The 56859-nt window shown below is 67.5% G+C and carries 56 protein-coding genes and 1 pseudogene (1 of these 57 only partly in view); 25 read left to right on the forward strand and 32 right to left on the reverse strand.

What is annotated here, in order from left to right; all coding sequences use genetic code 11:
- The first annotated feature begins 545 nt into the window (after positions 1–545).
- Both GH2_RS20050 and GH2_RS20055 read left to right on the forward strand, forming a co-directional pair.
- Positions 546–842 (forward strand): hypothetical protein, encoded by a 297-nt coding sequence (locus tag GH2_RS20050; protein WP_066172145.1) that lies wholly within the window; start codon positions 546–548, stop codon positions 840–842.
- A gap of 290 nt (positions 843–1132) precedes the next feature.
- Positions 1133–2026: an inositol monophosphatase family protein gene (locus tag GH2_RS20055; protein ID WP_084247662.1), complete on the forward strand. Its 894-nt coding sequence runs from the start codon at positions 1133–1135 to the stop codon at positions 2024–2026.
- A gap of 34 nt (positions 2027–2060) precedes the next feature.
- On the opposite strand, the gene GH2_RS22150 is transcribed toward GH2_RS20055, so the two are convergent.
- On the reverse strand, positions 2061–2339 hold the full coding sequence (locus tag GH2_RS22150; RefSeq protein WP_084247663.1) for an aspartate/glutamate racemase family protein: 279 nt from the start codon (positions 2337–2339) through the stop codon (positions 2061–2063).
- 85 nt (positions 2340–2424) lie between these two features.
- On the opposite strand from GH2_RS22150, the gene GH2_RS20065 reads away from it, so the two are divergent.
- The 6 genes from GH2_RS20065 to GH2_RS20090 all read left to right on the forward strand — a co-directional run bounded on the left by GH2_RS20065 (position 2425) and on the right by GH2_RS20090 (position 6788).
- Positions 2425–2742 (forward strand): hypothetical protein, encoded by a 318-nt coding sequence (locus GH2_RS20065; RefSeq protein ID WP_084247664.1) that lies wholly within the window; start codon positions 2425–2427, stop codon positions 2740–2742.
- Positions 2743–2877: 135 nt separating this feature from the next.
- Positions 2878–4344: an HNH endonuclease signature motif containing protein gene (locus tag GH2_RS20070; protein WP_066172255.1), complete on the forward strand. Its 1467-nt coding sequence runs from the start codon at positions 2878–2880 to the stop codon at positions 4342–4344.
- Between the two features lie 146 nt (positions 4345–4490).
- Positions 4491–4964, forward strand: coding sequence for a DinB family protein (locus tag GH2_RS20075; protein WP_066172149.1), 474 nt, complete (start codon positions 4491–4493; stop codon positions 4962–4964).
- A gap of 191 nt (positions 4965–5155) precedes the next feature.
- Positions 5156–5668 (forward strand): DUF3159 domain-containing protein, encoded by a 513-nt coding sequence (locus GH2_RS20080; RefSeq protein ID WP_244885448.1) that lies wholly within the window; start codon positions 5156–5158, stop codon positions 5666–5668.
- On the forward strand, positions 5635–6282 hold the full coding sequence (locus GH2_RS20085; protein ID WP_157086171.1) for a TetR/AcrR family transcriptional regulator: 648 nt from the start codon (positions 5635–5637) through the stop codon (positions 6280–6282). The genes GH2_RS20080 and GH2_RS20085 overlap by 34 nt, the downstream gene beginning before the upstream one ends.
- Complete coding sequence (locus tag GH2_RS20090) at positions 6279–6788, forward strand: GNAT family N-acetyltransferase (RefSeq protein ID WP_066172152.1); 510 nt, start codon at positions 6279–6281, stop codon at positions 6786–6788. Before GH2_RS20085 ends, GH2_RS20090 begins: the two co-directional genes overlap by 4 nt.
- Before the next feature lie 16 nt (positions 6789–6804).
- On the opposite strand, the gene GH2_RS20095 is transcribed toward GH2_RS20090, so the two are convergent.
- Genes GH2_RS20095 through GH2_RS20110 form a run of 4 tightly spaced genes read right to left on the reverse strand, consistent with a single transcriptional unit; the run spans position 6805 to position 10386 of the window.
- Positions 6805–7809, reverse strand: coding sequence for a glycine betaine ABC transporter substrate-binding protein (locus GH2_RS20095; RefSeq protein ID WP_066172153.1), 1005 nt, complete (start codon positions 7807–7809; stop codon positions 6805–6807).
- Positions 7806–8591 (reverse strand): ABC transporter permease, encoded by a 786-nt coding sequence (locus tag GH2_RS20100; RefSeq protein ID WP_066172154.1) that lies wholly within the window; start codon positions 8589–8591, stop codon positions 7806–7808. Before GH2_RS20100 ends, GH2_RS20095 begins: the two co-directional genes overlap by 4 nt.
- Entirely contained in the window at positions 8591–9787 is a 1197-nt protein-coding gene (locus tag GH2_RS20105) for an ABC transporter ATP-binding protein (RefSeq protein ID WP_066172155.1), read from the reverse strand. The genes GH2_RS20100 and GH2_RS20105 overlap by 1 nt, the downstream gene beginning before the upstream one ends.
- The gene (locus tag GH2_RS20110; protein ID WP_066172156.1) at positions 9784–10386 is read right to left on the reverse strand and encodes an ABC transporter permease; all 603 of its coding nucleotides are present in this window, start codon (positions 10384–10386) and stop codon (positions 9784–9786) included. The genes GH2_RS20105 and GH2_RS20110 overlap by 4 nt, the downstream gene beginning before the upstream one ends.
- Before the next feature lie 472 nt (positions 10387–10858).
- On the opposite strand from GH2_RS20110, the pseudogene GH2_RS20120 reads away from it, so the two are divergent.
- From GH2_RS20120 to GH2_RS20130, 3 genes and pseudogenes are all read left to right on the forward strand, one after another.
- Positions 10859–11972 (forward strand): annotated as a pseudogene (locus GH2_RS20120) (NDMA-dependent alcohol dehydrogenase).
- A gap of 223 nt (positions 11973–12195) precedes the next feature.
- Positions 12196–13023 carry an alpha/beta hydrolase gene (locus GH2_RS20125; protein WP_066172158.1) on the forward strand — a complete coding sequence of 276 codons (828 nt, stop codon included), beginning with the start codon at positions 12196–12198 and terminating at the stop codon, positions 13021–13023.
- Positions 13024–13147: 124 nt separating this feature from the next.
- A complete protein-coding gene (locus tag GH2_RS20130; protein ID WP_066172159.1) occupies positions 13148–14086 on the forward strand; it encodes an oxidoreductase in 939 nt (312 codons plus the stop codon).
- Positions 14087–14113: 27 nt separating this feature from the next.
- Here GH2_RS20130 and GH2_RS20135 read toward each other — a convergent pair whose 3' ends face one another.
- The 6 genes from GH2_RS20135 to GH2_RS20160 all read right to left on the reverse strand — a co-directional run bounded on the left by GH2_RS20135 (position 14114) and on the right by GH2_RS20160 (position 20212).
- On the reverse strand, positions 14114–14677 hold the full coding sequence (locus GH2_RS20135; protein ID WP_066172160.1) for a peroxidase-related enzyme: 564 nt from the start codon (positions 14675–14677) through the stop codon (positions 14114–14116).
- A 187-nt stretch (positions 14678–14864) separates the two neighbouring features.
- Positions 14865–15572, reverse strand: coding sequence for a hypothetical protein (locus GH2_RS20140; RefSeq protein ID WP_157086173.1), 708 nt, complete (start codon positions 15570–15572; stop codon positions 14865–14867).
- Positions 15573–15676: 104 nt separating this feature from the next.
- Complete coding sequence (locus tag GH2_RS20145) at positions 15677–17047, reverse strand: YhgE/Pip domain-containing protein (RefSeq protein WP_066172162.1); 1371 nt, start codon at positions 17045–17047, stop codon at positions 15677–15679.
- 75 nt (positions 17048–17122) lie between these two features.
- A complete protein-coding gene (locus tag GH2_RS20150; RefSeq protein WP_066172163.1) occupies positions 17123–18817 on the reverse strand; it encodes a flavin monoamine oxidase family protein in 1695 nt (564 codons plus the stop codon).
- Positions 18814–19683, reverse strand: coding sequence for a nitrilase-related carbon-nitrogen hydrolase (locus GH2_RS20155; RefSeq protein ID WP_066172164.1), 870 nt, complete (start codon positions 19681–19683; stop codon positions 18814–18816). The genes GH2_RS20150 and GH2_RS20155 overlap by 4 nt, the downstream gene beginning before the upstream one ends.
- 25 nt (positions 19684–19708) lie before the next feature.
- On the reverse strand, positions 19709–20212 hold the full coding sequence (locus GH2_RS20160; protein ID WP_066172165.1) for a hypothetical protein: 504 nt from the start codon (positions 20210–20212) through the stop codon (positions 19709–19711).
- Positions 20213–20385: 173 nt separating this feature from the next.
- Between GH2_RS20160 and speB the strand changes: the two genes are divergently transcribed.
- Entirely contained in the window at positions 20386–21345 is a 960-nt protein-coding gene (gene speB, locus GH2_RS20165; protein WP_066172258.1) for an agmatinase, read from the forward strand.
- A gap of 26 nt (positions 21346–21371) precedes the next feature.
- Here the strand turns inward: speB and GH2_RS20170 are convergent, their stop codons facing one another.
- On the reverse strand, positions 21372–22139 hold the full coding sequence (locus GH2_RS20170) for an SDR family NAD(P)-dependent oxidoreductase (protein WP_066172166.1): 768 nt from the start codon (positions 22137–22139) through the stop codon (positions 21372–21374).
- 175 nt (positions 22140–22314) lie between these two features.
- Here GH2_RS20170 and bluB point away from each other — a divergent pair, with 175 nt between their 5' ends.
- Positions 22315–22959, forward strand: coding sequence for a 5,6-dimethylbenzimidazole synthase (bluB, locus tag GH2_RS20175; RefSeq protein ID WP_066172168.1), 645 nt, complete (start codon positions 22315–22317; stop codon positions 22957–22959).
- A gap of 37 nt (positions 22960–22996) precedes the next feature.
- On the opposite strand, the gene GH2_RS20180 is transcribed toward bluB, so the two are convergent.
- Genes GH2_RS20180 through GH2_RS20190 form a run of 3 tightly spaced genes read right to left on the reverse strand, consistent with a single transcriptional unit; the run spans position 22997 to position 25900 of the window.
- Positions 22997–23767, reverse strand: a complete 771-nt coding sequence (locus GH2_RS20180) for a siderophore-interacting protein (protein ID WP_244885449.1) — start codon at positions 23765–23767, stop codon at positions 22997–22999.
- Complete coding sequence (locus GH2_RS20185; protein WP_066172171.1) at positions 23760–24848, reverse strand: FecCD family ABC transporter permease; 1089 nt, start codon at positions 24846–24848, stop codon at positions 23760–23762. The genes GH2_RS20180 and GH2_RS20185 overlap by 8 nt, the downstream gene beginning before the upstream one ends.
- Positions 24845–25900: a FecCD family ABC transporter permease gene (locus tag GH2_RS20190; RefSeq protein WP_084247665.1), complete on the reverse strand. Its 1056-nt coding sequence runs from the start codon at positions 25898–25900 to the stop codon at positions 24845–24847. Before GH2_RS20190 ends, GH2_RS20185 begins: the two co-directional genes overlap by 4 nt.
- 38 nt (positions 25901–25938) lie before the next feature.
- On the opposite strand from GH2_RS20190, the gene GH2_RS20195 reads away from it, so the two are divergent.
- Together GH2_RS20195 and GH2_RS20200 are read left to right on the forward strand one after the other, a co-directional pair.
- Complete coding sequence (locus GH2_RS20195) at positions 25939–26883, forward strand: ABC transporter substrate-binding protein (RefSeq protein ID WP_239589184.1); 945 nt, start codon at positions 25939–25941, stop codon at positions 26881–26883.
- Positions 26880–27665, forward strand: a complete 786-nt coding sequence (locus GH2_RS20200; RefSeq protein WP_066172175.1) for an ABC transporter ATP-binding protein — start codon at positions 26880–26882, stop codon at positions 27663–27665. Before GH2_RS20195 ends, GH2_RS20200 begins: the two co-directional genes overlap by 4 nt.
- Before the next feature lie 16 nt (positions 27666–27681).
- Here the strand turns inward: GH2_RS20200 and GH2_RS20205 are convergent, their stop codons facing one another.
- Complete coding sequence (locus tag GH2_RS20205) at positions 27682–27999, reverse strand: DUF2853 family protein (protein ID WP_066172176.1); 318 nt, start codon at positions 27997–27999, stop codon at positions 27682–27684.
- A 225-nt stretch (positions 28000–28224) separates the two neighbouring features.
- Here GH2_RS20205 and GH2_RS20210 point away from each other — a divergent pair, with 225 nt between their 5' ends.
- Positions 28225–29436, forward strand: a complete 1212-nt coding sequence (locus tag GH2_RS20210; RefSeq protein WP_066172177.1) for an oxygenase MpaB family protein — start codon at positions 28225–28227, stop codon at positions 29434–29436.
- A 49-nt stretch (positions 29437–29485) separates the two neighbouring features.
- A complete protein-coding gene (locus GH2_RS20215; protein ID WP_066172181.1) occupies positions 29486–29959 on the forward strand; it encodes a nuclear transport factor 2 family protein in 474 nt (157 codons plus the stop codon).
- 21 nt (positions 29960–29980) lie between these two features.
- On the opposite strand, the gene GH2_RS20220 is transcribed toward GH2_RS20215, so the two are convergent.
- The gene (locus GH2_RS20220) at positions 29981–32344 is read right to left on the reverse strand and encodes an ATP-binding cassette domain-containing protein (RefSeq protein ID WP_239589183.1); all 2364 of its coding nucleotides are present in this window, start codon (positions 32342–32344) and stop codon (positions 29981–29983) included.
- Between the two features lie 33 nt (positions 32345–32377).
- Positions 32378–34522, reverse strand: coding sequence for a serine/threonine-protein kinase (locus GH2_RS20225; protein ID WP_066172187.1), 2145 nt, complete (start codon positions 34520–34522; stop codon positions 32378–32380).
- A 157-nt stretch (positions 34523–34679) separates the two neighbouring features.
- Between GH2_RS20225 and GH2_RS20230 the strand changes: the two genes are divergently transcribed.
- The 4 genes from GH2_RS20230 (at position 34680) to GH2_RS20245 (ending at position 39660) form a co-directional block, all read left to right on the forward strand.
- Positions 34680–35711, forward strand: a complete 1032-nt coding sequence (locus tag GH2_RS20230) for a phosphotriesterase family protein (protein ID WP_066172190.1) — start codon at positions 34680–34682, stop codon at positions 35709–35711.
- Positions 35712–35720: 9 nt separating this feature from the next.
- The gene (locus tag GH2_RS20235; RefSeq protein WP_066172192.1) at positions 35721–36200 is read left to right on the forward strand and encodes a Fur family transcriptional regulator; all 480 of its coding nucleotides are present in this window, start codon (positions 35721–35723) and stop codon (positions 36198–36200) included.
- Between the two features lie 26 nt (positions 36201–36226).
- Positions 36227–38431: a catalase/peroxidase HPI gene (katG, locus tag GH2_RS20240; RefSeq protein WP_066172195.1), complete on the forward strand. Its 2205-nt coding sequence runs from the start codon at positions 36227–36229 to the stop codon at positions 38429–38431.
- A 194-nt stretch (positions 38432–38625) separates the two neighbouring features.
- Positions 38626–39660: an LLM class F420-dependent oxidoreductase gene (locus GH2_RS20245; RefSeq protein WP_066172199.1), complete on the forward strand. Its 1035-nt coding sequence runs from the start codon at positions 38626–38628 to the stop codon at positions 39658–39660.
- Between the two features lie 381 nt (positions 39661–40041).
- Here the strand turns inward: GH2_RS20245 and GH2_RS20250 are convergent, their stop codons facing one another.
- From GH2_RS20250 to GH2_RS20260, 3 genes are all read right to left on the reverse strand, one after another.
- Positions 40042–40323, reverse strand: a complete 282-nt coding sequence (locus tag GH2_RS20250; protein ID WP_066172202.1) for a hypothetical protein — start codon at positions 40321–40323, stop codon at positions 40042–40044.
- Complete coding sequence (locus GH2_RS20255) at positions 40304–41146, reverse strand: adenylate/guanylate cyclase domain-containing protein (protein ID WP_066172269.1); 843 nt, start codon at positions 41144–41146, stop codon at positions 40304–40306. The genes GH2_RS20250 and GH2_RS20255 overlap by 20 nt, the downstream gene beginning before the upstream one ends.
- An 81-nt stretch (positions 41147–41227) precedes the next feature.
- On the reverse strand, positions 41228–41509 hold the full coding sequence (locus tag GH2_RS20260) for a hypothetical protein (protein WP_066172205.1): 282 nt from the start codon (positions 41507–41509) through the stop codon (positions 41228–41230).
- 141 nt (positions 41510–41650) lie between these two features.
- On the opposite strand from GH2_RS20260, the gene GH2_RS20265 reads away from it, so the two are divergent.
- Entirely contained in the window at positions 41651–41998 is a 348-nt protein-coding gene (locus tag GH2_RS20265; RefSeq protein ID WP_066172208.1) for an RNA polymerase-binding protein RbpA, read from the forward strand.
- 87 nt (positions 41999–42085) lie between these two features.
- Here GH2_RS20265 and GH2_RS20270 read toward each other — a convergent pair whose 3' ends face one another.
- The 4 genes from GH2_RS20270 to GH2_RS20285 form a co-directional block, all read right to left on the reverse strand.
- On the reverse strand, positions 42086–42868 hold the full coding sequence (locus GH2_RS20270) for a polyprenol monophosphomannose synthase (RefSeq protein ID WP_066172210.1): 783 nt from the start codon (positions 42866–42868) through the stop codon (positions 42086–42088).
- A complete protein-coding gene (gene lnt / locus GH2_RS20275; protein WP_372434608.1) occupies positions 42868–44493 on the reverse strand; it encodes an apolipoprotein N-acyltransferase in 1626 nt (541 codons plus the stop codon). The genes GH2_RS20270 and lnt overlap by 1 nt, the downstream gene beginning before the upstream one ends.
- A gap of 10 nt (positions 44494–44503) precedes the next feature.
- Entirely contained in the window at positions 44504–46120 is a 1617-nt protein-coding gene (locus tag GH2_RS20280; RefSeq protein WP_066172272.1) for an amidohydrolase, read from the reverse strand.
- Positions 46121–46215: 95 nt separating this feature from the next.
- Positions 46216–46755, reverse strand: a complete 540-nt coding sequence (locus tag GH2_RS20285) for an FxsA family protein (RefSeq protein WP_066172213.1) — start codon at positions 46753–46755, stop codon at positions 46216–46218.
- An 87-nt stretch (positions 46756–46842) separates the two neighbouring features.
- Here GH2_RS20285 and GH2_RS20290 point away from each other — a divergent pair, with 87 nt between their 5' ends.
- Complete coding sequence (locus GH2_RS20290) at positions 46843–47391, forward strand: ferredoxin-like domain-containing protein (RefSeq protein ID WP_066172216.1); 549 nt, start codon at positions 46843–46845, stop codon at positions 47389–47391.
- Between the two features lie 14 nt (positions 47392–47405).
- On the opposite strand, the gene dprE2 is transcribed toward GH2_RS20290, so the two are convergent.
- The gene (gene dprE2, locus GH2_RS20295) at positions 47406–48155 is read right to left on the reverse strand and encodes a decaprenylphospho-beta-D-erythro-pentofuranosid-2-ulose 2-reductase (RefSeq protein WP_084247667.1); all 750 of its coding nucleotides are present in this window, start codon (positions 48153–48155) and stop codon (positions 47406–47408) included.
- A 98-nt stretch (positions 48156–48253) separates the two neighbouring features.
- Between dprE2 and GH2_RS20300 the strand changes: the two genes are divergently transcribed.
- Positions 48254–48655: a pyridoxamine 5'-phosphate oxidase family protein gene (locus tag GH2_RS20300; RefSeq protein ID WP_066172221.1), complete on the forward strand. Its 402-nt coding sequence runs from the start codon at positions 48254–48256 to the stop codon at positions 48653–48655.
- A 3-nt stretch (positions 48656–48658) separates the two neighbouring features.
- On the opposite strand, the gene GH2_RS20305 is transcribed toward GH2_RS20300, so the two are convergent.
- Positions 48659–49777 (reverse strand): M24 family metallopeptidase, encoded by a 1119-nt coding sequence (locus GH2_RS20305; RefSeq protein ID WP_066172223.1) that lies wholly within the window; start codon positions 49775–49777, stop codon positions 48659–48661.
- A 108-nt stretch (positions 49778–49885) separates the two neighbouring features.
- Here GH2_RS20305 and GH2_RS20310 point away from each other — a divergent pair, with 108 nt between their 5' ends.
- Complete coding sequence (locus GH2_RS20310) at positions 49886–50812, forward strand: 5'-3' exonuclease (RefSeq protein ID WP_174545374.1); 927 nt, start codon at positions 49886–49888, stop codon at positions 50810–50812.
- 88 nt (positions 50813–50900) lie between these two features.
- Here the strand turns inward: GH2_RS20310 and GH2_RS20315 are convergent, their stop codons facing one another.
- The 5 genes from GH2_RS20315 to GH2_RS20335 all read right to left on the reverse strand — a co-directional run.
- The gene (locus tag GH2_RS20315; RefSeq protein WP_066172229.1) at positions 50901–51944 is read right to left on the reverse strand and encodes a DUF4333 domain-containing protein; all 1044 of its coding nucleotides are present in this window, start codon (positions 51942–51944) and stop codon (positions 50901–50903) included.
- A 64-nt stretch (positions 51945–52008) separates the two neighbouring features.
- A complete protein-coding gene (locus tag GH2_RS20320) occupies positions 52009–54765 on the reverse strand; it encodes a DEAD/DEAH box helicase (protein WP_066172231.1) in 2757 nt (918 codons plus the stop codon).
- 3 nt (positions 54766–54768) lie between these two features.
- The gene (tatC, locus tag GH2_RS20325) at positions 54769–55704 is read right to left on the reverse strand and encodes a twin-arginine translocase subunit TatC (RefSeq protein WP_174545375.1); all 936 of its coding nucleotides are present in this window, start codon (positions 55702–55704) and stop codon (positions 54769–54771) included.
- Between the two features lie 87 nt (positions 55705–55791).
- Positions 55792–56043, reverse strand: a complete 252-nt coding sequence (gene tatA / locus GH2_RS20330; protein WP_066172237.1) for a Sec-independent protein translocase subunit TatA — start codon at positions 56041–56043, stop codon at positions 55792–55794.
- Between the two features lie 94 nt (positions 56044–56137).
- Positions 56138–56859: the 3' portion of a helix-turn-helix transcriptional regulator gene (locus tag GH2_RS20335; RefSeq protein ID WP_066172239.1), read on the reverse strand. The gene runs 244 nt beyond the window's last position; only the last 722 of its 966 coding nucleotides appear in the window; the start codon falls outside the window, past its right edge; it ends in the stop codon at positions 56138–56140.

The following is a 56859-nucleotide window of genomic DNA, read 5'->3' on the forward strand; positions in this document are numbered from 1 at the left end:
CCTCAGCTGGTTTGGACTCGAGACAAAGTGATACGAGTGGTTACCAGTAAAGTAGTACGAGTAGAAGCAGATGAAAGATCTCTCTCTCTCGCTTCTTCTTGTGAATCGTCATCCGATTTGGCGAGTTGTCATCTGTGGGTGCGCGGATTGTCGCCGTGAGGCCGACGAATGGAAAGTCGAGCCTCCGTAGTGGCAGCGATTGATGATTGGTCGATCATGATCGTGTATCTACGGCCGGAGGAATTGGCGTTTGGTTCGATCCTGCTTCCTGGGTCGTCGACGGCAAGGCTTCCCCTGAGTCGTCGATGACAAGGACTCTATCCATTGTTATATCGTCACTGTGACGATATAATCGGAAGTTGCCGTGGGACTACGAGATGCCAATTGCATTCCAAGTGGTCTCGAACTGGGGTGAATTCTATGGGCCCGACAGGTCGGCTCGGTCCTGTTGGTCGCGATCAATCCCGTGCGCACAAGAACCAACCGTCCCTGTTCTAACCCGATGGACCACCACACCACCATTCAACGGAAAGGACGAGCCCGCCATGCTCCCCGCCACGACCTACACTGAAGACTCGACGAGCGAAGGGAACAGCATGACCGAAAAGCGATTCCTCACCGCACAGGAGCGGCGCGACCGTATCGCCGCGCTGCCGGCCGAGCGGCACATCGCCAGCGCCTCCGCCGCCGCAACCATGGCCGGCATGCCGCTGACCGATGATGACGTCGACGCCCTGCACCGACTGGCCAACGGCACCACCACCTTCGCTGACGAACGCGACCGAATCCTGTCGGAAATCCGTCAGAGCCACGCACCGATCAAGGAACGTCGCGCCGAGTGAGCGCCGACCACCCTGACGACACCACTGCCGAGGTTCCGACCAACAAGCACTCGTCGCTGTCGAACGACTCCTCGCCGCCAACCGCATCCGCGAACTCTACAGTGACGCTACCTCGGCCGCGACGACTACGACCCCGGCCTAAACTCCGACGTCCTCACCGCCCCTCGGTTCACTCAATGTGCTGTCCTAATCGCGGGCTGACCGACTTGGGCTGGACTCCGTGTTCTGCTCGCAATTGACCATCGCTGCAGCCCTCACTGCAACTTCATCGTTGGATATCGTGGGGGTGGATGGTGATCGTCGTCCAGAGTCCGCCGTCGACGACAATGACAGCTGCTGAAAGAGGGCCGGTGCCGTTGGAAAGGAGTGCTGTGGAGTGCACGGCGATGGATGCGGTCCGACTGACGGTCGCCCGGAGGGTCGTCCGCGAGGCTGGTGACGTCGCTATGTCTCATTTTCGGAAGATATCCGAGCTGGACGTCCGTTCCAAGGGACCCCAGGACGTTGTCACCGAGGCGGACGAGGCGATCGAGGTGCTCATCCGGCAAGGGGTACTGGCCGATTTCCCCGGGGACGATTTCTTGGGTGAGGAGTCCGGTCTGTCAACGACAGCTGTCGATGCAGCGCAGGCGAACGGAACGCATGGGCTCTGGGTGGTCGACCCGATTGATGGGACGCAGCCCTTCGTCCTCGGCATGGCCACGTGGTGTGTCTCGGTGGCCTTCGTCCGCGACGGTGAGGTCGTTTTCGGCCTGGTCTACGCTCCGGCCCTCGACGAATGGTTTGAGGGCGGGAAGGTTCTGCCCGCGACGCTGAATGGACGGAGTATCAGCCCGACGGTGGGTGCCTCGTTGGACGACGGGATGGTCGGGATTGCCGATTCCCCACGCGTCGGAGCCGATGAGCTCGTGCCGGTGCTCGACCGCCTGTTGCGGTCCGGTGGACGCTTTTACCACGCCGGTTCCGGGGCATTGGCGCTGGCGTATGTGGCCTGCGGCAGGCTGCTCGGATACGTCGAGCACCACATCAACGCCTGGGACTGCCTCGGCGCCGTGGGCGTGATCGAGTCCGCCGGCGGAGTCGTCAGCGACTTCCTGACCCCGGCCTCCTTGCTCGAGGGCAACTGGATCGTCGCCGGCGCTCCGGAGGTCTTCTCCGACTTGCGGGATGTACTGGGCCGATGACAGCGGTGCACTGACAGGGCTGCGCGGTCCTGTCCTACTGGTCGACGATGGCTGCAACGAGGGCGCGGGAATGGACCTCGACCGGGTCGAGGCAAGGCACGGGACTGCTCACGTCGTCCAGAACCAGCGGGAGCTCGGTGCAGCCGAGCACGACCCGCTGGACGCCTCGTTCGGCGCGAAGTCGCTCAATGATTGCCACGAAGCCCGCCTGTGTGGAGTCGGTGACGATGCCGTGTTCGAGTGCCGAGCTTTTTGATGGGGCCTCCGAAAGTAGTCCTGAGCGCTGAGTTCTCCGTGAAAGTCTACGGCCGATGCATCGATGGTCATCGTCGTTGTTCGGAAGAGCCTCTTACGCAGTTCTCGGCTGGGTATGCGCTGAGCGGGTTACGCTGGGCCGCATGGCAGTCGATGAGCGTCTCGCCGAGCGGGTGCGCAGCCTGCTCTCTGCTTTCGCGCCATCTGAAAAGGCGATGTTCGGCGGCCTCGCCTTCATCGTGCACGGACATATGACGGTTGCGGTGGGCAATCGTGGCTTGCTGGTGCGAGTCGATCCTGGTGCCGCGTGGTTGAACTCGGATCCGCGGGTGAAGGACGCCATGCCCGGCCGGCGGATGCGCAACTGGCGCTCGTTCGACGTCGATGCAGACACGGAAGACCTTCCTGCCCTCGTCGAACATGCGCTGGATCAGGTTCGCGCATTGCCTCGCAAGGAATGACGCGCAACAAGTGGAGTGAGCGGGTCGCGGGCGATCGCAGCGTTCGGCATCCGAAATTGTCGGAGGGTCGCGATAGTCTCCTTCCAAAGGCTCGAACAAGCGTTCTTACCCATCATGGTGAAGGAGGTGATCAGCATGAATACTCCGATGCAATTGCCCGACGATCCGGTGGCGTTGGCCTCCTTGATGGATGCGGTGGCGGCCAAGTTCGCTGCCGCCCGGTTTGCGGCGGTGACCGAGGACGAGTTGGTCACCACTGCCGAGGTGATGGAGTCCGCGCGTCGTCGCCTCGACGGTGCCGATGCGGCGATGCTGGTCGAGATCTCCGACCGCAACGCGGCCCGCAAGGTCGGCCTGTTCTCGGTGCATCAGTTCCTGGCCCAGCACCTGCGGGTCGGTGACGGCGAAGCCAAGCGGCGTCGGATCGTCGCCGACGCCATCGGCCAGTTCTCCTCCTTCTCCGGCGGAACCCTGGACCCGCGGTTGCCGGCGACGGCCACTGCCGTCGTCGACGGTGCCATCGGCGGTGGCCACGTCCGCGAGATTGCGGCGATCATGGACCGCATTCCATCCGCTGTCGACCCCGACACCCGGGCGCGCGCCGAAGCCCAATTGGCGGCGATCGCCCGCGACCTGTCCCCCGCCGGGGTCGCGCAGGCCGGGCACCGTCTGCTGGCCCATCTGGACCCCGATGGGCAGGTCACCGACGACCGGGACCGCGCCCGCCTTCGCGGCCTGATCCTGATGCCGCAGGACCGGCGGTTGATGAGCAAGGTCCGCGCCCAGCTCAGCCCCGAACTGCGCGCCAACCTCGAAGTCCTGCTCGGCCAGTGGGCCGCCCTCGGAATGAACAACCCTGAGGACCTCGACTCCCCTCGCGGCGCCGCCGATGCCGCCGATCCGGTCGCCCTGGCTGCGGCCGCCGCCCGCGATACCCGCACCGCGGGTCAGCGCAATCATGATGCGCTGCTGGCGATTCTGCAGACCGCGCACGCCGCGTCCGGGGTGGCGGCCGACCGCCTCTCCACCGAACTGGTGGTGACCGTCACCGACCAGGAGTTGGCTGTGCGAGCCGGGGTCGCGGTCACCGCGACTGGTACCCGACTGCCGGTCACCGAATTGGTGCACGTCGCCGGTGCAGTGCACCCGCATCTGGCGGTGTTCTCCGCGGCCACCGGCCAGGCCCTGTGGTTGGGACGGGGCCGCCGCCTGGCGTCCAAGGACCAACGGTTGATGCTGTTCGCCCGCGACCGCGGATGCACTGCCCCCGAATGCTCGGCCCCGTTCGCCCGGACCGAGGCCCATCACCTCACCGAATGGCGCGACGGTGGTGCCACCGACATCGGCAACCTCGGCGCCGCATGCGGGCGGCACAACCGCTCGGTCGGCCACCAGGTCGGCCAGTGGGAGACCACGATCCTGCTCGATGGTCCCTACGCTGGACGCGTCGCCTGGCGGCCGGTACCTGCCGACACCCGACGGGACTGGCGGGTCAACCAGATCCACCACGCTGAGTTGCTCCCCGACCTCGGGCCTCACGCTCCGCCCGCCCCGCACGACTCTCGCGTCGAGGCCCACCTCGCTCGCCTCCTGACCGCCTGACCGGCGAAACCGCCGGCCAGGGGTACAGGCATGCGCTCATGCGGCCGCGGTCCGCACGGCGACCGGCTACGGTCGTACGCGACCGGGCGCGCGCGGGATCGCCTCACGGCTAGTTGTCGACGCGGAGATCTCGGAGAGGAGTACGCATGACACCGACATATCGCGGATCCGAACGCGCGATCTTGGACGACACCATCGACCGGAATCGGGAGGCGCTGATCGCCTCGGTGGCACGACTGTCCGACGCGGAGAGTCGACAGAGGCTTGTTGCGTCCGCGACCACGCCGATCGGATTGATCAAGCACGCGGCCGCGGTGGAGCGCTTCTGGTTCCAGTGGTTCCTCGATCGCCGTACTGAGTGCGACGGCCCCGCGAACCCCGGAGAAGAGAGCTACCTGGTCGACGACTTTGAGAGTCTCGATGACGTGATCGCCGAGTTCCGTCGCGCCAGCGCCGAGTCGCGACGCATCGCGGCTAGGTTCGACGCCGATGACGTCGTGATGAACTCACGCGACGAGCCGGTGAGCGTGCGATACGTACTGCAGCACATGATCGAAGAGTTCGCCAGGCATGCGGGTCATGCCGACATCCTGGTCGAGCAGATCGTACAGTCCCGCTAGCAACCCTTGCGCGTAGTGAAACACCGTTATATAACGGTGGTATGGCGCAGCGCGGAACTCTCCCACGCACGCAAGCGGACGCACCGTCCGACTCGCGAGAGCGCCGTGCCCGGTCGTCGAGACAATCCGTCTGGGATCAGATCGGCGGACTGCCCGGACTCGTCCAGTCCGCGATTCCATCTCTGGTGTTCGTGACGACACACGAGGTCTTCGGCATCCGGGCAGCGGTCATCGCGGCAGTATCCGCATCGATGGTGATCGTCGTTGTTCGAGCGGCGCGAGGTCAATCGCTGCGCCCGGCGATCGGTGGTGTGATCGGCGGCGCGGTGTCGTCGACGCTGGCTCTGTGGACCGGTGACGCGCGTAACTACTTCCTCCCCGACATCTGGGGTTACATCCTGTGCGCTGCGGTTCTGCTCGTGTCCGTCGGAATGCGATGGCCGCTCGCCGGCGTGCTGTGGAGCGCGGTGAATCGGCGGTCGATGGCGTGGCGCGACAATCGGCTTGCGCTGCGTGCCTACACCATCGCGACATTGGTGGCAGCGGCGTCGTTCGGCGTCCGCTCGACGGCCCAGATCTGGTTGTACGAGCACGACCAGGTCGGCGCGATGGCACTCGCGCGGCTGGTGGTGAACTACCCGCTCTGGGCTGTGACGGTGATCGTGTGGGCATGGTCGATCCGCGTCGACAGGCGGACGCGATGAGTCCCCGTGCGCTCGACCTGACGGTCCGGAACTCCCTGTCCGAGGCCGCGATCGCGATCCTCGGCACCGAAGGGCGCGAGGCGCTCAGCGCCCGGCGGCTCGCTCGGGAGGCGGGAACGTCGACCACTGCGGTCTACACCTACTTCGGCGGTATGGACGAGGTGCATCGCGACGTCCGACGGCGCGAGCTGGACACACTCCTGGAGATTCTGCGGACGAGTCATCAGGCCGATGATCCGGTCGCTGACCTCGCACGCCTGACGACCCGCTACGTCCGCTACGGCGCCGATAATCGAGCGCGCTATCGCGTGATGTTCGTCGACCAACCGCCCGACGACGACGGCGATCCGGCCGAGGACGTCTTCGACGTCTTCCGGCAATCGATCGAGGCGTGCGTGACAGACGGACGATTCGAACCGGACGGCGGCTACTCCCCCGCGCTGTGGGCCGGCGAAGTGTGGACCGCCTGTCACGGCGTGGTGATGCTTGCGTCGAGTGGGCTGCTCGCTCGGCCGCAGATCGACGCCATGCATACCGACCTGCTGTACCGTTTGTGCATGGGGTTCGGTGATGATGGTGTCCATGCTCGATCGTCGATCGACAGCCTCCGATGACTACGCCGTGGACTGTCCGCCCCGAGACGCCGGCCGACGTCACGGGTATTCGGGCGGTGACCGTCGCGGCGTTTCCCTCCCAGGACGAGGCAGACCTCGTCGAGGCGCTGCGGGCTGATGCGAACGCGTGGATCGACGGCTTGTCGTATGTCGCCGAAGTGGACGGCGTGGTCGTCGGCCACGCACTACTGACCCGCTGCCACGTGGACGGTGCGGACGCGCTGGCGCTCGCTCCGTGCTCGGTGCTCCCGGAGTACCAGCGGACCGGCGTCGGGACGGCGACCATCACGGCGCTGCTCGGCGCCGCCCGCGAGCGTGGTGAGGGCGCGGTGATCATACTCGGCCACGCCGACTACTACCCGCGGTTCGGCTTCGTGCCAGCGTCACGATTCGGCGTGACCGCCGGTTTCGACGTCCCCGACGAGGCGTTCATGGCAATGCCGTCGACTCCGGGCGCTCCGGTGCCCGCCGGGACCGTCGCCTACCCGCCTGCGTTCGGCGTCTGAGCCTCGCGCACCGACCTCAGTAGGTGACGAAGCCCTTCTTCTTCAGCCAGTCGCGGGCCACATCGGCGGGCTCCTCGCCGCCCACGTCCACCTGACGATTGAGTTCGGTGATCTCGTCCGAGGTCAGATCGTCCATCACCGGCTTCATCAGCCGGGCGATCGACGGGTACTTCTCGGCGACCTCCTTGCGCATGTTCACCGCGGCGTTGTAGTGCGGGAAGAACTGTTTGTCGTCCTCGAGCACGGTCAGGTTCAGCGCCTTGATGCGACCGTCGGTCGTGAACACCTCACCGAACGCGCAGTTCCCGTTCGCGGTGGCCTGGTAGATGATGCCGGTCTGCAGGATCTGCGTGTGCGCGGCAGCCGGGTCGAAGCCGTACTTCGCCGCCATGCCAGGGAAGCCGTCCTGACGACTGCGGAACTCGGTCTCCAGGCAGGTGGACGCCGCCGCGGGGTCGCTCTTGACCAGTGCCGCATACTGCGACAGCGTCTTGACGCCGGTCTTCTCCATATTCGCCTGGTTCACCGCGAGTGCGTACGTGTTGTCCATCGGTGCGGGATCGATCCAGACGACGCCGTTCTTGGCGAGGTCCTCGTCGCGCACCGCGTCGAACTGCTGCGTCGCATCGGAGATGGGCTTCTCATGTCCGAGATAGTTGATCCAGCCGGTACCGGTGTACTCGATCGTGGTGTCGACCTGACCGGCCAGCATCGCGTCACGTGCGCTGTTGGAGCCCTGGATATTCGTCAGGTCGCGGACGTCGGCGCCGCCCGCCGACAGGACGAACGCCAGGATGTACCCGAGGATGACCTGCTCGGTGAAGTCTTTGGAGCCTACCGTGATCGTCTGACCGTCGAGGTCGGGCTGGACGGTGACCGAGCCCGGGTTCACCCGGAGCGGAAGCGCGCCGCCGGACTGCAGACCGCACGCTGCGACGCTGACGAGGAGGCCGCAGACCGCGATCAGGACGGTCACGCGTCGGCGTAGGCGGTGCACCCGACCTGGCGCGGTGCGGATCATTGCAGTCCCTTCGGAGACAGATAGCGTTCGGCGAGCGCTCCGAGCCAGTCCACCGCGAGCGCCAACGCCACCGACAGCAGCGCGCCGACGACGAGCGTAACGTTGTCGCGCAGCTTGTATCCGGTGTCGATGAGGATGCCGAGGCCGCCCGCGTTGACCAGGAAGCACAGGGTGGCGGTGCCGACCGCGAGCACCAGCGACGTGCGCAGGCCCGCGAGGATGAACGGGACGGCGAGCGGCAGTTCCACCTTGCCGAGCACCTTGAGCTCGGACATGCCCTGTCCCTTGGCTGCGTCGGTGATGGCCGGGTCCACCTCCTGCAGACCCAGCATGCTGTTTCGCAGCACGGGCAGCAGTGAGTAGAACGCGATCGGGAGGACGCCGATCCAGAAGCCGGTCGCCGCGGTCCACAGGAAGAACAGGACCAGCAGCCCGATGGCGGGCGCGGCCTGACCGATGTTCGCGATGCCGATGAAGAACGGGGCGAGCCAGCGGAAGCGCGGACGCGTCACGATGATCGCGAGCGGGACTGCCACGACGAGCACGATCGCCGCGATCGCCGCGGTGAGCGCCAGGTGCTCGCCGGTGAGTTGCGTGATGTACGAGCCGTTGATGGTCGCCTGCTGGGTTGCCGTCAGGTCGCGGCTGAAGGCCCAGACCAGGACGCCGACGGCGAGCAGCACCGCGACGGCCGGCTGGATCAGGAGTTGCAGGGCGGTCGTACGACCCGACGAACCGGAATCCGGTGCTCCGGACTCGGCGGGCGTGGTGCGCGTCGCCATCAGGTCGGGCTCTCGGACGGGTCGGGCTCGAAGATCGCTGGATCGTCCTCGTGTTGCTCGCGCAGCGACCGGATGGTTTCGATGAGCGTCTCGATCGTCACCACGCCGTGGTAGCGCCCTCGTGCGGCGGTGACGACCGCCGACGCATTGCGCTCGGCGAGGATCGCCTCCAGTGCGTCCTGCAGGGTCGACGACGTCGACACCAGCTCGCCGACCGGGAGTCCGATGCCACGCAGCGACGAGACACCGGCGAGGTGCTTGCGGTCGGTCCAACGGACCGGCCGGTCGCGGGCGTCGAGGATGATGCCCCAGTCATTGCCGATCCGCGCGGCGAACTCGGCGACCGAGTCGTTCTCGTGCGCGGTCGGGCGCTGCTCGAGGTCGATGTCGCGGACCTTGAGCAGGTTCAGTTGCTGCAGGGATGCACCCTGCCCGATGAAGCCTGCGACGGTCTCGTCGGCGGGATTGGCGAGGATGGCCTCCGGCGAGTCGTACTGCAGGACCGACGAGCGCTGCCCCAGGACGGCGATCTTGTCGCCGAGTTTCACAGCCTCGCTGAAGTCGTGCGTCACGAAGACGATCGTCTTACGGACCTCGGCCTGGATCTGCATCAGCTCGTCCTGCAGCAGGCCGCGGGTGATCGGGTCGACGGCGCCGAACGGCTCGTCCATCAGCAGGACCGGAGGGTCTGCGGCGAGGGCCCTGGCGACGCCGACGCGCTGCTGCTGTCCTCCCGAGAGCTGCCGGGGAAAACGATCGGCGAACTCGGCGGAGTCCAGGCCCACGGTGTCGAGCAGTTCCTCCACACGGTCGGCGATCCGCTTGCGGTCCCACTTCAGCAACTTCGGGACCACCGCGATGTTCTGCGCGACGGTCATGTGCGGAAAGAGACCGCCCTGCTGAATCGCGTATCCGATGCTCTGACGCAGTTTGTTCGGATCGATGGAGAGGGCGTCACGGCCGCCGATGGTGATGGTTCCCGACGTCGGTTCGATGAGTCGGTTGATCATTCTCATCGTCGTCGTCTTGCCGCTGCCCGACGGACCGACGAAGACCACGAATTCGCCTGCGGGAATCGTCAATGAGACGTCCGCAACGGCGGGTTCGGACTGTCCGGGATACGTTTTGGAGACGTGATCGAGCACGATTTCGACGCCTGAGATCCCATTGTCCGGAGTGCTTTTCTCGACGCTCAACGGATGCCTTTCGAAGTAGTCAACCGGCCGATCACCACGTAGATCCCGTCCAAGATCAACGCGAGGATCACGATCAGCACGGTGCCGGTCAAGGCCTGCGGGACAGCTGTCGGACTGCCGACGCGCGACAGGCCGGAGAAGATCAGGTTGCCGAGTCCGGGGCCCTTGGCGTAGGCCGCGATCGCGAGGATTCCCATCGCCATCTGGGTGGCCACCCGCATGCCGGTGAGGATGGAGGGCCAGGCCAGCGGCAGTTCCACCCGAGCCAGGACCAGCACACGGTTCATGCCGATGCCCTTGGCCGCGTCAGTGATCGCCGGATCGACCGCGCCGAGCCCGACGATCGTGTTCCGCACGATCGGCAGGAGCGAGTACAGGGTGAGCGCGATGACCGTCGGCGGGACGCCGAGACCGACGACCGGAATCAGCAGCCCCAAGAGAGCGAATGACGGAATGGTGAGAATGGTGCTGGAGAGCGCCGTGGCGATCGCGGAACCGGCGGGACTGCGATAGACGAGAATCCCGACTGCGACGCCGATGACCGTGGCCAACAGTAGACATTGAATGACCGCGCTCACGTGCAGATAAGAATCCACCACGAGTTGAGACCGGCGGTGCGAGATGAATTCCCATATAGAATTCAGAGCATTTCCCCTTGATTCACCATTCGACCGTATCGCATGTCTGAGAGGACTGTGTGGAGACTTTGTGAATCACCCGGTCAGCCGACGTGTCATCGAGTCGGACGACAGCGAGGCGGGCTGTGAATCGCCGGCGAAGGCGGCCGGACTTCGTGAGGACGCGCAGAGGCGGGCACTCGGTCCGCTCAACATGAGTCGAGCGGGCGCTCGGCACGCGGTCACACCCGTCAGGTCGGTCGGCCCGATCGACGTCACCCCGCCGCCCCTGTCGTGGTCTGAACGGCGGTCGATAGCGGAGACCAAGTCCGTCTGACCGAACGGTGCCGCGGTGCAAGTGTCGGAATCTCGGACAGTTATCGCACCGTGTCCGGAGTGACGATGATCTCGGTGGTCGACCGTGACCGTCATCACTTTGAAAGGACGTCGCACTATGAAGACGAAAGCCGCTATTCTCACCGGGGTCGGGCAACCCTTCGAAATCGTGGAACTGGAGCTCGACGGCCCCAAGGCCGGTGAAGTACTCGTCAAGTTCACGGCGGGCCGGGCTCTGCCATTCGGATCTGCATCTCACCGACGGCGACCTTCCGCCGCGCTTCCCCATGGTCGGCGGACACGAAGGATCCGGGATCATCGAGGAGATCGGACCGGGCGTGACCAAAGTGAAGCCGGGCGACCACGTGGTCTGCAGTTTCATCCCCAACTGCGGCACGTGTCGGTACTGCTCCACCGGTCGGCAATCCCTGTGCGACCTCGGCGCGACGATTCTTGAAGGTTCGCTCCCCGACGGCTCATTCCGGTTCCACAACGGTGACGAGGACCTCGGCGGCATGTGCATGCTCGGGACGTTCTCCGAGCGCGCGACGGTCTCGCAGCACTCCGTCGTGAAGATCGACGACTGGTTGCCTCTGGACAAGGCCGTCCTCGTCGGTTGCGGTGTCCCGACCGGGTGGGGCGCGGCGGTGTACACCGGCAACGTCCGCGCCGGAGACATCGTCGTGATCTACGGCATCGGCGGCATCGGGATGAATTCAGTGCAGGGCGCGGTGCACGCGGGGGCCAAGTACGTCATCGTCGTCGACCCCGTCCAACTCAAACGTGATACCGCCCGTCAGTTCGGGGCCACCCACGCGTTCGCCACCGCAGCGGAAGCGCAGGAGAAGCTCACCGAACTCAGTTGGGGCCAGGGTGCCGATGTCGCGATCGTGACGGTCGGAACCGTCGACGAGGACACCGTCTCCGCGGCGATCGCATCACTCGGCAAGGGTGGATCAGCAGTCATCGTCGGACTCGCGAGCCCGGAGAAGTTCACGGTGCACTGGCCTGGACTGGACCTCACATTGAGTGAGAAATCAATCAAGGGCAGTCTTTTCGGTTCGGCGAACCCTCAATACGACATCGTCCGGCTCCTCCGGCTGTACGACGCCGGACAGTTGAAACTCGATGAACTCGTCACCACGACGTATTCCCTTGAGCAGGTGAACGAGGGCTATCAGGACCTTCGGGACGGCAAGAACATTCGCGGAGTCATCATCCATGACCTCTGATCACAGGCAGGGAACGCCTCGACGACCTGCTCGGCACCGTCGACGCAGGAACTGGGCGATCTGGCCGATCACAGTGGCGGCGGCCGTGACCGCGGCACTTCTGGGATCGGCGACGAGTCACGCGGACACCGCATCCACGGGGCCGCGCCTGTCGACCCCGCTCAGCCGACTTGCTGCCGCGCTCCACTGCTCCGCATCGACAACGGTGACACGAGATCGCAGCGTGCTGCTGATCCCGGGCACTTCGCAAACCGGTGCCGAGGCGTGGAATTGGAACTACGTGCCCGCATTGTCGAAGGCGGGATTCCACGTCTGCACAGTGGACCTGCGCGACCGCGGCCTCGCCGATATTCAAACTTCCACCGAATATGTGGTCAACGCTGTCCGCACGATGGTCGAACGATATCGGAGCGACGTGTCGATCATCGGCTTCTCGCAGGGGCCGCTCGAGGCGCGCTGGGCGGTGACTTACTGGCCGGACGTGCGCGAGAACGTTGATGACCTGATCGCCATCGAGGCGCCGAACCGGGGTGCCGCCCTCTCGAGTGCGACGTGTTCGGTGGGTCAGTGCGTGCCGTCGATGTGGCAGATGCGCCAGGGCTCAACGTTTCTGACGGCTTTGAGTTCGGGCGATCAGACGCCGGGCGACATCAGTTATACGAGCATCTACTCTCAGACTGACGAGTTCGTCTTTCCACAGACACCGCTGTCGGTCTCACGTCTGTCGGGCAATGCCAAGAACATTCGAGTGCAGAGCGTCTGTCCGGGACGCGTCGTCGATCACGTCGGCGCAACCGGCGATGCGGTTGTCTACGCCCTCGCCGAGGATGCCCTCATCCATGCGGGCGCCGCTCAGCCTGCCAGAGTGAATCGCCGCGTGTGCGGTGACAGCACGCTGCCGGGATTGAGCGCACAGAAGGCTGCCGCCAACTACACGGCCACCATGGCAGGGGCAGGTCCCGACTTCGCCGGCTTGACGTATCAGCGAGTCGACTCGGAGCCTGCACTTCGGTGCTACGCCAAATCGGATCGTCCGCGGGCGTGCTCGTGACTCGTGCCTTGCACTCGTGTCCTGCGGCGCCTGAATCGACCCGTCAACGATAATCTTCGTCTGGGCGCGTGGGTCCGTTCGGATCCACGCGCCCGGACGACATCGTGGCGAGGAGGTCAACACCATGGCGCAACGGAGTGTCGGCACGCGCTGGACGATCGACGACGCGCCCGACCAGACCGGGCGCGTCGCGGTCGTGACCGGCGCCAACTCGGGTATCGGCGCAGCGACGGCACGCGCGCTGGCGCGACTCGGCGCGACGGTCGTCATGGCCTGCCGTACAGCAGAGACTGCTCGGGCCGTGCGCGCGGACATCCTCGCCGAATACCCGACCGCCGACATCCGAGTGGTTGCGCTCGACCTCGCGGATGCCGAGTCAATCGAACGATGTGCCGACCACATCAATGCTCGACACCCGACCATCGATCTTGTGGTGGCGAACGCAGGCTTCATCCCCACGGAGATCGTCCGGGACGCCGACGGCGTGGAGCTCGGCTTCGCGTCGACGTTCCTCGGTCATTTCGCGCTGATCGGGCGTCTCTGTGCAGGAGTGCAGCGCGCGCAGGCGGCCCGTGTGGTCACGATCGGGAGCCTCGCGCACCGCTCGAAGCACATCGACCCAACCACGCTCGGCCTGGGACATCATCCGCCGATGCGGGCGTACGCCGAAACCAAGCTCGCGCAACTCGTCTTCGCGCAAGAACTGGATCGGCGGTTCTCGGCAATCGGCTCTGCGGCAATCTCGCTCGCCGCCCATCCCGGTGCCGCGCGGACCGGCGTCATGCGGGATCGAAACCGACTGATTCAACGCGCGTACCACAGTGAACTGTTGTGGCCCGCATTGCGTTTGTTCGTCAACGACGCCGACGACGGTGCCCTCCCGGCGCTGCGGGCCGCCACCGATCCCACCGCCGTCGGCGGCGAGTACTTCGGTCCCTCGGGCCCCTTCCAACTCACTGGTGCGCCCGTGCGGGTCCCCAGTATCGACGTTGTCCGCGACCCGGCATTGGGACGGCGTCTGTGGAGCTTCGCCGAGACGCACACCGGTATCAGCTACCCGTGAGGCAGGAGCGCGACATGCAGTGGCCTCTCACCGCCACTGCGCGGAGTACTCCGGGTTCGGCCGCATGTCGATGGCACTCGCGACCCGGTTGGTCATGTTGAAGAACGCCGCGGTGGAAGCGATGTCGAAGATGTCGCGGTCGGAGAATCCGGCGTCGCGCAAGGCCTGCCGGTCGCCCTCCTCCATCTTCGCAGGCTGCTCGGTGAGCTTCTCGGCGAACTCGAGCATGGCGCGCTGTCGGTCGGACAGATCCGCGGCTCGGAAGTTCATCACCAGCATCTCGCCCAGATCCGGGTCGCCGGACAACTGGCGGACGGCGGCTCCGTGTGCGGTCAGGCAGTAGTAGCACTTGTTGATGGAGGAGACCACGACGGCGATCATCTCCCGCTCCAGCTTCGACAGCCCGGAGTCGCCGAGCATCAGATCATTGTAACTCGTGGTGAAGGCGTTGAGTTTGGCCTCGTCGAAGGTGTACGCCTGCAGCACATTCGGGACCATGCCGAGCTTCTCGCGGCAGACGTCGAAGTACTTGCGCGTCTGAGCGCTCAGCTCCGCGGCCGGCAGGTCGAGGGCGGTGATCTTCTCGGTCATGGAATGCCTTCCGGGTGGTGGTCTGGGCGAGAGCCGACGCTGCAATGGTATGACGTCCAAGTATCACGTGGGCCGGATTCGACGTGTCGACGATCGACACACGGGGACGCCACGATCACCCGGTGCACTGCACCAGTGATCGTGGCGTCCCCACCCCTCGTTCTCCCCCGCGAGTCCCCCCCCGGACTCACCCGGCGTCGGGATACACCACCGCGACTTCTCGCGGAATCGGTCGCCGCGGAGAGCAGCCCTCCACATCGGCGTACAGGACGCGCCCCGACTCCACGGCCTGCCCATATGCGAAGAGCAGGCCGATGGCGGGAGCGAGATCGTCCTGTGTGACGGTGGGCGGCGTCATCTCCATCGCCAACGGCAGCGGGAACATCCCGAGGTCGGTGAGTTCGGAGTCCTCCCAGACCATCGGCTGCCACGGCAGTTCACTGCTGACGCGCGTCGACAGCGCATGCACCACGACGATGTTCGGCTCCTGCGACTCGTGACGGAAACCGTGACCGTCGAACTCGGCCGCCCACCACACCAGACCGTTGATCGGCGCGACCCCGGACGGTTCCGCGGAGCCGAGCGTGGTCTGGGCGATCGGTCGCTCGAAGATCAGGAATCCGTAGTGACCGTCCGCGATCAGCGAGTCGGTCATCGCCGGCGCGGTCAGCATCGAGGTGAGGGTGTTCACGCTGCTCGACGACAGCCACGTCGGATGGGCGCGCTCCACTGCGAGTTGGGCGCCGGTGAGCATCGTGTGGGTCATCACGTTTCCGCCGTCGGCCTCCCCCGCGACGGTCTGCTCCATCCGCTGGTACCCGTGGGTGAGCTCGGATCGCACACGATCGAGATCTGCCGACGACCATGCCTGTGTCTGCTCTGCGTTGAAAGTCATGCGCAGGACGGTAAGCGGGATCACACAACCCGCCAAACACGGTGTCCACAGATCTGCGAATCGCAACGACGCCGCAGGTCAGGGGTTGTGGACAACCCGCGCGGTCACCCTTCGACGGCGGCCGACTCTCCTCGAGAGTCCTTGGCGAGTTCCTGCAATCCCAGGCGCGGCAGCCCGCGCCGCTCGTAGTAGTACGCGGTGCCGAGCCCGACGGCGGCACCGATCAGCAGGCCGATGATCGTCATGATCACCGCGTGCGTGAGACCGGCGGCGCCGCGCGCGTCGAAGAAGACGATGGCGCGGATGCCGACGTACACCTGGTGCAGCGGCTCGAACGACGACAGCCACGCGAAGAACTGCGGCGTCGCCTCCAGCGGGATGGTCGCTCCGGCCGACGGCAGGCCGAGGAAGACGAAGACGAACATGTTGATCAGCAGTCCGATGCCGCCGAACGCCGAGATGATCGAGAGTGCGGTGACGCCGACCGCCGAGATGGCGAGCGCGCTGTAGCCCCACAGGATCCACGGGTGGTCGATGTGCATGTCCAGGGCGGCGCCGACGCCGACGTAGGCGGTCGAGAGCACGAGGGCGGTACCGATCATGACCGCCCACTTGATGGCCAGCACCTCGATGCGGTTGAGTCCCTGCGGCTTGCGGACGACGATGCGGGGACCGATCTCCGATGCGATGAAGCCGAGCGAGCCGTCGATCAGGGTGTTGACGAGCATCGCGCCGGTGAAGCCGCCGAGCAGGACGAGCAGAGCGAAATAGAACGCCGCGAGGCCGAGTCCGGAACCGGACGGCAGCGGCTCGAACTGCGCGTGCACGATCTGGATCGGGGTGGCGAGGGTGACGGCGGCGGCGCCGCTGACCTGCGCGGCGGGATTCTGTTGCGCGGCACTCTGGTTGACGGCCTCGGTGATCTTGGTGCCGACGTTCTTGTTCATCTCGGCGAGCACCTCGCCGCTCAGTGAGGTGACCAGTGAACTGCCCATGGTCGCCGAACGGGGGTTGGTCCACACCGTGATCGTCGGCTGCTCCGTCGACGTCGTCGTCAGGCTGGACTGGGCCAGCGCCATGGTCTTGGCACTGAAGTCCGCGGGCACGCGGATCGCGCCGTACAAGCGGCCGTCGCGCATCCGCTCAACCGTCTCGTCCCACGACAGATACTCGAGGTCCACCTGGTCGGGGTCGACTTTCGCGTCGACGGCGGCGGTGATCTCGTCGGCGAGATTGACGGGTTTGCCGGTGGGGTCGGTGGCCCCGGTGTCCTCGTTGACGACGGCGATCGGGAACGAGTTCAGACTCCGTATCGGATCGAGGATGCTGCTCAGGTACAGGGCGGCCATCGCCGACATGACCACCGTGACGACGATGATCGGTCCGGCCCAGAACCTCCAGGACCGGAGCGGTCGCGTCCGTTCGGTGGCCGGTGTGTCGTCGACGTCGGTGTCGACGTCGTCGAAGTCGCTCATGCAGGCGCTCCCCACGCTCGAGTGATGGTGACGGTTCATGGATAGCGTAATCGCGCCGCATGCGCAGTTCCGGCGTCAACTCACGTCCGGCAGCCGCAGCGGCCGCAGTTCCGGGAACCGGTCCCCCGGACCGGGATTGTCGGGAGCACACGCGCCGCCGAGGTGTGCCATGACGCCCCACACGGCGTTCAGCGCGGTCTGCACGGCGCCTTCGGCCCATCCGGCGGTCCACGAGATGTCGTCGCCCGCGAGGAACAGGCCCCGATGAGCGGGTTCGGCGCCGTCCTGCATGAAGTGGGTGAACAAGCGCTCCTGATACCGGTACTGGCCGGGGAGATTCGCGCGGAAGGCGCCCATGAAGTTCCGCTCGGTCTCCCACGAGACGGTCAGCGGCGGCGCGATGATGTGGCTGCGAATGTCGAGGCCGGGATAGATCTGTGCCAGTGAGCGCAGCATCAGGTCCATGCGCTCCTCGGCGTCGAGGGGCAACAGCCTGAGCGAGTCGTCGGTCCAGGTGTACGACAGGCAGAGCACCGCGGGACCGTCGTCGTCGATCCCGGTGCCTGCGAGAGCGCCGTCCATCAAGTACACGCCGCGCGGCATTCGATCGGTGAGCGTCATGCTCATCGCCTGCCGTCCCGAAGCGGGATCGATGTCACGCCAGAACGCACGGTCGACCAGGACGAACACTTTGCTCGACCCCATGTAATGGGTGCGCTCGATCGCGCTCCAGTGCGCGGCGCTGAACAGCGATTCGTCGCAGCGCATGGTGCTGAGCAGCAGCCACACCGGTGCGGTGTGCACCACCGCGGCGTAGTCCGCGACGCCGCGCGCGGAGTCGGTCACGCGGATCCGGTTCCCACCGACGCGATCCATCGCGGTGACGGCGGGCAGCGGCACGCCGTCGTCGTGCAACCACGCGACGGAGGTCCCGTCGGGCCAGTGCCGGACTCCGGGGATCGGACTCGACCACAGCTGGTGGGGCAGCTGCGCGGATCCGCCGACGATCCCGCGGTGGTCGTCGTCGGCGGCGGTGGCGATCACGCGCAGCACTTCCAGGATCGAATTCGAGAAGTCGGTGTCCCATCCGCCGGTGCCGAAGCCGACCTGCCCGAACAACTCCCGATCGGCGAACGACCGCAGGTGGGGCGAGTCGGTGAGGAATCGGTAGAAACTCGTGTCGTCGTACCGGCGGACCAGTGGGTGCCACAGGTCGGCGATCGCCGCCGGGTCACGGCTGCGGATAGCCGCGCGCAATGCGGTGATCCCGGCGCCGTGCTCCAAAGTGGACTCCCAGGCGTGGGCCACTCGACCGAAGACGGCAGGCAGGTCGGCGAGCGTGCGACCGTGAACCGTGGCGCCTTTGAGATCGATGACGGTGTCGGGCGTGACGTCCGCCAGCGGGTTCGGAAACGGCGTCGTCGCGAGGCCCGTCTCCTCGAGATAGCCGAACAGCGTGGTCGCCGACGGCGGGAACCTCATCGCTCCCATCTCGGCGACGCTGTCGGGGTGGCCGTCGAACGGTGTCGACCGCATCCGCCCACCGATCTGTTCGGCCTCGTAGACCACGGGGCGCAGTCCCATCCGGGCCAGCTCGTAGGCGACGACGGTTCCGGAGAGCCCGGCGCCGATCACCGCGACGGGCGTGCCGTAGGCGGTGGCCGGCACGGCGCCGATCCCGGCCGGGTGCGTGCGGAACGTGTCGTAGGGAAACGGGAAGTCGGGGCCGATCATCGACGGCGAGCCGCCGGGGCGATGCCGATCGTTCATCGCGACTCGGTGTCCCGGCGTCGGTCGAGCGCTGGTCCGTAGAGGTCGGTTCGTCGATCGCGGAGATAGGGGGTGCGTTCTCGTGCCGCGGCCAGCCGTGCCGGATCCAGATCGGTGACCAGCAGTTCCGGGGCGGCGGCCGCGCGGACGAGTTCGACGCCGTCCGGTGCGACGGTGCAACTGAGCCCGCAGTACGCGATCGGTGGGCCGCCCGCGCGTCCGGGCTCCTCCCCCGTCCGGTTCACATAGGTGACGAACAGCCCGCTCTCCATCGCACGCGCGGGCACCAGCATCGTCGCGACGTGGTCGTCGGGACGAGCCAACGCGGTCGGCACCAGGAGCCAGTCGGTTCCGGCGACGGCGTGCGCGCGGACCGCCTCGGGGAACTCGACGTCGTAGCAGATCAGGACCCCGCAGGTCAGTCCGCCGAGTGGGAACTGGACCACCAGGTCGTCACCGGGCGTGAATCGGTGATCGTCAGGCGCCGCGACGGCGTCGTGCGGCGGCCGGTACAGATGGGTCTTCCGATAGTGCGCGAGCACGTGACCGTCGGGGCCGACCACCGCGACTGCGTTGTGCAGCCGCGGTCGGTCGCCCGCGGCGTCGACCCGTTCGACGTACCCGTACGCGATGGCGATGGACGCGGACCGGGCCGCAGCGGCCATCGACGCGGCGATCGGCCCCGGCGCGGCGCCGCCCGGTCGTGGTTCGGTGACGGCCGTCTCGCGGTACCCGGTGCAGGTGAGTTCCGAGCAGACCAGGATCTGTGCGCCCGCCTTAGCGGCGTTCGTCGCGGCCAGCGCCACCTCGTCCGCCGCCGTCACGACGTCCGGTGCGGCCGGTCCCTGGAACATGGCGATCCGCATCGGTCACCTCCGTGGTCGGCGGGCCCTACGCCTCGACGGCGCCGTCGACCACCGCATCGCAATCGGTGCTGCACGACCGCCGCGGGATGAGCGTGGTGATTCCCTCACCGGACAGGCCGGCGTCGATCAGCAGGCTCGCGGCGATGCCGAGCAGCCACGAGTCCTTCGCGATGCCGATTCCCTGCTCGGTGGGACGCAACGCCCCGTCGTGCATGCCCGGGGTCCGGACGTACATGGTCAACAGACCCGCACTGAACGCTGCCAGGCCTGCTCCCGCCGCCGCGGCCGGAACTATCGGTGCGAGCAGCGCGGCGCCGAGCGCGATCTCGGCGCCCGCAAGCGCCTTCCCGAATACGCCCGGGCTGACCATGCCGACCGGTGGAATGGCGCCGGCTGCCATGCCCTGCATTCCCGCGGCGCTCTCGTCGTCGAGCGCGAGTTTCCCGATGCCGGAGTTCAGGATGAAGGCGCCTGCGGCGATCCGGACCGGGGCGCGTCGGAGGTTCGCAGCGCTAGGCATGAGTTTCATTGGTACTTCCTCGATTCCAGTCAACGGTGAGTTCGGGCGGATGAGGCCGCATCCACAACAGTAGACCGCGCACAGCAGGGGCGGGTCTCGATGGAGGCCGCCCTTTCGCCGACGCCGAGACCGTCGCACGGGCAGAATCGAGAATGCAGGTTCTCAGCCAGGAGGTCACCGCGATGTCCGATCCCGAAGAGCCACTCGGGCCCGTCGACGCGACTCGGATCCCGCGGTTCGCCGGTCCGGCGACCTTCGCGCGCCTGCCTCGCATCGATGAGGTCCCCGTCGGCGCCCGCGCCGGTGGGATCGCCGTCCTCGGCATGCCGTTCGACGCAGGCACCTCGTACCGACCCGGAGCTCGATTCGGCCCCGGCCACATCCGGGCGTCGTCGCGGTTGCTGAGGCCGTTCCACCCGGCGCTGGCCGTGGCACCGTTCGAGGCGAAGCAGGTGGTCGACGCCGGTGACCTCGCGCTGAACCCCTTCGACATCGAGGAGGCGCTCGCGAGCATCGAAACCGGTGTCGCCGCATTGCGGTCCGAGGGGCTGCGGGTGGTGTCGCTGGGCGGTGATCACACGGTCGCACTGCCGGTGCTGCGTGCGATCTCCGACGAGGTCGGCCCCGTCGCCGTGGTGCATTTCGATGCGCACCTGGACACCTGGGACACGTATTTCGGCGCACCGTACACGCACGGCACCCCGTTCCGGCGCGCCAGCGAGGAGGGGCTCCTGGACCTGCACCGCTGTGTCCACATCGGCACCCGCGGGCCGCTGTACTCCGCGCACGACCTGCACGACGATGCCGTTCTCGGATTCCAGGTCGTCACCGCCGACGCCTACGAGATACGCGGCGTGGCCGGTGTGGTGGAGACGGTGCGACGTCGGCTGGGCGACGCGCCGGTCTACGTGTCGGTGGACGTCGACGTCCTGGATCCGGCGTTCGCCCCGGGGACCGGAACCCCGGAAGCGGGCGGGCTCACATCGCGCGAACTGCTGGGCACACTGCGGGCCCTGGCAGATCGTGACCTGCTCGGGGCCGACGTCGTCGAGGTCTCGCCCGCCTACGACCACGCCGAGATCACCGGCATCGCCGCCGCCCACATCGTCTACGAACTGCTCGCGGTGATGGCGTCCCGGTAGCGGCTTGTCGTGTCGGGTCGTCGGCGTCAGGTGAAGTTGGCCTGACCGCCGTCGAGCGGGATCGTCGCACCGGTGAGGTAGCGAAACTCCGGTCCGCACAGGGCGGCGACGGCGACGCCGATGTCGTCACGGCATTCGCCGATACGACGCAGCGGAATGGTCTGAAAGAACGCGGCTGCCTCGTCCGGGTTGGCCTCCATCCACCACGCCAGACCCGCCGACTCGGCATGCGGCGCCACGGTCAGCGCCCGGATTCCGTCGACTCCCCACTCGGCGGCCGCCGCCCGGGTCAGCGACACGATCGCACTCTTGACGGCGGCGTAGGCGCCGTAGCCGGCCATGTCCCAGCGCTTGGTGGTTGAGCTGGTGAGATTGATGATCATGGCGTCGCCGGATGCCTTGAGGTGCGGGTGACACGCCTTCATGAAGCGAAACGTGGCCAACGGCCCAGAGGAGAAGCCGGTCTGGAATCGGTCGTCGGTGACCTCCAGCAGCGCGCCGAGCGGCACCTGTTGAGCGTTGTTGACGAGGATGTCGATGCGGCCCCACCGCTGGGCCACCGCCTCGACGATGGCGGCGATCGCGTCGACGTCCTTGACATCGCCGACGAATGTCCCGCAGCGCCCGCCCTCCTCCTCGATCAACGCCTTCGTGGCGTCGAGTTTGCTCGCGGTGCGGCCCACGACGGCGACGGTCGCGCCGCGCGCCGCCAGTGCGCGTGCGATGCCCTGGCCGACTCCTTGGCCTCCACCCGTGACGATTGCGACTCGGTCGGCCAACATCTTCGTGTCCATGCTGTGCAGCGTTCCAGGAGTCGATCGGCCCGACGCCGTTTTCGGGCCGTCTCAAGCGATTCGGCACAGCGTTGATCCTGCGGGCCCCGCGCCGGCTGCCGGGGACGCCGCCCGCGCGCCGGATAGGATGGGGCGGCGATGAGGGGCAGGCGATGAGAACGGGGCGGGGAGAACGGTGAGCGACGTGCAAGGGCATTTCGGAAGCGCCTTCGTCGCCGAGTTCGATGAACTCCTCCGGTGGCGTCGCGATGTCCGGCACTTCAGGACCGATCCGGTCGACGACGCCGTGGTCGCCGACATCCTGCGATCGGCGGAACTGTCGCCGTCGGTCGGAAACAGTCAGCCGTGGCGGTGGGTCGACGTCCGTTCGGCGGCACCGCGCGCCGTGGTGAAGCAGACGTTCGCCCGCTGCAACGCCGACGCCCTGCAGGGATATCGCGGCGAACGTGCTCAGAAGTACCTGTCGCTGAAGCTGGCCGGGCTCGACCAGGCCCCGATCCACCTGGCGGTGTTCTGCGAGGGCGGCACCGCGCAGGGGCACGGCCTCGGCCGCCAGACCATGCCCGAGACCCTCGCCTACTCGGTGGTGACGGCCGTCGGCAGTCTGTGGTTGGCGGCTCGAGCCCGCGGAGTGGGCGTCGGCTGGATCTCGATCATGGAACCGGACGACGTCTGCGCGGCCCTCGACGTCCCCGACGACTGGCTGCTCGTCGCGTATCTCTGTCTCGGCTATCCGGTCGAGGAAACGTCGACGCCCGAATTGGAGCGGGAGGGCTGGCAGGCCCGCACCGATCCCCGCGCCCGCTACCTGGTGCGCTGACCGAGAGACGGGGAACACCGCCTTCCGCGACCCGGCGTCAGCCGCGGGCGCGTCCCCACCGCCAGTAGCCGGAGAACACGATCCGGTCGGGACGAACGCCGCGGTCGACGACGAGATGCCGCCGCACCGTCGCGGTGACGCCCTGTTCTCCGCACACCCACGCGGCGTTCACGTCGCTCGGTATCGGAGCCCGCCGCACGGCGTCGACCAACGCCGCCCCGGGCAGGCCCGCGCCGCGCGTGACCCACGTCTGTGAGGCGCAGTCGCCGAGCGGAAGCGCGTCGGCGGTCGATTCGGTCTCGACGATCACGTGCAGGCGCGCCCCGGCCGCCGCCGTCTCGACGATCCGTGCCATGGCAGGAAGTGCCGTCTCGTCGCCGATCACCCACGTGACACCCCTGGCCGCACCGGCGAAGAGTGCGGCGCCCTCGACCACTCCGAGAGTCGTGCCGGCGACGGCGTGGGTGGCGAACCGGCTGCCGGGCCCGGTGTCACCGTGCAGAATCACGTCGACGTCGATCTCACTCGACTCCGCGCGGTGGTTCCGCACCGTGTACCAGCGCAGGTCCGGGCGTCGATCGTCGGGCAGCGCCGCGACGGCCGCCCGAATGTTCGCGTGGATCCCGTGCTCGGGCAGCGCGACGAGGTGTCCGGGACGCTGCGGCATCAACAGCCCGAGGTACTCATCGGGTCCGGACGGCAGCAGTCCCGCGAGTTCCGGTGCGGAAAGAGTGAGCCTTCGCATCCGCGGTGTGAGATCGCGGACGGCGGTCACCACAGCCCGGTACGCCGGACGGCGCTCATCCACGACGACCGCCTTCTCGGACGAGGATCCACAGGAAGAAGGCGCCGCCGACCGAGATGGTGACGGCACCGACCGGGATCGGGACTCCGAACGCGTACAGCGCGATCAGATCCGCGCTCGCCAGGAGCACCGCGCCCGTCAGCGCCGATGCGACGAAACTGCTCTGTCGGCAAAGACTGCGGGCGATGTGCGGCGCCACCAACGCGACGAACGCGATGGGACCGCCCACGGCGACGCCCGCGGCGACCAGGACGGTCGCGGCGGTGACCAGAACCCAGCGTTGGCGGGTGATCGAGACGCCGAGCGACGTGGCCGTCGCGTCGCCGAGGTCGGCGATCCTGGTCCCCGGCCCCACGGCGACGAGCACGGCTGTCACCAGCATCAGAACGAGGCCGACCGGTGCGAGGTCGCTCCAGGTCGCGCCCTGCAGCGAACCGATCAGCCAGGTCTGGGCGGTGACCGCACTCGCGACGAAGACCTGCGTGAGGATGTAGTCGACGATCGCGGTGCCGATCGCCGCGACGGCGACGCCCACCAAGACGAGTTGAACGCCGTGCAACCCGGTGCGGATGGTCAGCACCATGATCAGAGCCGCGGCCGCGATGGCGCCGATCGCGGCGCCGACAGCGGCCTGTTCGAGCGAGCCGCGCAGCACGACGAGGACGATGACGGCGCCGACGGAAGCGCCGTTGCTGACGCCGAGGATGTCGGGGCTGGCGAGTGGATTGCGGGTGAGGTTCTGAAAGATCGCTCCGGCGACGGCGAGTGCCGCACCGACCGTCATCGCGACCAGCGCCCGCGGCATGCGACGCTCCATCACGAAGAACTCGGCGAGTCGGCTGGGCGGTCGACCCGCGAGCGTGTTCACCAGATCGGGAACCGTGACGGTGAAGTCCCCGAGAAGCAACGACGCGATGAACAGGCCGACCAGTGCCGCAGTCAGCACCACGACCACCGTCAGCGTCCGCCGACTGTACCGATGCGACCAGCGTCGGCCGGAGCCGACGAGTACGCGGTCATCGCTGGTCAACGCATGCTCGGGAGCCTTCAGGATGCGGATTCCCAGACGCGTCCGGTCGGTCATGAGAGCGCCGATCGCCGCGCACCGACCACGAACGCGATCAGCACCGGACCGCCGATGAGGGCGGTGAGCACACCGACCGGGACCTCTTGCCCCTGTCCGACGAGGCGGCCGAGGATGTCGGCGGTCAGCAGCAGGCACGGACCGACGATGAGGGACACCGGAATCACGAGTCGCAGGTCGGGACCCACGAGCGCCCGCACCAGGTGCGGGACGGCCAGGCCGAGGAAGGCGATCGGACCGACGATCGCCGTCGCCGCACCGCAGAGCAGTGCGATCGCGACCAGGCCCCAGGCGCGCACCAGTCCGGGGCGCACGCCCAGGGCGCGCGCGGTGTCGTCGCCGAGCGCCATCGCGTTGAGGGCCGATGACAGGGCGAATGCACCGACCAGCCCCACGACGACGATCCAGACCACCGGCAGCGCCTCGGATGCGGTCCGGGCGGCCAGCGACCCCACGCGCCAGAAGCGGAACGAGTCGAGCACGGCTTCGTCGAGCAGGATCACCGAGTGAGTGACGCCGCTCAGTACTGCCGCGAACGCGACGCCCGCCAGCGTGAGGCGGACCGGCGAGCCGGCGACGAAGCGGCTCGCCGAGAACATCAGCACCACGCCGGAGGCGAAGAACGCACCGGCGAGGGCGAAGACCAGAGTGTTGCCGACACCCGCGGATCCGAGCACCGCGAGCCCTACGACCACGCCGAACGACGCGCCGGCGTTCACCCCGAGGATCCCGGGGTCGGCGATGGGGTTCCGAGTGATGGCCTGCATCAGCACACCGGCGACGGCCAACGCCGCACCGCTGATCACGCCGGTGATCGTCCGGTTGACGCGGAGCACTCCGACGATGTTCGCGACATCGGTGTCGCCGATGCCGAACAGCGCCTCGATCACGGCGCCGATCGGCGTGGCGCGAGCGCCGAGCGACAGGCTCAGCACCACGACGACGAACAGCGCGAACACACTGAGCGGCAGAATCAACCAGGCGCGACGCGGCGTTCTGCGGATCCTCGTGTCAGCGGCGTCGGTGGCCGGTTCGAGGAATGTATCGGACATGTTTGGTTAGTCTAACCAATCCCGTAGGATCTCCGACCATGACATCCTCCCCCTCTCTGATGAGACGGTCGATCCTCGCCGCGTCAACGCTCATCGCCGTGCTCGCCATGCTTCTCACCGCCTGCGGATCGTCGAGCTCGGACGACGCCGCGGGCTCCGGCGACCCGTACACCGTCGAGCACGCGATGGGCACCACCGAGCTGCCCGGCGTCCCCGCACGCATCGTGGTGCTCGACTCCCCGCACCTCGATGCGCTGGTGGCCCTGGGCATCACACCCGTCGGCGCGCCCGAAGTGCGTGTGGGACAGGGCTTCCCGGCGTACCTGGCCGACAAGCTCGCGGACACCGAACCCGTCGGCGGCATCGCCGAGCCCGACATCGACGCCATCGCCAACCTGGCGCCGGACCTGATCATCGGCGCCAAGGTGCGCCACGAGGCGATCTACGACCAGCTGACCGCGATCGCTCCCACGGTGTTCTCGGAGAACAGCGGCACCGACTGGACCGAGCAGGCCACGATCACCGCCGCCGCAGTGAATCAGTCCGGCCGGATGGCCGAACTGCTGCGCGCGCTGGACGAGCGCGCCGTCGAGGTCGGAAACAAGGTCGGCGCCAAGGGGACGACCGCGTCCATCGTGCGTTTCCGCCCGGACAACTTCCGGCTGTACGGCCCGCAGACCTTCTCCGGGTCGCTGCTCACCACCATGGGCTTCGACCTCGGTGACCGTGACTGGAACGAGTACTCGATGATGGAGCTGAGTCCGGAGTTGTACGAGCAGATCGACGGTGACGTCGCGTTCTACATGAGCCCCGGCGGCGACGCCGACGCCTCCTCGCAGAAGACCATCACCGCGCTCTGGTCGGGCATTCCGTCGGTCAAGGCGAACAAGGCGTTCGAGGTGGAGGACGACACGTGGATGGTCGGCATCGGGGTCATCGGCGCCGGCCTGGTCCTGGATCAGGTGGAGGACAAGCTCGCGTGAGCCCGACCCGTGGCTCCGTCCTGTCGGCCCGCGGCCTCACCGTCGAGTTCGACGGCGCGGTCGCGGTCGACGGGGTGGATCTGCAGATCCCGACCGGCGGCTTCACCGTGATCCTGGGGCCCAACGCGTGCGGCAAGTCCACCACGCTGCGGGCGATGTCGCGGGTCCTCAAACGGCAGGCGGGCGAGATCGCCTTCGACGGTCGTGCGCTGGAGACGTACGGCAGCAAGGAGCTGGCGCAACGGATGGGCCTGCTGGCACAGGATGCGGTGGCGCCCGAAGGCATGCGCGTGGCCGACCTGGTCTCACGGGGTCGCCATCCGTACCACTCGGCGTTCCAACGCTGGACCGCCGAGGACGACGCGGCGACCCGCGCGGCGATGGCGGCCACCCGGACCACCGACTTGGCTCAGCGGTACGTCGACCAGTTGTCGGGCGGTCAGCGGCAACGCGTCTGGGTGGCGCTGCTGCTGGCCCAGCAGACTCCGCTGCTGCTGTTGGACGAGCCGACGACCTTCTTGGATATCGCCCATCAGTATGAGCTGCTCGACCTGTTGAAAGAACTCAACGACGACGGGAAGACCGTCGTCGCCGTGCTGCACGATCTGAATCAGGCGGCGCGCTATGCGGACACGCTGATCTTGATGAAGCAGGGACGGATCGTGGCGTCCGGTTCTCCGCGCGAGATGATCACCGCGGAGCGGGTGCGCGAGGTGTTCGGCCTCGACGCAATCGTGGTGGACGACCCGGTGACCGGTTCACCGATGGTCGTGCGTCGGTGAACCGGTCGCGCGGCGACTACTTGAAGACGTCGAGCTTGCCGTACTTCTCGGCCAGCAGGTAGTACACGGCCAGTCGCGGATTCGGCTTGCCGTTCTTCATGGTGGCCAGCACGTCGGCGATGGCCGCGTCGAGGTCGGCATCGGGGTCGGTGAGGCCGAGCTTCTTCTTCAGGAAGTTCTCCCGGACGGTCTTGAGCTCGGCGGGGTCGCTGGCGGAGACCAGTGAGGCGTCGCGATTGCTCAGGACGAGCCGGTACGTCGCAGCCATCTTGTCGACGACGTCGACGTCGGCCTCGGGGGCGTACTCGAGGACGCTTGCGCGTGCATCGGTCATGAAGAGGACCTTCCTTCCAGAGTCTGTTTCCTCTGCCAGCGCACAGTACGCGCGGCCACCGGCGACGGCAGGGCGAGCGGCGGAGTCCTGGCGGACTGATGCGGTCGCCATGCCGCGTCACCTGCATAGTGAGACGAAACTATAGATTTATCGCACTCGACTGCCTACCGTGGAGATCACCGGGTCGGATGCAGGGTTCGACCCCGCTGCGAATGGGGAACGACGATGGCGACGACGATTCCGACGCGACATCCAGCGGAGCCGGTCGCGGTCCCCGGCGGCATCGAGATCTTCGGCCGACTGCTGGGTGTCGGCAGGCCGTCGCCCGAGCAGTTCGCCCGATTGGGCGCACTTCTCATGGTCGGTGACCCGGTGATGGACGCCGTCGTCGCCGAGATGGCCGACGCCGGGATGCGCCACACTCGGCCGCTGTTCGAGCAGGCGCTGGTCGCAGGCATCGACTCGGTCGAGGACGCACCGCCGACGATGATCGAGTTCTTCCGCTCCATGGAGGCCACCCCGGACTGGGTGGATCCCGACCAGGTGGCTCTCGCCGCGCGGGTGATGCAGAGCGGTGGCGCCGACGGGCTCTACATCGCACGGGACGTCGCGCTGATGGGCGGCTACCAGTTCTCCGGCTTCAACCAGACCCTGCTGCGGACCGGCGCCCTCACCAAGGGGTCCAACAAACGGTTCGCCGAGACCTCGCGATGGGCGCTCGACGTGATCAGCGAAGGCGGACTCGCCGTGCACGGCACCGGATACTGTTCGACGATCCGCGTCCGGTTCATCCACTCGATGGTCCGTCGGCACGTGGAGGCGATGCCCGATTGGGACACCGGCCGGTGGGGGTTGCCGATCAATCAGACCGACATGGCGGCAACTCTCGTCGGATCGCTGGTGGCGCCGTCGATCGGCGTCGCAGGCCTGGGACTGGTGAACAACCGTCGCGAGTACGAGGCGATCGCGCAACTCACGCGCTACGTCGGATGGTTGATCGGCGTCGACGACGACTATCTGCCGCGCGACTTCCGGGACGCCGTCCGGATTCTCACGCACACCTCGGCGGCCCTGTCCGTGCCGGACGAGACGTCGAGAGAACTGGCGTCGCCGATGGCCGACGACCCCGACCAGTGGCACTACGACTCGCTGCCCGCACTGCGACGCCGGGTGGCGAAATCGCAGCATCTCGGCATCGCCCGGGTCTTCCTCGGCCGCCGCGCACTGCGGCATCTCGGCGTCGACGACTCGGCGCTCCCCTGGTATCCGCCGATGATCTTCGGCGTCAACCTGTTCCGGTCCGCCGCGGCGCAACTGCCGGGAGGCCGACGACGCGCAGCGCGAGCCGGCCTGCGGCGAGCCGAAGCGTTCATGGCCACCATGGCCCCGACCCCCGTCGTCATCGGCGACTCCTCCGAGATCGCCCGAGCGGCGTGAGTCCGTGCACTAGTGTCCACATTCGACAACCGATGGAGAGGAGCGGCCGGTGACCGCTGAGGACATCCGGGCGATCGAGACGCTCAAATACCGTTACCTGCGCGCCGTCGACACCAAGGACTGGGACGGCCTCGCAGCGACGCTCACCGCTGATGTGCACACCGATTACGGCTCACAGTTCGGTGGCCGCCCGTTGGCATTCACCAGCCGTGACACCGTCATCGACTACCTCCAGCAGGCGATGGGCGGAACACTCGTCAGCGAGCACCACGTGGGGCATCCGATCATCGACATCGATCCCGACGACCCCGCGCGGGCGACGGGAAGCTGGTATCTGCACGACACCGTGATCGTGCCCGACCACGATGTGATGATCACCGGCGCCGCGTTCTACACCGACACCTACCGCAAGACCGACGACGGATGGCGGATCAGCTCCACCGGCTACCAGCGGACGTACGAGGCGACCAGCAGACTGTCCGCCGTCGACTTCCATCTGACCCGAGGCGCCGCACTCCCCTGACCGAGTGCCTGCCACCTCGCCTCACCCGACGTACTCGGCGAGGTGCTCACCGGTCAGGGTGGCCCTCGCGGCGACCAGTTCGCGTGGAGTGCCCTGGAAGACCACGCGTCCGCCGTCCTGCCCGGCGCCCGGACCGATGTCGATGATCCAGTCGGCGTGTGCCATCACCGCCTGATGGTGCTCGATCACGATCACCGACTTGCCCGCGTCGACGAGGCGATCGAGCAGCCCCAACAGCTGTTCGACGTCGGCCAGGTGCAGACCGGTGGTCGGCTCGTCGAGAACGTAGACGTCCGCCTTCTCCGCCATCGCGGTGGCGAGCTTGATGCGCTGTCGTTCCCCGCCGGACAGGGTGGTGAGCGGCTGACCGACCTTCACATAGCCGAGGCCGACGTCGGACAGGCGCAGCAGGATCTTGTGGGCGGCGGGGATGCGTGACTCCCCCTCCCCGAAGAAGGCGGTCGCCTCGTCGACCGACATCTGCAGGACCTCGCTGATGTCACGACCACCCAGGTGATAGTCGAGAACGGCGGCGTCGAAACGCTTTCCGTCGCAGACGTCGCACGGTGTGGCGACCCCGGCCATCGTCGCGAGGTCGGTGTAGATGACGCCAGCGCCCTTGCAGGTGGGGCACGCGCCGTCGGAGTTCGGGCTGAACAACGCGGGCTTGACCCCGTTGGCCTTCGCGAACGCCTTGCGGATCGGATCGAGCAGGCCGGTGTACGTGGCGGGATTGCTGCGCCGGGATCCACGGATCGCCGTCTGGTCGATCACCACGGCGCCGGCGTCCGACGGCATGGAGCCGTGGATCAGCGAGCTCTTGCCGGAGCCGGCGACACCGGTGATGACGGCGAGCACCCCGAGCGGGAGATCGACGTCGACGTCCTGCAGGTTGTTGGTCGAGGCTCCGCGGATCTCGATGGCGCCGGACGCCGCACGCACCGCGTCCTTGAGCTGAGCGCGGTCGTGCAGATGGCGCCCCGTCAGCGTGTCGGCGCTCTGCAACTCCTCGACGCTGCCCTCGAAGCAGACCTGCCCGCCGAGCGAACCAGCGTGCGGCCCGAGGTCGACGACGTGGTCGGCGATCGCGATGGTCTCCGGCTTGTGCTCGACGACCAAGACCGTGTTGCCCTTGTCGCGGAGCCGGAGCAGGAGCGTGTTCATCCGCGCGATGTCGTGCGGATGCAGTCCGACGGTCGGCTCGTCGAAGACGTAGGTGATGTCGGTGAGCGAGGACCCGAGGTGACGAATCATCTTGGTGCGCTGTGCCTCACCGCCCGAGAGGGTGCCGGTCGGCCGTTCCAGCGACAAATAGCCCAGACCGATCTCGACGAACGACGCCAGGGCGTCGCGAAGCTTGATGAGCAGCGGTGCGACGGTCGGGTCGTCGAGGCCGGCGACCCAGTCGTGAAGGTCGGTGATCTGCATCCGGCAGGCGTCGGCGATGCTGACGCCGTCGATGCGGGCGGTGCGCGCGGGCTCGGCTAGCCGGGTGCCGTCGCACTCCGGACAGGCGCTCGCGGTGACCGCGCGCTCGATGAACGCCCGGATGTGCGGTTGCACCGAATCGATGTCCTTGCTGAGCATCGACTTGGTGATCTTCGGAATGACGCCCTCGTACGTCAGGTTGATGCCCTCGACCTTGATCTTCGTCGGTTCGCGATACAGGAGGTCGTGCAGTTCCTTCTCCGTGAACTGACCGACCGGCTTGTCCATGCTGAAATACCCGCTGCCGCCGTAGATCCGGCCGTACCAGCCGTCCATGCTGTATCCGGGCACCTTCAGCGCGCCCTCCGACAGGGACTTCTCGGCGTCGAAGATCTCGGTGAGGTCGATGTCTGAGACGGTGCCCATGCCCTCGCAGCGCGGGCACATGCCGCCGAGTCGCTCGAACGTCTGCTTCACGGCGCGCGACTCGGAGTTGCGCTCCACCTTGATCGCGCCGCTCCCCCGTACCGTCGGCATGTTGAACGAGAAGGCATTCGGGCCGCCGATGTGCGGTGTGGCGATCTTGCTGAACAGGATGCGCAGCATCGCGTTGGCGTCGGTGAGCGTGCCCACCGTGGAGCGCGGGTTGCCGCCGATCCGTTCCTGGTCGACGATGATCGCCGTGGTGATGCCGTCCAGGACGTCCACGTCGGGGCGGGCGAGCGTCGGCATGAAGCCCTGGACGAAGGCGCTGTAGGTCTCGTTGATCAGGCGTTGCGACTCGGCGGCGACCGTGCCGAACACCAGCGAGCTCTTGCCTGAACCGGAGACGCCGGTGAAGACGGTCAGCCGACGTTTCGGGATCTCGATGCTGACGTCCTGCAGGTTGTTGACGCGCGCGCCCTGCACGCGGATCAGGTCGTGAGTGTCGGCCGGCAGCGATGCGGAAGAAGGCATGGCGGCCATTCTTCCGCATCGCCGACGCGAGTGTCAGCGGACGCGGACTCCGAGGACCGCCTTCTCCACTTCGGCCTTGGTGGCGGCGTCGCCGATGGGGCTGGCCCCGATCACGAAGGTCATCGGCGAGCTGTTGATGACCGCGGCGATGATGTCGTCGCCTTGGATGCCGGGCTGGTTGCTGACGCGAATGCTCGCGTGCACGAGCGTGTACCTGGTCCGGTTGTCTTCCAACGTGTTGTTGCGTGCGTCGGCGATCGACGCCGGAGACGGATCGGTGCTCGAGTACGCGTTGCTGGACGGGAGGCACTCGACGAGTTTGCGGGCGATGGCCTCGGTGTCGTCGCCGAACCGGGCGGGCAGCGTGCCGATGGCGATGACCGCCTGCCAACTCGACGACGACGCGGGCCGCGGCGTGGCCAACGCCGAAGCGGTCACGGCGAAGGGGATCTGCGTCGCCGAATCGGCGGCCCATCGCGGTGTGGGCAGCTGGGCCTGCGGAATCGTGATGTTCAGATTCGTGAATGTGGTCGACGCCGTCGAACGCGGGGTGGCGCCGATGCTGCACTGCGTGGGCACGCCGTTGACGATTCCCGGATCGGATCCGACGGAGGTGCTGGGCGACGAGGTCGTGGTCGAGGTGTCCGGGGTCGTGGTGTCGCTGGTGGTCGTGCTCGTCGTGGTGGACGACGTGGCGACGGTGCTCGGATCGTCGCCGCCCCGGAAGACGAAGAATCCGACCACGCCGATCAGTGCGATCACGACGACCACCGCGGCCACGATCGCCAGGATCTTGCCCGTGTTGTTCTTCGGGGCTCCACCCGCGCTGCCGTACGGCTGCCCGCCGTAACCACCGGGCGGCGGACCGCTGTAACCACCACCGGGTCCACTGGGGCCGCCGTACCCGCCCGATCCGACCGCGCCGTAGGGCTGTGCGCCATACGGCTGATAGGCCGCCTGCTGCGGATACTGCTGCTGGGGAGGCTGCACCGGCTGAGACGGGACCGGCTGAGACTGGGCAGGTTGGGGCTGGGACTGCGGTGTCTGCTGGTAGGGCGCCTGCGGGTACGGAACCGCGCCGGGACCGACCGGTGTGGTCGGGGTCGTGGGGGTGGTGGTTGGTGTGGTCGGGGCGGACTGGCCCGGTTCCTGCGGTGCCGACGGGCCCTGGGCCGTGTACGCCGCGGTGCCGCTCCCGAACGGGGAGGTCGTCGGCTGGGGTGTCGAGGGCTGGGGTGTCGAGGGGTGGGGCGTCGACGGGTGAGACGGTGAGGGCTCCGGTGTGATCGGCCCCGGGTTGATCATCGTCGGTGCATAGGCCGCCCCGCTCTGAGCGGTGAATCCGGGACGGGAGATCGCTCCGGCGAGGTCGGAGGCGAAATCGCCGCACGACCGGTAGCGGCGCGCCGGATCCTTGTCCATCGCTCGTGCCAACACCGTGTCGACGGCGGGCGCCAACGTCGGCAGGACGGCGGTGGCGCTCGGCGGATGGTTGTTGAGGTGAGCGTTGATGATCGCGGTCGGGGTCTGGAGCGGGAACGGCGCCCGACCGGTGAGGAGTCGGAATGCGGTGCAGGCCAACGCATATTGGTCTGAACGGCCGTCCAGCTCCTGCCCCCGCAACTGCTCCGGCGAGCAGTATTGAATGGAGCCGACCGTCAGGTTGGCGGCGGTCAGTGCCGTGTCGTTGGTCAGTTTGCGCGCGATCCCGAAATCGGTGAGATAGATCTTGCGGCGCGACGACCCGTCGTCGACCAGGATGTTGGCCGGCTTCACGTCGCGGTGCACCATGCCGCGCGAATGCGCGTAATCGAGCGCGTCGGCCACCGCGGTGATGATCTCGGCGATCGTGCGCGCGTCGCCGACGCCGTCGCGCTTGAGCATCGCATCGCAGTCGGATCCGGGGATGAACTTCATCGTGATCCACAGCTGCCCCTGGTACTCGCCGCGGTCGTAGACGCTGACGATGCTCGGGTGATCCAGTTGGGAGGCCAGATCGGCCTCGCGCGTGAACCGGGCCCGATACGTCGCGTCGGCGGTCAACTCCGCGGGGAGCACCTTGAGGGCGTCTTCACGCGGGAGTCGCGGGTGAGCGGCCAGATAGACCTCGCCCATGCCGCCGACGCCCAGGCTCCGTACGATCCGGTAATCGGCGAAATACTGCCCCGCGCTCAACATGATGAACAGCCTAAGTGATGCCCGAAGACTGTGGAGAGTACCGGACCGCACCATGCCTCATCGGCTTCTTCCGTAACCGGCACAAACGCCTGCGCCGACGACTAATTTGGGCTGTGGTCACGGTGCCTGTCGGCACCGGGTTTCAGCGAGAGGCGCCATGCAGAGCATCAATACCGCGACGGGAACGGTCGGAGTGGACCGACTCGGCGTGACGCTCACCCACGAACACATCTTCGTGCTCAATGAGGACTATCGCCTCAACTTTCTGCGCGGGTGGGACGACGACGCGCAGATCGCCGCCGCCGTCGATCAACTCACTCGACTCAAGGCCGCGGGCGTCGACACGCTGATGGACGTCTCGGTGGCCGGACTCGGGCGCAACGTGGAGCGAATCGCGAAGGTCGCCGAGCAGGTCGATCTCACCATCGTGCTCGCCACCGGCTTGTACACCTTTCACGATCTGCCGTTTCAGTTCCATTACACGGGCCCCGACCTGGGCCTCGACGGCCCGGATCCGCTCGACGAGGCGTTCGTCCGTGACCTCACCGTCGGGATCGGCGACACCGACATCAAGGCGGCGTTCCTGTTCTGCGCCATCGAAGCTGAAGGGCTCAGCGCAGGCGTCGAACGGGTGATGCGCGCGGTGGGGCGCGCCGCGGTCGCAACCGGCGCCCCGATCGTCGTCCACACCAACCCGCACACCAAGTCGGGGCTGATCGCCCAACGCGTTCTCGCGGGAGAGGGCGTGGACCTGACGCGGGTGCAGATCGCTCATTGCGGCGACACCACCGATCTGGACTACCTCATGCAGGTGGCCGACGCCGGTTCCACGCTGGGCATGGACCGGTTCGGCGTCGACGTCCTCCTCCCCTACAGTGAGCGCTTCGCCACGGTGACCGCGCTCATCGAGAAGGGTTATGCCGATCGAATCGCGTTGTCGCAGGACGCTTTCTGCTTCAGCGATTGGTTCGAGGACGATCAGCGGCGGCTGGTGGCGCCCGACTGGGACTACTTCCAAGTGACCGGCCGCGTGATTCCGGACCTGCTCGCCGCGGGCGTGGAACAGCAGGTGATCGACACGATCATGCGGTACGGCCCGCGCGACTTCCTTGCGCCGCCGCACAGCACCCCTGCTGCCCTCGCGGTGGCAGATTTCAATAAATCTGGACTTGGTCCAAAAAACAGGTAGTATCGAGTCATGGCAGCCATCGATTACACCGCAGAGATCCGAGGCGCCGGGCTGAGAGTGACCCGGCCTCGACTGGCTGTCCTGGCGGCTCTCGACGCACACCCACACGCCGAGACCGAGGCCGTTCTGGCCGCGGTGCGCGAGGCGTTGCCCGGGGTGTCGCGCCAAGCCGTCTACGACGTCCTGCATGCCTTGACCGATGCCGGACTGATCCGACGGATCCAGCCGTCGGGTCACGTGTCGCTGTATGAGACCCGGATCGCCGACAATCACCACCACCTCGTGTGCCGCGTCTGCGGTGACGTGCGCGACGTCGACTGCGCGGTCGGTGAGGCTCCGTGTCTGGAAGCGGCGAACGACCACGGTTTCGCGATCGATGAGGCCGAGGTCATCTACTGGGGCGTCTGCCCCGACTGTGCGACGAACAACGACTCCGCGCACGGAGCAGAACGGCTCCGTGACGGTCCGCCCACTGAACCCCATCGCTGACCAGCGATAATGTGAAAGGAACCGCAGTGTCCGATCAACAGCCCGACGCGAACGCAACCGGCTGCCCGGTGCACGGTGGCCAGATGGCCGCGCCCTCCGAAGGAGGCGGTAATCGTGACTGGTGGCCGAAGCAGCTCAACCTGAAACTCCTCGCCGAGAATCCGGACGAGGGCAACCCCATGGACCCGGACTTCGACTACGCGAAGGCCTTCGAATCGCTCGATCTCGATGCCGTCCGCCGCGACCTCGAGACGCTGATGCACGACTCCAAGGCCTGGTGGCCTGCGGACTACGGCCATTACGGTCCGCTCTTCATTCGCATGGCCTGGCACTCAGCGGGCACCTACCGGGTGGCCGACGGTCGCGGCGGTGGCGGCCACGGCATGCAGCGCTTCGCCCCGCTGAACAGCTGGCCGGACAACGCGGGTCTGGACAAAGCCCGACGGCTGCTGTGGCCCATCAAGAAGAAGTACGGCAGCAAGCTCTCCTGGGGCGACCTGATCATCTTCGCGGGCAATGTGGCGCTGGAGTCAATGGGTTTCCAGACCTTCGGCTTCGCAGGCGGTCGTACCGACAAGTGGGAGCCGGAGGAGATCTACTGGGGTCCCGAGACCACCTGGCTCGACGACCAGCGGTACACCGGCGAGCGCGATCTCGACAATCCGTTGGCGGCGGTGCAGATGGGTCTGATCTACGTCAATCCCGAAGGCCCCAACGGCAATCCGGATCCGCTGAAGTCGGCAATCGACATCCGCGAGACGTTTGCGCGCATGGCGATGGACGACGAGGAGACGGTGGCGTTGATCGCCGGCGGCCACACCTTCGGCAAGACGCACGGCGCCGCCGACGCCGGCCAGTACGTCGGTCCGCTGCCCGAAGACGCCCCGCTGGAGACCATGGGTCTGGGATGGAAGGGCTCGTTCGGCACCGGATCCGGCGTCGACGCGATCAGCTCGGGCATCGAAGGCGCGTGGAACAGCACGCCGACCACGTGGGACAACAACTTCTTCTGGACGTTGTTCGGCTACGAGTGGGAGACGTACACCGGGCCGGGCGGCGCGGTGCAGTGGCGACCCAAGGACAATGCAGGCTCCACCAGCGTGCCGGACGCGGGTGACCCGGAGAAGCGTCACCAGCCGATGATGCTGACCAGTGACATCGCTCTGCGTGAGGATCCGATCTACGGTCCCATCTCACGACGCTTCCTGGAGAAGCCGAGCGAGTTCGCCGACGCCTTCGCTCGCGCGTGGTTCAAGCTGACCCACCGCGACATGGGCCCCCTCTCGCGCTACCTGGGCAAGGAGGTGCCCGCAGAAAAGCTGATCTGGCAGGATCCGGTGCCCGAGGCGACTTACCAGCAGATCGACGCGTCGGATGCCGCGACGATCAAGCAGCAGATCCTCGATTCGGGTCTGACGGTGTCGCAGCTGGTCAAGACCGCATGGGCGGCCGCCGCGTCGTACCGCGGCTCGGACAAGCGAGGCGGCGTCAACGGGGCGCGCATCCGCTTGGAGCCGCAGCGCAGCTGGACGGTCAATGAACCCGCGGAACTGGACAAGGCGCTGACCGTGTTGGAAGGCGTCGCCGAGGCGTTCAACGCCGAAGCCGGTGCCAAGCAGGTCTCGGTCGCCGACGTGATCGTGCTCGGTGGCGCCGCGGCGATCGAGAAGGCGGCCAGTGCGGCCGGTCATCGCGTCGAGGTACCCGTCTCGCTCGGCCGTACCGACGCCGCGCAGGAGGACACCGACGTGGAATCGTTCCGCGTCATGGAGCCGCGGTGGGACGGCTTCCGCAACTACCTCGCTGCGGATGCGCCGATTCCCGCCGAGTACCTCCTGGTGGACCGGGCGCAGTTGCTGCAGGTGTCCGGGCCGCAGATGACCGCCCTCATCGGCGGACTGCGTGTCTTGGGCGCCAACTACGGCGGCGCGCAGGAGGGCGTGCTCACCGATCGGCCCGAGGTGCTCTCGAACGACTTCTTCGTGAACATCCTCGATATGGAGGTCGAGTGGACCGAGGCCGCCGACGGCACCTATGTCGGCAGTGATCTGGCCAGCGGTGAGCGCAAGTGGACGGCTACGCGTGCCGACCTGGTCTTCGGTTCGAACTCGCAGTTGCGGGCTCTCGCCGAGGTGTACGGCTCGGACGACGCCACGGGCAAGTTCGTCGACGACTTCGTCGCCGCCTGGGCCCAGGTGATGGACAACGACAGGTTCGACCTGCACTCCTGATCCTGTCCGACCACCGCTGAGATCCCGCCGGAACGACGTTTCCGGCGGGATCTGCGCTGTGCGAAGTCTTGTCGCTCACTATGCCGCAATGGCATACTCAACAAGTTGCATATGGACGATGCACGCCGAGACGCGCCAGATGTACCGGGATCGCCGGGGCTCGGGGCGTCGAAACCACAGAGAGGTTGACGGATATGAAGTTAGGTCTCCAACTCGGGTACTGGGGCGCGCAGCCGCCCGCCAACCACCGGGAGCTGGTCGCCGCAGCCGAACGGTCCGGCTTCGATTCGGTCTACACCGCCGAAGCGTGGGGCTCGGACGCCTACACGCCCCTGGCCTGGTACGGCAGCGACACCGAGCGGCTTCGGCTGGGGACCTCGGTTCTGCAACTCTCGGCGCGGACGCCCACGGCGTGCGCCATGGCCGCACTGACTCTCGACCATCTGTCCGGCTGCAGGCACATCGTCGGTCTGGGCGTCTCCGGTCCCCAGGTCGTCGAAGGCTGGTACGGCCAGAAGTTCCCCAAGCCGTTGGCGCGGACGCGCGAGTACATCGACATCATGCGTCAGGTGTGGGCGCGCGAAGCGCCGGTGACCAGCGCCGGTCCGCACTACCCGTTGCCGCTCGACGGCGACGGCGCCACCGGCCTGGGCAAGGCGTTGAAGCCGATCGTGCATCCGCTGCGGAACGACATCCCGATCTTCCTCGGTGCGGAGGGTCCCAAGAACATCGCCCTGGCGGCCGAGATCGCTGACGGCTGGCTCCCCCTGTTCTTCACCCCTCGACTCGCGGATCAGTACAACGGCTGGCTCGACGAGGGGTTTGCGCGCGCCGGAGCCAGGAACACGCGCGAGACGTTCGAGATCGCGGCCGTCGCCCAGATCGTGTTGACCGACGACCGCGATGCGGCCTACGCCGCGATCAAGCCGTTTCTGGCGCTGTACATGGGAGGCATGGGCAGCGAAGACACCAACTTCCACGCTGAGGTCTATCGCAGGATGGGATACAGCGACGTGGTGGACGAGGTCACCGCACTCTTCCGGTCCGACCGCAAGGAGGAGGCGGCCGCGATCATCCCTGACGCGGTGGTGGCCGATTCGGCGATCGTCGGCGACGAAGCGCACGTCCGGGAGCAGATCGGCGTCTGGGAGGCGGCCGGCGTGACGACGATGCTGGTCTCCCCCGGTTCGGTCGCCGAGGTGGAACGCCTGGCCTCCCTGATTCAGTGATCGAAGGTGAATGAGACTTGAATTAGGTGAACGGAAAGTGAACTAGAACGGAATGGAACTTGACTTCGGCTTGCGTACAGGTTACAAATGTATGTACGAACGCAAACGGAAAGGGTTCTACTATGCGTAAAAGCACGGGTTCGACCTTTGCATCCATGATTCGCGCCTTCGCTCGACTGATGTCTGAGCGGATGAACCAGAGCGCGAACCAGCGCCTGAGCCTGCAACTCGGCAACTCGCCGATCGCGGTGCTCGGCGCAGCGTAGGTCGCCACACAGTAACGGCAGCGGCGCCCGACGGAGATTCCGTCGGGCGCCGCTGCTGTTGTCTGACTCCCCGGCCCGCAGTGTCTCGACGAATGCTCAGTGTCTCGACGTATGCTCAGTGTCTCGACGAACGGGGCACGCCGCTGGTCAGATGCCAGAATCCGCACCGGCACTCGTACGACCGCAGCGACGGCCGCGACGGCGACTGCCGAGCGATCGCCAGAATCGCACCGGTCACGGCCGCGAGGGACGGGTACGCGATCTTCTCCGGTGTCGGGCAGGTGAACTGAACGGGTGGCACCTCGCGTTTGTGCTTGCGTGGACGCGCGTTGGCGGCGGCGGTCTGCGCCTCGATCCGCCGGTAGTAGGTCTCCAGTTCATCGTCGTCGAACGGCATCGCTCACCTGAGCCCGTTCGCCGTACCTCGGCACCACGCGGAAAACCTGCAGTTCTCGAGGGACGCCCTTCGCCTTGAAGCGCTTCCGCTTGATCGAGTAGTCCTCGAGGTCGACCTGTTCCAGAGTGGCGTCGCTGACGTACACCTCGCCGCCGCCCGCCGCGTCGCACACGCGCGCCGCGATGTTGACGTCGACGCCCAGGAAGTCGTCGCCGACGATCCGCGGCGCGCCGGTGTGCAGTCCGGCGCGGAGCGCCGGGCGGAAATCGTTCACGACGATCGAGCTGACGGCGCCGACGGCCTCGTGCGCGGCAGCGATTCCTTCGGCGGCGTCCACGAAGACGGCCATGGTGCCGTCGCCGAGGGTCTTGACCACTTGGCCGCCGTGGGCGCGGATCACCTGCTCGCTGGCCTCGTTGACTGCGTGGAGCAGCTCGAGCACCTGATCGTCGCCCGCGCGCAGCGCCCAGGACGAGAAACTGACCAGATCGGTGAACAGGATGGTCGCGGGCACCGGTCCCGCCGGATCGGGTCGACGACGTTCGATCACCGACTGCCAGACGGCGACCGAGGCGAGCCCGATCTCGCGTACCGCGCTCGGCCGGTCGCGACGCACGTCGCCCAAGACCTTCGCCACCCGGTCGGAGGTTCGCTCTGCGCGAGTGAGTCGACTCTCCGCGGGCGCCAGCCTGCGGGCCAGTCGGGCGACGCGGACCGCAGCGGTGCTCTCGTCGGTGCGGGCGAGCAGTTCGCTCGCACGGTGGAGGCCGGACCCCGAGACGGCGTCCGCGTCCGGTCCGTCGTTGCGCGGTTCGGCGTTCACGATCACTGATCTTAATGACGTAGGCCCGGCGACGACGGACGTGTCGCTCGTGACGTGAGTCTCGGGTCCGTGCTCAGGCGGCTACCGCAGTCGCTCGGCCTCCTGCGCCAGGCGCAGCAGTTCCGCGGCGAGATCGCCCAGTGATTCCTGGTCGGCGCGCTCGGAGATCGCCGTCGACAAGTCCTCGGCCGCGCACCGCAGCAGAAACATCCGGTCGCCCAGATCCTGCGCCTCGGCGGGACTGAGAATCAGTGCGTCTTCGGGAATAGACGTGCCTTCCACCAGCGTTCTCTGTTCGTAGGCGCGCTGGCGGCACGACCGCTTGCAGTACTTGCGTCGACGGCCCCGTTCCGAGTCCACCATCTGCCTACCGCACCACGCGCAGGCGTACGGACGGTGACGGGACGGAGATTCGGGCACGTCACGACGGTACCGCGTCACGGCGGTGTGCGCGCACACCGCGTAGAATGGTTCTGATATCCGACTGTTTGAGAGGAAGACTTCATGGCTGATCGAGTCCTGCGTGGTAGCCGGCTCGGAGCGGTCAGCTACGAGACCGACCGCGATCACGACCTCGCGCCTCGTCGACTCGTCCAGTACCGCACCGACAACGGCGAGATCTTCGACATTCCGTTCGCCGACGAAGCCGAGATCCCCGGCACGTGGCCGTGCAAGAACGGCATGGAGGGCAAGCTCCTCGAGGGCGGCGCGCCCGAGGAGAAGAAGGGCAAGCCGCCGCGCACCCATTGGGACATGCTGCTCGAGCGACGTTCCGAGGAGGAACTCGAAGTCCTCCTCACGGAGCGTCTCGACCTGCTGAAGCAGCGTCGTCGAGGCGGCGGCTCGGTGTAGGTCGCTCCAGACACCACAGGAGAAGGTCGGCCCGGGAGATCATCCCCGGGCCGACCTTCTCACGTCGGTGAACTCTCCTCGGGGCGCCTACTTCTTCCCGGCGCGGATCCCCGCGAGGCGTCCCTGAATGCCCCAGCGCGCCACATTGAGGAACGACTCGGCGATCACGCCGCCGTCCATCTTCGACTCGCCGATCTCGCGCTCGGTGAAGGTGATCGGGACCTCGCGGATGGTGAAGCCGTGCTGCAGCGTCCGCCACGCGAGGTCGATCTGGAAGCAGTACCCGGCAGACTCCACCTCGCTCAGCCCGATCTTCTCGAGGACTTCGCGCCGGAACGCCCGGTACCCGGCGGTGATGTCCTTGACCTTGGCGCCCAGCGCCAGACGCGCGTAGGTGTTGGCGCCCTTCGACAGGAACTCCCGGCGCTTGGGCCAGTTCACCAGGCGGCCGCCCGGCACATACCGCGAACCGATCACCAGATCGGCGCCGTCATTGACGGCGTCGAGCAGGCGGTGAAGCTGCTCTGGCGCGTGGCTGCCGTCGGCATCCATCTCCACGATCACCGCATAGTCGCGATCCAGTCCCCAGGCGAAGCCTGCAAGGTACGCCTTGCCGAGCCCGTCCTTGACCGTCCGATGCATCACGTGGATGCGACGGCCGGCGTCGTCGGCGGCGAGCTGCTCGGCGACGTCGCCGGTGCCGTCCGGGCTGGAGTCGTCGACGACGAGAACGTGGATGCCGGACTGCGCCTGCAGCAGCCGTCCGACGATGATCGGCAGATTCTCCCGCTCGTTGAACGTCGGAATGACGACGAGCGCGCCCGCGCCGTTCGCGTCCAGGACGCGCGATTCAGGATGCCTGCTGGTCATCATTCTCCTTCTGCAGTGACCGGTCCCCTCCGACCGGTGAACATATCGAGGCTAATGCGTCGACGCAACGCGAACAAAAATGCGGCCGCGGTCACCAGGACGACGACGCGTTGCGGCCACGAGCCCAATCGAACGGCCAGGGTGCGGCCCGTTCGCAGTTCCAGATCGGTCTGCAGGATGTCCGGGGTGAAGATCTCACTGCTCGAGATGAGCGATCCGTCCGGCGCCACCAACGCGCTGACGCCGCTGGTGGCGGCGACGATGACGCTGCGCCCGGTCTCGACCGCCCGCACCTGCGACATCGCGAGCTGCTGGTAGGTCATGTCCGTCTTGCCGAAGGTCGCGTTGTTGGTCGGAACGAACAAGAACTGCGCGCCTTCGCGCATCGACTGCTGTGCGGCGCGGTCGAAGGCCACCTCCCAGCAGGTGGCGACGCCCATCGTGACGTCGCCGTCGCGGGTCGATGCGATGAGGACCGCGGGTCCGGTGCCCGGCTTGAAATCGCCTGCCCGGTCGGCGTACGAGGAGAACAGGCGGAAGAAGCTGCGCCACGGCAGGTACTCGCCGAACGGCTGGACGATGTGCTTGTCGTACCGTCCGGACGGCGCGTCGTCGGCGTAGCCGTCGTGCTCTCCCCACAGCAGGGTCGAGTTGCTGGTGCCCGCGTCGTCGCCACCGGGGTTGGGAATCCACGTGCCGAAGGCGATCGGGGCGCGCGCCGCGGTGACGGCCGCGCGGATGCTCTCCGCGGCGTCGGGATACAGGGTTGGCGGGGTGTCCGCTGCGTTCTCGGGCCACAGCACCAGGTCGGGCTGCGGGCGGGTGCCGCCGGTGACCTGCGCGGCCATCCGGAGCGTCTCCGCGACGTGATTGTCCAGGACGGCGCGACGCTGCGTGTCGAAGTCCAGGCCGAGGCGCGGAACGTTGCCCTGGACTGCGACGACGTTCGTCTCACCGGTCTTCGACGTGAGGGGACTGCCGGTCGCAGCAAGAACTGCGCCCGCCCCGAGCGGCACCACCACGGCGGCCAGGGCGAGCGCCGCCGTTGCGGTACGCAGCCGCGCGCGTTGACCGATCACGGTCAGGATCAGTGCCGCCGCCGCGGCGCCGGATAGGGCGATCACGCCCGAGACGCCGGGTGCACCGATCACCGAGGTGAGCGGTAGATAGAGTCCGTCGACCTGGCTGAACGCGGTCCGCCCCCAGGGGAATCCGCCGAACGGAAACGCCGACCGAACCGCCTCGACGGTCACCCAACTCACGGCGAACCACACCGGACGGAATCGCAGACGCATCGTCACCGCCGCCATCGCACCGAACAGCGCGGTGTACGCGGCCATGACCGCCGCAAGCGCGAGCCACGGCACGGGGCCGACGTACTCGCCGATCCACGGGAGCAGCGGGACGAAGAACGCGAGACCGAACACGAATCCGGAACCGGCGCAACTACGCACCGACGGCCGGCCGACGACCATCACCGCGTACAGCAGCCCGAGCGAGATCGGCGCCAACCACCAGACGTGCCGGTTGGGCGGGAACGCCGCGTACATCAGGCCGCCCGCTGCCGCGGCGACGAGGACGCGCTGCCACCACGCGACCGCGACGGGCGTCGCCCCAGCCCTCACGCCCCGGCCCTCACGCGCGCCGGTAGATCGTGCGACCGCTCGCCACCGTCTCGACGCACTCCGGAAGGGTGGCGTCGGGACTCACGTCGGGAAGCGCGGGCACTCGCGACCGCGGATCGGTGGACCACCGCTGGACGCCCTCCTGCGACGCAGAGACGACCAATTCGTCGACATCCCACACGGCGTAGTGGGCGGGTGCGCCGGGTACCAGCGTCCCGGTGAGACCGTCGTTGACTCCTGCGGCGCGCCATCCGCCGCGCGTCGACGCCGCGAACGCTGCCCGCGGCGAGATGGAGCTGGTCGGCGTCCGGTGGTGGGCGGCGGCGCGGACCGTCGCCCACGGATCGATTGCGCAGACCGGCGAGTCGCTGGAGAAGGCCAGGGCGACACCGGCTTTGGCCAGCATGGCGAAGTCGTTCAGGGTTCCGCCGCGCTCCCCCAGTCGGGTCGCGTACAGGTCGTCGGATCCGCCCCATGCGGCGTCGAACAGCGGCTGCATGCTGGCGATGGCACCGCAGCGCGCAAAGATCTCGGCTTGCTTCGACGTCACCATCTCGGCGTGCTCCAGACGGTGCACGCAGCTGGCCAGCGCCGGTGTGCCGAGCTCGGCGGCGAGGATCTCGAGCGCCTCGGCGACCGCCGTGGTCGCCGCATCGCCGATCATGTGGAAGCCTGCCTGCACTCGGGCGTGCGTCGTGGCGCGCAGGTGATCGAGGATCACTTGTTCCGACAGATAGCGGACTCCGGTGGAGTCTGCGGCGTCGGCGTACGGCTCGCAAAGCCATGCCGTGTGTGAACCGAGAGCGCCGTCGACGAACAGGTCGCCCCCGATCGCGTCGGCGCCGGTGCGCTCCAGAATCGCGGCCACCTCGTCCGTCGACGCCGCGGCCTCACCCCAGTAGCGACGGACCAGGACGCCGTGCTCGACGTCGGCGATGGAGTGGAAATCGGCCAGTCCGCTGATGTCGGGACCGCCGTTCTCGTGCACCGCCACCACGCCGCGCGACGCCGCATGATCGAGCGCCAGCAGCTGGGCCCTCCGGCGTGCGGCGGGGGTGAGCAGATTGCGTGCCGTGGCGCGGACTCGGTGGTGCGCGTCGGCGACCAACGGCTCCTCGTCGGAGTATCCGAGCTCGTCCGCCAACCCGGGGACCAGGCGGCGCAGGGCGCTCGACGCCGCAGCGGAGTGCTCGTCGATCCGAGCCAGATACACCGCACGACCGCCTGCCACGGCGTCGATGTCCGACGTCGTCGGCGGATGATCCTGACCGGTCTCGTCGTCCGACCAGGCGGAGGCGTCCCACCCCAGGCCCCACACCAGTTCGTCGTCGTTGGCGGCGAGGTACGCGGCGAGCTGCTGGAGACAGTCCGACCGACTAGTGGCGCCGGTCAGATTCAGTCCGCCGAGAGCGATTCCGGTGTCGGTGAGGTGCACATGCGAGTCGACGAACGCGGGGCTCACGAACCGCCCCTGCAGGTCGACCACTTCGGCGTCGGGGTGCAGCGCGCGTCCGACGTCGTCGGACCCCACCCAGACGATGGTTCCGTCGGTCACCGCCATGGCGGTGGCGTCGGGAACTGCGGGCGAAGAATAGACCATGCCTCCGAGGAGCAACTGCGTCGTCACGACGGCCATTCTCCCAGACGCACACGGTGCTTCGCGCGTCGCGTCCGTCACTGTCGGGCCTATCGGGACGCGGTGGAACGGGGAAGGGGATCCGGTCAGTCGTGCGCTGCGCGGGGCAACTGCGGAACCTCGACGTACACGGAGCCGTCGGGATTGCGAACGGTGGTGTCGACGACGTCGACGTCGACGGTTCCGTCGACGTACGCGTGCCTGCCGAAGCCGAACCCACGGCCGCCGATGGGCTGTCCGTCGATGGTGACGACCGTCATCTGCTCGGCGATGCGGCTCGCGCGGCGTGCGGCGGTGGCGGCGACGACCGGACGCAGCAGACGCCGGGCCGGGCCGGTCATCAGCAGCAGTCCGACGACGGTCGAGACCACGCCCGGCAGGATCGTCAGCAGGGCGGCCACTCCGAACAGCGCGGAGTCGGTCAGCGGCTTGCCGGGGGCCACCTCCTGACGCATCGCGCGGCGGATGTCCGCACCGACGGTGCGCGCTCGTCGGCCGAGCACCGCGTACCCGATTCCGGTCGCGAGCATGGTGATCAGGAAGGCCCAGGCAAAGCCGAGGAAGTGGGCCATCGTCCAGAAGACGGCGACCTCGGCGACGACGTATCCGACAAAGATGTACCTCATACTCAGTACAACGCACGACCCCGTGATTTTTCTCCCGACACCTCGCGCCGCCGGTTTCGGCGCAGGGTCGGGATCTACGCTGGACCGGTGAGCTCTCCCGCAGACCGATCCCCCGGCGTCTTCCACCGCGATCCGGCGACCGCCGTGCTCGTGGCCCGCATCGGGTTGATCGACGGCCGGATCGAGGCGGCCGCGTTGACGGCGCTGGCCGACGCGGTCGCCGACGTCGGCGCCGATCACATCCAGTTGACCGCCCATCATCGACTGGAGGTCCACGGTATCGCCGATCGGCACGTCGGGGAGTTCGGGGACCGCTTGGCCGACGCAGGCCTCGGTGCGCCGCTCGCCGTCCCCGTCCACCGTGAGGGCGACGGTATGGATCCCCAGGTCGGTTGGTTCGCGCACGGCGACGGTCTGGTCCGCGTGGGCGCCGTCACCGCTCACGGCAGGCTCTCTGCCGAGCAGGCGAAATACGCGGGCGCGATCGGCGTGCCGGTCACGATCACCCGACGCCGCGAGATCGTGATCGACGGCATCGGCGAGGCCGTCGCAGACACCGTCGTGAGAGTCCTCGCTCCGCTCGGCTTCATCTTCGACGCGAACTCGGAATGGGCGAGCCCGGCGGCAGTCGACTGACCTGAGCGCGACCGCTACCGCGGCAGGCGGCGCCAGACGGCGCGCGGGAGCAGCCTCATGACGAAGAACAGTGGCCGCAGGACGCCGGGGATCCAGACCTCGCCCTTACCTCGGCGATAGGCCTTGGCGACGGCGTCGGCCACCTCGTCGGCAGTGCTCGAGAACGGCGCGGGGGCGACACCGGAATCCATCAGCTCGCGGGTCATCTCACCGACCACGAAACCGGGACGCGCCAGCAGCAGACGGACACCGGTACCGTGCAGCGCGTCGGCGAGGCCGCTGGCGAAACCGTCGAGGCCCGCCTTGGTGGAGCCGTACACGTAATTGGCGCGGCGGACCCGGACGCCGGCGACCGACGAGAACGCGATGATGGTGCCGCTCCCCTGTCGACGCAGCGCCGTGGCCAGCGGAGTCATCACACTGATCTGCGCGTAGTAGTCGGTGTGGGCGATCTGCAGTGCATGCGCCACGTCCGTCTCCGCGCGGGCGGCGTCGCCGAGAATGCCGAAGGCGATGATCGCCACGTCGATCGAATCGTGCTCGGCGAACAACGACTCGATCAGCGCCGGGTGCGAGGCGACGTCGTCGGCGTCGAACGCGATCTGGTCGACGGCCGTCGCACCGGCCGCCATCAGGATCGCCGACTCGGCGGTCAGGTCGTCGGGTCGACGAGCGGCCAGAACCACGCGATTCCCGTGCGCCAAGCGTGCCGCTGTGGCCACACCGATCTCGCTGCGTCCGCCGAAAAGTACGATGGTTCCCACCGTTCCAGTATCACTGCCCGCCCCTCCCCGCGCGGCAACGGGGCGCAAACCCGTGTCCGCCAGACACCGACCGTCGCGCACGGCGATACCGTGGCGACATGAGCCGATCTGTCGCCGACCTGTCCGACGAAGCCCGCCGCCTGCTGTCCGAGTACCACCTCGCGAGCTTGTCGACGCTGCGCGCCGACGGAACCCCGCACGTGGTCGCCGTCGGATTCACCTTCGACGCCGACGCGGGCATGGCGCGCGTCATCACGTTCGACGGATCGCAGAAGGTGCGCAACGCCGAACGCGGCGGGTACGCGGCGCTCACGCACGTGGACGGACCGCGTTGGCTGACGCTCGAGGGCCGCGTGCACGTTCGACGTGATGCCGAGGCGGTCGCCGACGCCGAACGCCGCTACGCCGAGCGGTACCGGCAGCCGAAGCCGAACCCGCGGCGTGTTGTCATCGAGATGCGGATCGCGCGAGCCCTGGGCTCGGCGGGCATGTTCGGCTGAGCGTCAGCCCGGCAGCACCACGAGGCTGTGGGGCCGGGTGTTCAGCGGTCGGCAGCCGTCGGCGGTCACCACCACGATGTCCTCGATGCGGGCGCCCCAGTCACCGCTGAAATAGACACCGGGCTCCACGCTGAACGCCATGCCCTCGCGGAGCACGTCGCGGTTCCCCGCGACGATGTACGGCTCCTCGTGCACCGACAGGCCGATGCCGTGACCGGTGCGGTGAATGAAGTGCTCGCCCAGGCCCGCGTCGACGAGGATGTCGCGGGCGGCGGCGTCGATGCTCTCCGCCGTCACCCCGGGCCGCACCGCGGCGACCGCCGCCGCCTGCGCGCGTTCCAGAACGGCATAGGCCTCGGCGATGTCGGCGCGCGGCTCGCCGAAGCAGTATGTCCGGGTGGAGTCGGAGTTGTATCCGGGCTGCACCGGTCCCCCGATGTCGATGACGACGATGTCGGCGGCGTCGATGACGCGATCGGACTGCTCGTGATGCGGGTCGGCGCCGTTCGGGCCGGAGCCGACGATGATGAACTCGGCGAGGTCGTGGCCCTCCGCCCGGATCGCGGCGTCGATGTCGGCCGCGACCTGCGCCTCGGTGCGGCCCGGCTTGAGGAACTCACCCATCCGGGCGTGGACGCGATCGATCGCGGCGCCCGCCCTGGCCAACGCCGCCAACTCGGCCTCGTCCTTGATCATCCGCAGTTCCCGCAGCACCGCCGTCGCCAACTGCGGAGCCGCCGACGTGCGCTGCGCGAGCGGAATCAGATGCAGGGCGGGCAGCGCGTCCGACACCGCCAGTTTCGCGTCCGCGCCCAGGCCTGCGAGGGTGAGCGAGTAGGGGTCTTCGCCGTCGACCCAGTCGGCGATCTCGATGCCGAGTTCGGTGATCGCCGATTCGCGCAGTGAGGCCAGTTCCAGCCGTGCCGTCACGACCCGCGCGGGGCCGACGGCTGGAATCACCAGCGCCGTCAAGCGTTCGAACGTCTCCGCCGGCGAGCCGGTGAGATAGCGGAAGTCGGGGCCGGTTCCGACGATGATCGCGTCGAACCCGGCGTCGCGGGTCAGCTCGGCGGCGCGTTCCAAGCGCCGGGCGTACACCTGCGATGCGAATCTAGTGGCCATACGACCAGAGTATGGGACAGTCGATGATGGATTCCCGGTGACCGATCCCCGAGGGAACTGCACCGGCCGTCGGCGGTGTGGAAGGCTGTTCCCATGACCGGATCGGTGATGCTCCTCGATGGAGCGAGTCTGTGGTTTCGTTCGTTCTATGCGCTGCCCGAGAAGATGACGGCGCCGGACGGTCGGCCCGTCAACGCGGTCCGTGGGTTCCTCGACACCATCGCGTCGCTGGTGTCGACGCATCAGCCGACGCGCCTGGTGGTCTGCCTGGACCTCGACTGGCGGCCGGCGTTCCGCACCGACCTGATCCCGTCGTACAAAGCGCACCGCGTCGCCGACAGCGGCGACGGCGCCGAGGAAGTCCCCGACACCCTGACACCGCAGGTCGGCATGATCCTCGATGCGCTGCACTGTGCAGGCATCGCCACCTCGGGCGCCCGGGGCTGTGAGGCCGACGACGTGATCGGCACGCTGGCTTTCCACGAAGCGGTCGACGACGTCCTGGTGGTGAGCGGCGACCGCGACCTGCTCCAGGTGGTCGCCGAGGACCCGGTGCCGGTCCGGGTCCTGTACGTCGGGCGCGGCCTGGCGAAGGCGGAGTTGATGGGTCCCGCGGAGGTGGCGGCGAAGTACGGCGTACCGGTGGAGCGTGCGGGCGTGGCCTATGCGGAGATGTCGATTCTGCGGGGCGATCCGTCCGACGGATTGCCCGGTGTGCCGGGCATCGGCGAGAAGACAGCCGCCAAGCTGTTGACGCAGTTCGCCAGCCTCGACGCGCTCGAAGCCGCCGCATACGACGAGTCGACCGCGGTGCCCACTCGTGCCCGGAACTCGATTCAGAACTCGAAGGACTACCTGTCCGCAGCCCGGACCGTCGTCGCCGTCCGCACGGATGCCGACACCATCGACAGCACCGACTCGGACGTCCTGCCGTCGGCGCCTGCCGATCCCGCGGGGCTCGACGCTCTCGTCACCGAACTCGGGATCGACGCCAGCGTGGGACGCCTCGGGGCCGCGCTGGGCTGGAACAGCTGACTCGGCGACGCGGGAACGGCCTCGAACGCCGATCGGCCGACCTGACGGGTCGGCCGATCGGTGAGGTGCGGGTCAGGTGAGGTGCGGGTCAGTTGGTGGGCCGCGAGACCTCGTACGTTCCGTCCTTGTCCTTGATGGTGACGGTGACGTGCTTGCTCTCGCCGTTGACCTTCAGTGAGCAGGTGAACGTGGCACCCACCTCTACCTTCTGGCCGCTCGGGCACTCAACGTCCTTGACGTCGTCGGCCTTGTAGCTGTACCCCTCGTCGACGTTCGCGCTCGTCAGCACCTTGGTCACGCCGTCTTCGACGGCCTGCTGGTTCAGGTTCTTGCCTACCCAGCCCGGAAGCCAGAACGCGGTGATCGCGACGATCGCCGCGATGACGATCAGCACGCCCGCACCGACGCCGACCAGCAGCCCCGTCTTCTTCTTTTTCGTCGGCTGCGGGGCGTACGGGTTCAACGTGGGGTCGGCACCGGGCTGACCGGCGGGCGGCTGCTGCCCGTAGGTGGACTGGCCGGGCTGGCCATACTGCGGTTGGCCGTAGGGCGCTTGTCCATACTGGGGTTGCCCGTACTGGGGTTGCCCGTATTGGGGCTGTGCCTGGCCCGGTTGAGGCTGGCCTGGTTGTGGCGGCTGGGCGAACGCGGACTGGTCGTACTGCGCCTGCCCGTACTGCGCCTGCCCGTACTGGGCTTGTCCGTACTGTCCCTGTTCGTATGGGGCCTGCCCGTACTGGGGTTGCGCACCGGCAGGTGGTGTGAACTGTCCGGACCGGCCGCCGTACTGCTGCTGGGGCTGGGTGAAGCCCGACGGCGTCTGCTGTCCGGGTGCGCCCATCTGCTCGGTGGGACCGGCATGGCCGACCGGTTCTGTGGCACCGCCGAACTGCTGCGTCGGAGAGGCCGGAGGCTGCGCCTGCTGCTGCCAGGGACTCGGCGCGGCATCGGGCTGCGAGGGTGCTGGCTCCGAGGGCGCGGACTGGCCGATCTGCGTCGCCGCGGCGGCCGGGTCACCCGCCTGATCGGACGGACCTGCGGCGGGCGTCTGCGACAGATCCGGACGCTGCACCACCGTCGTCTCGTCGTTGTCCGGAACCTCCGGACCAGTGGGCTCGTTCCCGTTCGTCATATCGCGCCTTCCTCCTCAAGAAATGCCCCGTCAGCGCTGGCTGATGACACGGTACCGCAGAGAGTCAGTCCAATTCGGACGCCACGACACCGCGTCGAACGCCCTTGACAGCGCGCCGGGCGGCGGTGGCGAGCGGCGCATCCGGGTCGACGCTGCCGCGCACCTGTTCCAGCAAGTCGATGACCTGGCGATTCCAGCGCACGAAGTCTCCCGGGGACAGCAGCTGGCCGCGTTCGGAGGCCGCAACGAGGGCTTCCCGCAGCGAGCGACCCGACGCCCACGCCCCGATCGCGACGCAGAAGCCGGTATCGGGTTCGCGTGTTTGAACGACTCCGTGACGCTCCTGAATCTCGTTGGTGGCCTCCCAGACCGCCACGGTCTCGACGAGTGCATCGCGCAGCGCTGGATTGCCGGGCATCGAGTCGACGCCGCCCGCGTAGGAGTCGCGGCGGGATTCGTACACCATCGTCGAGACCACGGCGGCGAGGTCCGGCGGGGAGAGTCGGTCCCAGATCCCGGCCCGGATGCACTCGGCCACGAGCAGGTCGCTCTCGGAGTAGATCCGTCGCAGCACCGTGCCCGTCGGGGTCACCACCAGCTCGCCCGACTCGTCGGTCTCCAGATACGACAGTTCGGTGAGCACGCCGGTGATCGCGTCGAACTCGGTCTCCAGCGCCGAGGTGCGCTCATCGACGGCCCGCTCCAGACTCCGGATGTCGCGGAGCAGCCGATGACGGCGTTCGGCGAGACGGTGCAGATCGTCGATCCCCGCCAGCTTGTGCACCGGATGCTTGCGCAGCCGATTGCGCAGTTCCAGCAGTCGTCGGTCCGTCGCGCTGGTCTGCTTCTTCTTGGTGTTGCGACCGCGGGGTCGTTCGATGCCGCTGGATCGCAGCATGCCGACGATCTCGCGGCGTCCGTGCGCGCTGCGCCGGTTCGCGGATTTCGGGATCCGCAGATGCCCGAGCACCTCGGGCGGATTCACGAAGTCGCGGACCCCCACGCGTCCGGTCCAGCCGTCCTCGCACAGCACCAGCGGACGCGGATCCAGGTCGATCGTCGCGGCCTGCAGGACGACGGCGAGACCGCGATGCCGCCCGGTGTTCAGTCCGATCACGTGCCCCGGCTTCAGCGCGAGCAGATCCTCGGAAACCGCTTCGGTGGCCTGCATGCGGCGATGGAACTTCGCGGACCGCTCCTGCTGTTTGATGTCGTCGCGCAGGGTCACGTACTCCAGGACGGCGTCCGGTGCGAGACCTCTTCGCTCGGTCGCGTGCTCCAGTTCGCCATTGACCTTCCGGAGCGTCGTCCGCGCGTGGTCGAGCTGTCGTGCCTGCCCCACCACCGATCGGTCGGTCTGGAACTGGGCGAACGACCGGCGCAACAGCTCGCGGGATCCCTCGACGCCCAAGCGGTCGATCAGGTTCATCGCCATGTTGTACTCGGGCGAGAACGAACTGCGCAGCGGGAAGGTCCGAGCGCCGGCGAGACCTGCGACGCGGTCGGGCACCACCTCGGGGGTCCACACCACCACGGCGTGGCCTTCGACGTCGATGCCGCGGCGGCCTGCGCGCCCGGTCAACTGGGTGTACTCCCCCGGCGTCAGGTCAACGTGCGCCTCGCCGTTGTACTTCACCAGCCGTTCCAACACCACGCTGCGGGCAGGCATGTTGATACCGAGTGCGAGCGTTTCGGTAGCGAAGACCACCTTCACCAGCCCGGCGACGAACAACTCCTCGACCGCCTGCCGGAACATCGGCAGCAGTCCCGCGTGATGCGCGGCGAATCCACGACGCAGACCGGCCCGCCAGTCGTCGACCCCGAGGACGTCGGCGTCGCCGGGCGAGAGCTCGGTCAGGTGCCGCTCGACGATCTCGTCGACCGCCGCCGCCTCGTGCGCTTCCAGCAGGTTCAGGTCTGAACGCAGGCACTGGACGAGTGCGCCGTCGCACCCCTTGCGGGAGAAGATGAAGGTGATCGCAGGCAGCAGACCGTTCTCGTCGAGGAGGCGGATCATATTCGGCCGGGATATCCCGGTACCGCCGCGCCTGCGCTCACGCGCCATCCGCTCGCGGTAGTTGCCGACGGCGTCGTCGGACAGCAGTCGGTGCTTGATGTGTCGGGTGAGCTCCGGGTTCACCTGCTTGGGGTGCTTGTGATCGAAGAGCCCGAACATCCGCTTGCCCACCAGCATGTGCTGGTGGAGCGGCACCGGACGGTGTTCGTCGACGATGACGGCGGTGTCGCCGCGCACGGCGGTGATCCAGTCGCCGAACTCCTCCGCATTGCTGACGGTCGCCGAGAGACTGGCGACGCGGACCGCCGGATCGAGACCGAGAATCACCTCTTCCCACACCGCGCCGCGGAAACGATCGGCCAGGAAGTGCACCTCGTCCATCACCACATGGGAGAGTTCGCGCAACGCCGACGAGTCCGCGTACAGCATATTGCGGAGCACCTCGGTGGTCATCACGACGACCGGTGCCGACGAGTTAATCGAGTTGTCGCCGGTCAGGAGGCCGACGTTCTCAGAGCCGTGCACCTCGACCAGATCGTGGAACTTCTGATTGCTGAGCGCCTTGATCGGCGTCGTGTAGAAGCACTTGGTTCCGTGCGCGAGGGCCAGGTGCACCGCGAACTCGCCGACGATCGTCTTGCCCGCTCCGGTCGGCGCACAGACCAGGACGCTCTGTCCTTCTTCGAGTGCGCGGCAGGCGCGCTGCTGAAACGGGTCGAGTGCGAAGCCGATCCGGTCGCTGAACGCGGTGAGTTGCGGCCCGGTTCGCAGTGCTTCGTCCGTGGGTGAGTCGTCGATGGTCATCCCCTACAGGATGTCATCGAATGCGGCGTCGGACCGAATGGATTTGCGTTCAGCGGTAGCGCCCAGCGGTTGTGCGCGTTCGATCGGCGCCGCCCGGCCGACGCCGCTGCCCTCACCGACGTCGCCGGAGCCGGTCAGCGGCGACGCTTGATCGTCCGGCAGTTCCAGCCAATCGGGGTTCTTCTTGGCCTTGCGCTTGTCGTGGACGCGCGAGATCTGGATGGCGAACTCCAGCAACACCGTCAAGGCGAGTGCGAGGGCCAGCATGGTGAACGGGTCCTGCCCCGGCGTCACGATCGCAGCGAACACGAACATCACGAAGATGAGGCCGCGCCGCCACTTCTTCAGTCGGGCGTAGGTCAAGACGCCGACCATGTTCAGTGCGATGATCAGCAGCGGCAGCTCGAAGCTGATTCCGAACAGGATGAGGACGTGCAGCAGGAACCCGAAGTACTGGTCACCGGTCAGCGCGGTCACCTGGACGTCGTTGCCGACGGTCAGCAGGAACTCGAAGGCCTTGGCGATGACGAGGTACGCGAGGACGGCGCCGGCGACGAACAGGACGCTGGCCGCAGCCACGAACGAGGTCGCATAACGGCGTTCGTTCTTGTGGAGGCCGGGGGTGATGAACCGCCAGATCTGCAACAGCCAGACGGGACACGCGAGCACGACGCCCGCGGTCAGCGCCACCTGGAGTCGCAGCATGAACTGGTCGAACGGCCCGGTCGCCAGCAGTCGGCACTCGCCGTCGGCGGTCAGTGTCGCTCGCGTGTCCGCGGGCAGATCACAGTAGGGCTGACGGAGCAGTTCGCCGAGAGACTCGATCCGCCAGACGCCGTAGCTGTACCAGAAGAAGCCGATGACGGTCGTGACGGCGATCGCGAGGAAGGCGATCACGAGCCGGTTCCGAAGCTCGTAAAGATGCTCGGCCAACGGCATCGAGCCGTCCGGATTGACCTTGCTGCGCCGCTGACGCGGGTCGAATCGGCCGAGGGAGAGTCGCTTGCGCACCCGGGTCGTGGGCGGCTACGCCGACTTCTTGTCCGGCGGGGTGACCGGATTCGGCGATGCGATCGGCTCGTCGGGCGCGGACAGCTCGCGGGCGGCCTCGCCGGACTCGGTCTTGGAGCCGTCATTCTGCATCTCCTGGATCTCCGACTTGAAGATCCGCATCGATCGACCCAGGCCACGCGCCGCAGCGGGGAGCTTCGCCGAGCCGAACAGCAGCACCAGCACCAGCAGGACAATTGCCCAGTGCCACGGCGACATCGCACCCATAATTCAAACCCTTCACACGATGAAAAACTGTCAGTCTATCGACGTCTACTCTACCGAACCGCATGACTGATCGACATGTGCCGAAGCAGCGTCCTCAGGCAGAGTACCGATCACGCGCCGAACGCGCTGAGTGAGCGATCAGCTCGCCGACGCCGTCGACGGTGCTGAGCAGCCGCACCCGTCCGCCGAAGCCGAGCAGGAAGCGAGCGAGCCACTGCGGCGACCCGTACCGCAGCGTCGCGGTGATCGGGCCGGTCGGTTCGTCGGTGAGCTCCTCGTCGGGCTCGGCGGCGTAGTACTCCAGGAGCCAGATCGAATCGGGATCGATCTCGATGTGCGCAGCGGGCAGCTCACCGGTCAGCACGCCGAAATCGACCGCCTCGACCGGAACCGTGGCGTCGGCCGGCGGTACGGACGGCTCGTCGAGGACCGCCGCTGCCTCGACGCGGTCGAAGCGGAACAGCCGCGTGCCCTCCGACGATCGGCACCACGCCTCCAGATAGGTGTGCCCGTCGACCGCCTTGATGCGGATCGGGTCGACGACGCGATCGGTGACCTCGTCACGGCTTGCGGTGTAGTACTTCATCCGCAGGGCGCGCCGGGACTCCACCGCTTCGCGGATCAGCCGATCGGCGGGGCTGGTCCGGTCGTCGGCATCAGCACCGGTGGTCACCGCACGGTAGGTGGCGCCCATCGCCTCCTCGATCTTCGCGATCGTGCTGCGGACGGCGCCGGCGTCGGCCGACCCGCGGGTCTGCAGCACCATGTTCAGCGCCATCAGCAGGATGCCCGCCTCCGAGCCGGTCAGGCGCAGTG

Source organism: Gordonia hydrophobica NBRC 16057, from assembly GCF_001592365.1.
GTDB lineage: Bacteria > Actinomycetota > Actinomycetes > Mycobacteriales > Mycobacteriaceae > Gordonia > Gordonia hydrophobica.

Excerpts from the sequence above, each read along its gene's own strand:
- GH2_RS20050 (WP_066172145.1), top strand. The coding sequence starts at position 546 with ATGCTCCCCGCCACGACCTACACTGAAGACTCGACGAGCGAAGGGAAC.
- GH2_RS20055 (WP_084247662.1), top strand. The coding sequence starts at position 1,133 with ATGGTGATCGTCGTCCAGAGTCCGCCGTCGACGACAATGACAGCTGCT.
- GH2_RS20065 (WP_084247664.1), top strand. The coding sequence starts at position 2,425 with ATGGCAGTCGATGAGCGTCTCGCCGAGCGGGTGCGCAGCCTGCTCTCT.
- GH2_RS20070 (WP_066172255.1), top strand. The coding sequence starts at position 2,878 with ATGAATACTCCGATGCAATTGCCCGACGATCCGGTGGCGTTGGCCTCC.
- GH2_RS20075 (WP_066172149.1), top strand. The coding sequence starts at position 4,491 with ATGACACCGACATATCGCGGATCCGAACGCGCGATCTTGGACGACACC.
- GH2_RS20085 (WP_157086171.1), top strand. The coding sequence starts at position 5,635 with ATGGTCGATCCGCGTCGACAGGCGGACGCGATGAGTCCCCGTGCGCTC.
- GH2_RS20090 (WP_066172152.1), top strand. The coding sequence starts at position 6,279 with ATGACTACGCCGTGGACTGTCCGCCCCGAGACGCCGGCCGACGTCACG.
- GH2_RS20095 (WP_066172153.1), bottom strand. The coding sequence starts at position 7,809 with ATGATCCGCACCGCGCCAGGTCGGGTGCACCGCCTACGCCGACGCGTG.
- GH2_RS20100 (WP_066172154.1), bottom strand. The coding sequence starts at position 8,591 with ATGGCGACGCGCACCACGCCCGCCGAGTCCGGAGCACCGGATTCCGGT.
- GH2_RS20130 (WP_066172159.1), top strand. The coding sequence starts at position 13,148 with ATGGCGCAACGGAGTGTCGGCACGCGCTGGACGATCGACGACGCGCCC.
- GH2_RS20135 (WP_066172160.1), bottom strand. The coding sequence starts at position 14,677 with ATGACCGAGAAGATCACCGCCCTCGACCTGCCGGCCGCGGAGCTGAGC.
- GH2_RS20140 (WP_157086173.1), bottom strand. The coding sequence starts at position 15,572 with ATGACTTTCAACGCAGAGCAGACACAGGCATGGTCGTCGGCAGATCTC.
- GH2_RS20145 (WP_066172162.1), bottom strand. The coding sequence starts at position 17,047 with ATGAGCGACTTCGACGACGTCGACACCGACGTCGACGACACACCGGCC.
- GH2_RS20150 (WP_066172163.1), bottom strand. The coding sequence starts at position 18,817 with ATGAACGATCGGCATCGCCCCGGCGGCTCGCCGTCGATGATCGGCCCC.
- GH2_RS20155 (WP_066172164.1), bottom strand. The coding sequence starts at position 19,683 with ATGCGGATCGCCATGTTCCAGGGACCGGCCGCACCGGACGTCGTGACG.
- GH2_RS20160 (WP_066172165.1), bottom strand. The coding sequence starts at position 20,212 with ATGAAACTCATGCCTAGCGCTGCGAACCTCCGACGCGCCCCGGTCCGG.
- speB (WP_066172258.1), top strand. The coding sequence starts at position 20,386 with ATGTCCGATCCCGAAGAGCCACTCGGGCCCGTCGACGCGACTCGGATC.
- GH2_RS20170 (WP_066172166.1), bottom strand. The coding sequence starts at position 22,139 with ATGGACACGAAGATGTTGGCCGACCGAGTCGCAATCGTCACGGGTGGA.
- GH2_RS20185 (WP_066172171.1), bottom strand. The coding sequence starts at position 24,848 with ATGACCGACCGGACGCGTCTGGGAATCCGCATCCTGAAGGCTCCCGAG.
- GH2_RS20190 (WP_084247665.1), bottom strand. The coding sequence starts at position 25,900 with ATGTCCGATACATTCCTCGAACCGGCCACCGACGCCGCTGACACGAGG.
- GH2_RS20195 (WP_239589184.1), top strand. The coding sequence starts at position 25,939 with ATGACATCCTCCCCCTCTCTGATGAGACGGTCGATCCTCGCCGCGTCA.
- GH2_RS20205 (WP_066172176.1), bottom strand. The coding sequence starts at position 27,999 with ATGACCGATGCACGCGCAAGCGTCCTCGAGTACGCCCCCGAGGCCGAC.
- GH2_RS20210 (WP_066172177.1), top strand. The coding sequence starts at position 28,225 with ATGGCGACGACGATTCCGACGCGACATCCAGCGGAGCCGGTCGCGGTC.
- GH2_RS20220 (WP_239589183.1), bottom strand. The coding sequence starts at position 32,344 with ATGCCTTCTTCCGCATCGCTGCCGGCCGACACTCACGACCTGATCCGC.
- GH2_RS20225 (WP_066172187.1), bottom strand. The coding sequence starts at position 34,522 with ATGTTGAGCGCGGGGCAGTATTTCGCCGATTACCGGATCGTACGGAGC.
- GH2_RS20230 (WP_066172190.1), top strand. The coding sequence starts at position 34,680 with ATGCAGAGCATCAATACCGCGACGGGAACGGTCGGAGTGGACCGACTC.
- GH2_RS20235 (WP_066172192.1), top strand. The coding sequence starts at position 35,721 with ATGGCAGCCATCGATTACACCGCAGAGATCCGAGGCGCCGGGCTGAGA.
- GH2_RS20245 (WP_066172199.1), top strand. The coding sequence starts at position 38,626 with ATGAAGTTAGGTCTCCAACTCGGGTACTGGGGCGCGCAGCCGCCCGCC.
- GH2_RS20250 (WP_066172202.1), bottom strand. The coding sequence starts at position 40,323 with ATGCCGTTCGACGACGATGAACTGGAGACCTACTACCGGCGGATCGAG.
- GH2_RS20260 (WP_066172205.1), bottom strand. The coding sequence starts at position 41,509 with ATGGTGGACTCGGAACGGGGCCGTCGACGCAAGTACTGCAAGCGGTCG.
- GH2_RS20265 (WP_066172208.1), top strand. The coding sequence starts at position 41,651 with ATGGCTGATCGAGTCCTGCGTGGTAGCCGGCTCGGAGCGGTCAGCTAC.
- GH2_RS20270 (WP_066172210.1), bottom strand. The coding sequence starts at position 42,868 with ATGACCAGCAGGCATCCTGAATCGCGCGTCCTGGACGCGAACGGCGCG.
- GH2_RS20285 (WP_066172213.1), bottom strand. The coding sequence starts at position 46,755 with ATGAGGTACATCTTTGTCGGATACGTCGTCGCCGAGGTCGCCGTCTTC.
- GH2_RS20300 (WP_066172221.1), top strand. The coding sequence starts at position 48,254 with ATGAGCCGATCTGTCGCCGACCTGTCCGACGAAGCCCGCCGCCTGCTG.
- GH2_RS20305 (WP_066172223.1), bottom strand. The coding sequence starts at position 49,777 with ATGGCCACTAGATTCGCATCGCAGGTGTACGCCCGGCGCTTGGAACGC.
- GH2_RS20310 (WP_174545374.1), top strand. The coding sequence starts at position 49,886 with ATGCTCCTCGATGGAGCGAGTCTGTGGTTTCGTTCGTTCTATGCGCTG.
- GH2_RS20315 (WP_066172229.1), bottom strand. The coding sequence starts at position 51,944 with ATGACGAACGGGAACGAGCCCACTGGTCCGGAGGTTCCGGACAACGAC.
- GH2_RS20320 (WP_066172231.1), bottom strand. The coding sequence starts at position 54,765 with ATGACCATCGACGACTCACCCACGGACGAAGCACTGCGAACCGGGCCG.
- tatC (WP_174545375.1), bottom strand. The coding sequence starts at position 55,704 with ATGCCGTTGGCCGAGCATCTTTACGAGCTTCGGAACCGGCTCGTGATC.
- tatA (WP_066172237.1), bottom strand. The coding sequence starts at position 56,043 with ATGGGTGCGATGTCGCCGTGGCACTGGGCAATTGTCCTGCTGGTGCTG.